At 50.8% G+C, this 57,671-nt stretch carries 44 protein-coding genes and 3 tRNA genes (1 of these 47 running past the window's edge); 22 read left to right on the top strand and 25 right to left on the bottom strand.

The genetic code is table 11. The features are described 5' to 3' along the window. From carB to dapB, 3 genes are all read right to left on the bottom strand, one after another. On the bottom strand, window positions 1–3,157 hold the 5' portion of the coding sequence (gene carB / locus KD147_RS12555; protein ID WP_105255107.1) for a carbamoyl-phosphate synthase large subunit. Its footprint begins 62 nt before the window's first position; the window shows 3,157 of its 3,219 coding nt (coding positions 1–3,157); it begins with the start codon at window positions 3,155–3,157; the stop codon falls past the left edge of the window. Between the two features lie 18 nt (window positions 3,158–3,175). Next, window positions 3,176–4,312 (bottom strand): glutamine-hydrolyzing carbamoyl-phosphate synthase small subunit, encoded by a 1,137-nt coding sequence (gene carA, locus KD147_RS12550; protein ID WP_105255106.1) that lies wholly within the window; start codon window positions 4,310–4,312, stop codon window positions 3,176–3,178. 206 nt (window positions 4,313–4,518) lie between these two features. Next, on the bottom strand, window positions 4,519–5,331 hold the full coding sequence (gene dapB, locus KD147_RS12545) for a 4-hydroxy-tetrahydrodipicolinate reductase (RefSeq protein WP_212548093.1): 813 nt from the start codon (window positions 5,329–5,331) through the stop codon (window positions 4,519–4,521). A 391-nt stretch (window positions 5,332–5,722) separates the two neighbouring features. On the opposite strand from dapB, the gene KD147_RS12540 reads away from it, so the two are divergent. From KD147_RS12540 to efpL, 3 genes are all read left to right on the top strand, one after another. Beyond that, entirely contained in the window at window positions 5,723–7,036 is a 1,314-nt protein-coding gene (locus KD147_RS12540) for a Na+/H+ antiporter NhaC family protein (protein ID WP_212548092.1), read from the top strand. Between the two features lie 95 nt (window positions 7,037–7,131). Then, window positions 7,132–7,926, top strand: a complete 795-nt coding sequence (locus KD147_RS12535) for a nucleoside-binding protein (RefSeq protein WP_212548091.1) — start codon at window positions 7,132–7,134, stop codon at window positions 7,924–7,926. 42 nt (window positions 7,927–7,968) lie between these two features. Beyond that, window positions 7,969–8,535 carry an elongation factor P-like protein EfpL gene (gene efpL, locus KD147_RS12530; protein ID WP_105255103.1) on the top strand — a complete coding sequence of 189 codons (567 nt, stop codon included), beginning with the start codon at window positions 7,969–7,971 and terminating at the stop codon, window positions 8,533–8,535. A gap of 63 nt (window positions 8,536–8,598) precedes the next feature. Here efpL and KD147_RS12525 read toward each other — a convergent pair whose 3' ends face one another. Both KD147_RS12525 and KD147_RS12520 read right to left on the bottom strand, forming a co-directional pair. After that, window positions 8,599–9,132 (bottom strand): hypothetical protein, encoded by a 534-nt coding sequence (locus KD147_RS12525; RefSeq protein WP_158678935.1) that lies wholly within the window; start codon window positions 9,130–9,132, stop codon window positions 8,599–8,601. 14 nt (window positions 9,133–9,146) lie between these two features. After that, window positions 9,147–9,941 (bottom strand): M48 family metallopeptidase, encoded by a 795-nt coding sequence (locus KD147_RS12520; RefSeq protein ID WP_105255101.1) that lies wholly within the window; start codon window positions 9,939–9,941, stop codon window positions 9,147–9,149. A gap of 214 nt (window positions 9,942–10,155) precedes the next feature. On the opposite strand from KD147_RS12520, the gene KD147_RS12515 reads away from it, so the two are divergent. After that, window positions 10,156–11,349, top strand: a complete 1,194-nt coding sequence (locus KD147_RS12515; RefSeq protein ID WP_212548090.1) for a multidrug effflux MFS transporter — start codon at window positions 10,156–10,158, stop codon at window positions 11,347–11,349. Window positions 11,350–11,379: 30 nt separating this feature from the next. On the opposite strand, the gene grpE is transcribed toward KD147_RS12515, so the two are convergent. Together grpE and KD147_RS12505 are read right to left on the bottom strand one after the other, a co-directional pair. Next, on the bottom strand, window positions 11,380–11,955 hold the full coding sequence (gene grpE, locus KD147_RS12510) for a nucleotide exchange factor GrpE (protein WP_212548089.1): 576 nt from the start codon (window positions 11,953–11,955) through the stop codon (window positions 11,380–11,382). 59 nt (window positions 11,956–12,014) lie between these two features. Then, entirely contained in the window at window positions 12,015–12,959 is a 945-nt protein-coding gene (locus KD147_RS12505; protein ID WP_105190357.1) for an HrcA family transcriptional regulator, read from the bottom strand. 88 nt (window positions 12,960–13,047) lie between these two features. Here KD147_RS12505 and nadK point away from each other — a divergent pair, with 88 nt between their 5' ends. From nadK to recN, 3 genes are all read left to right on the top strand, one after another. Then, window positions 13,048–13,932 (top strand): NAD(+) kinase, encoded by an 885-nt coding sequence (gene nadK, locus KD147_RS12500; protein WP_105255097.1) that lies wholly within the window; start codon window positions 13,048–13,050, stop codon window positions 13,930–13,932. Between the two features lie 95 nt (window positions 13,933–14,027). Beyond that, window positions 14,028–14,582, top strand: coding sequence for a hypothetical protein (locus tag KD147_RS12495; RefSeq protein ID WP_105255096.1), 555 nt, complete (start codon window positions 14,028–14,030; stop codon window positions 14,580–14,582). 79 nt (window positions 14,583–14,661) lie between these two features. After that, the gene (gene recN, locus KD147_RS12490) at window positions 14,662–16,335 is read left to right on the top strand and encodes a DNA repair protein RecN (RefSeq protein ID WP_212548087.1); all 1,674 of its coding nucleotides are present in this window, start codon (window positions 14,662–14,664) and stop codon (window positions 16,333–16,335) included. A gap of 48 nt (window positions 16,336–16,383) precedes the next feature. Here recN and KD147_RS12485 read toward each other — a convergent pair whose 3' ends face one another. The 4 genes from KD147_RS12485 to KD147_RS12470 form a co-directional block, all read right to left on the bottom strand. Next, complete coding sequence (locus tag KD147_RS12485; RefSeq protein ID WP_212548086.1) at window positions 16,384–17,799, bottom strand: glutamate synthase small subunit GltD family protein; 1,416 nt, start codon at window positions 17,797–17,799, stop codon at window positions 16,384–16,386. Between the two features lie 8 nt (window positions 17,800–17,807). Continuing rightward, window positions 17,808–22,265 (bottom strand): glutamate synthase large subunit, encoded by a 4,458-nt coding sequence (gltB, locus tag KD147_RS12480; protein ID WP_212548085.1) that lies wholly within the window; start codon window positions 22,263–22,265, stop codon window positions 17,808–17,810. Window positions 22,266–22,610: 345 nt separating this feature from the next. Continuing rightward, a complete protein-coding gene (locus tag KD147_RS12475) occupies window positions 22,611–23,546 on the bottom strand; it encodes a substrate-binding periplasmic protein (RefSeq protein ID WP_212548084.1) in 936 nt (311 codons plus the stop codon). A gap of 154 nt (window positions 23,547–23,700) precedes the next feature. Next, entirely contained in the window at window positions 23,701–24,042 is a 342-nt protein-coding gene (locus tag KD147_RS12470) for a Grx4 family monothiol glutaredoxin (RefSeq protein WP_105190364.1), read from the bottom strand. A gap of 338 nt (window positions 24,043–24,380) precedes the next feature. Between KD147_RS12470 and KD147_RS12465 the strand changes: the two genes are divergently transcribed. From KD147_RS12465 to KD147_RS12450, 4 genes are all read left to right on the top strand, one after another. Further along, window positions 24,381–24,965, top strand: a complete 585-nt coding sequence (locus KD147_RS12465; protein ID WP_105255091.1) for a superoxide dismutase — start codon at window positions 24,381–24,383, stop codon at window positions 24,963–24,965. Between the two features lie 227 nt (window positions 24,966–25,192). Further along, window positions 25,193–27,115 carry a PrkA family serine protein kinase gene (locus tag KD147_RS12460; protein WP_212548083.1) on the top strand — a complete coding sequence of 641 codons (1,923 nt, stop codon included), beginning with the start codon at window positions 25,193–25,195 and terminating at the stop codon, window positions 27,113–27,115. 29 nt (window positions 27,116–27,144) lie between these two features. Next, window positions 27,145–28,431 carry a YeaH/YhbH family protein gene (locus KD147_RS12455; RefSeq protein WP_212548082.1) on the top strand — a complete coding sequence of 429 codons (1,287 nt, stop codon included), beginning with the start codon at window positions 27,145–27,147 and terminating at the stop codon, window positions 28,429–28,431. Window positions 28,432–28,445: 14 nt separating this feature from the next. Next, window positions 28,446–29,954, top strand: coding sequence for a SpoVR family protein (locus tag KD147_RS12450; RefSeq protein WP_212548081.1), 1,509 nt, complete (start codon window positions 28,446–28,448; stop codon window positions 29,952–29,954). A 12-nt stretch (window positions 29,955–29,966) separates the two neighbouring features. Here KD147_RS12450 and KD147_RS12445 read toward each other — a convergent pair whose 3' ends face one another. Continuing rightward, a complete protein-coding gene (locus tag KD147_RS12445; RefSeq protein ID WP_212548080.1) occupies window positions 29,967–30,926 on the bottom strand; it encodes a sensor domain-containing diguanylate cyclase in 960 nt (319 codons plus the stop codon). Window positions 30,927–30,928: 2 nt separating this feature from the next. Further along, window positions 30,929–31,933, bottom strand: a complete 1,005-nt coding sequence (locus KD147_RS12440; RefSeq protein ID WP_212548079.1) for a response regulator — start codon at window positions 31,931–31,933, stop codon at window positions 30,929–30,931. Between the two features lie 179 nt (window positions 31,934–32,112). Here KD147_RS12440 and tpx point away from each other — a divergent pair, with 179 nt between their 5' ends. Then, window positions 32,113–32,709, top strand: a complete 597-nt coding sequence (gene tpx / locus KD147_RS12435) for a thiol peroxidase (protein WP_212548078.1) — start codon at window positions 32,113–32,115, stop codon at window positions 32,707–32,709. A 53-nt stretch (window positions 32,710–32,762) separates the two neighbouring features. On the opposite strand, the gene hemH is transcribed toward tpx, so the two are convergent. From hemH to KD147_RS12420, 3 genes are all read right to left on the bottom strand, one after another. Continuing rightward, window positions 32,763–33,767, bottom strand: a complete 1,005-nt coding sequence (hemH, locus tag KD147_RS12430; protein ID WP_212548077.1) for a ferrochelatase — start codon at window positions 33,765–33,767, stop codon at window positions 32,763–32,765. A 99-nt stretch (window positions 33,768–33,866) separates the two neighbouring features. After that, window positions 33,867–34,511, bottom strand: coding sequence for an adenylate kinase (gene adk / locus KD147_RS12425; protein WP_105255084.1), 645 nt, complete (start codon window positions 34,509–34,511; stop codon window positions 33,867–33,869). 192 nt (window positions 34,512–34,703) lie between these two features. After that, window positions 34,704–35,411, bottom strand: coding sequence for a SapC family protein (locus tag KD147_RS12420; protein WP_105255083.1), 708 nt, complete (start codon window positions 35,409–35,411; stop codon window positions 34,704–34,706). 480 nt (window positions 35,412–35,891) lie between these two features. Between KD147_RS12420 and KD147_RS12415 the strand changes: the two genes are divergently transcribed. Then, a complete protein-coding gene (locus tag KD147_RS12415) occupies window positions 35,892–37,433 on the top strand; it encodes a tryptophan halogenase family protein (RefSeq protein ID WP_212548076.1) in 1,542 nt (513 codons plus the stop codon). A 72-nt stretch (window positions 37,434–37,505) separates the two neighbouring features. Here the strand turns inward: KD147_RS12415 and KD147_RS12410 are convergent, their stop codons facing one another. The 4 genes from KD147_RS12410 to pgi form a co-directional block, all read right to left on the bottom strand. Continuing rightward, window positions 37,506–40,106: a TonB-dependent receptor gene (locus KD147_RS12410; protein WP_212548075.1), complete on the bottom strand. Its 2,601-nt coding sequence runs from the start codon at window positions 40,104–40,106 to the stop codon at window positions 37,506–37,508. 436 nt (window positions 40,107–40,542) lie between these two features. Continuing rightward, window positions 40,543–41,253 carry a 6-phosphogluconolactonase gene (gene pgl / locus KD147_RS12405; RefSeq protein WP_212548074.1) on the bottom strand — a complete coding sequence of 237 codons (711 nt, stop codon included), beginning with the start codon at window positions 41,251–41,253 and terminating at the stop codon, window positions 40,543–40,545. Then, a complete protein-coding gene (gene zwf, locus KD147_RS12400) occupies window positions 41,253–42,725 on the bottom strand; it encodes a glucose-6-phosphate dehydrogenase (protein ID WP_212548073.1) in 1,473 nt (490 codons plus the stop codon). The genes pgl and zwf overlap by 1 nt, the downstream gene beginning before the upstream one ends. 374 nt (window positions 42,726–43,099) lie before the next feature. Beyond that, entirely contained in the window at window positions 43,100–44,743 is a 1,644-nt protein-coding gene (gene pgi, locus KD147_RS12395; RefSeq protein ID WP_212548072.1) for a glucose-6-phosphate isomerase, read from the bottom strand. Window positions 44,744–45,271: 528 nt separating this feature from the next. On the opposite strand from pgi, the gene KD147_RS12390 reads away from it, so the two are divergent. The 9 genes from KD147_RS12390 to gloA all read left to right on the top strand — a co-directional run bounded on the left by KD147_RS12390 (window position 45,272) and on the right by gloA (window position 53,505). Next, complete coding sequence (locus tag KD147_RS12390; RefSeq protein WP_212548071.1) at window positions 45,272–46,303, top strand: LacI family DNA-binding transcriptional regulator; 1,032 nt, start codon at window positions 45,272–45,274, stop codon at window positions 46,301–46,303. 116 nt (window positions 46,304–46,419) lie between these two features. Further along, window positions 46,420–47,001: an electron transport complex subunit RsxA gene (gene rsxA / locus KD147_RS12385; protein ID WP_105190380.1), complete on the top strand. Its 582-nt coding sequence runs from the start codon at window positions 46,420–46,422 to the stop codon at window positions 46,999–47,001. A gap of 2 nt (window positions 47,002–47,003) precedes the next feature. Next, window positions 47,004–47,558, top strand: coding sequence for an electron transport complex subunit RsxB (gene rsxB / locus KD147_RS12380; RefSeq protein WP_212548195.1), 555 nt, complete (start codon window positions 47,004–47,006; stop codon window positions 47,556–47,558). Window positions 47,559–47,569: 11 nt separating this feature from the next. Beyond that, complete coding sequence (rsxC, locus tag KD147_RS12375) at window positions 47,570–50,038, top strand: electron transport complex subunit RsxC (RefSeq protein WP_212548194.1); 2,469 nt, start codon at window positions 47,570–47,572, stop codon at window positions 50,036–50,038. Then, window positions 50,035–51,093 (top strand): electron transport complex subunit RsxD, encoded by a 1,059-nt coding sequence (rsxD, locus tag KD147_RS12370; protein WP_212548070.1) that lies wholly within the window; start codon window positions 50,035–50,037, stop codon window positions 51,091–51,093. Before rsxC ends, rsxD begins: the two co-directional genes overlap by 4 nt. Then, window positions 51,090–51,731, top strand: coding sequence for an electron transport complex subunit RsxG (gene rsxG, locus KD147_RS12365; RefSeq protein WP_212548069.1), 642 nt, complete (start codon window positions 51,090–51,092; stop codon window positions 51,729–51,731). The genes rsxD and rsxG overlap by 4 nt, the downstream gene beginning before the upstream one ends. Beyond that, window positions 51,728–52,429: an electron transport complex subunit E gene (locus KD147_RS12360; RefSeq protein ID WP_212548068.1), complete on the top strand. Its 702-nt coding sequence runs from the start codon at window positions 51,728–51,730 to the stop codon at window positions 52,427–52,429. The genes rsxG and KD147_RS12360 overlap by 4 nt, the downstream gene beginning before the upstream one ends. A 39-nt stretch (window positions 52,430–52,468) precedes the next feature. After that, on the top strand, window positions 52,469–53,107 hold the full coding sequence (gene nth, locus KD147_RS12355) for an endonuclease III (RefSeq protein WP_212548067.1): 639 nt from the start codon (window positions 52,469–52,471) through the stop codon (window positions 53,105–53,107). Beyond that, window positions 53,107–53,505 carry a lactoylglutathione lyase gene (gene gloA / locus KD147_RS12350; protein WP_105255070.1) on the top strand — a complete coding sequence of 133 codons (399 nt, stop codon included), beginning with the start codon at window positions 53,107–53,109 and terminating at the stop codon, window positions 53,503–53,505. The genes nth and gloA overlap by 1 nt, the downstream gene beginning before the upstream one ends. 18 nt (window positions 53,506–53,523) lie before the next feature. On the opposite strand, the gene KD147_RS12345 is transcribed toward gloA, so the two are convergent. From KD147_RS12345 to KD147_RS12325, 5 genes are all read right to left on the bottom strand, one after another. After that, window positions 53,524–55,740, bottom strand: a complete 2,217-nt coding sequence (locus KD147_RS12345; RefSeq protein WP_212548066.1) for an ATP-binding protein — start codon at window positions 55,738–55,740, stop codon at window positions 53,524–53,526. Then, window positions 55,741–56,907, bottom strand: coding sequence for a sugar ABC transporter substrate-binding protein (locus KD147_RS12340; RefSeq protein ID WP_212548065.1), 1,167 nt, complete (start codon window positions 56,905–56,907; stop codon window positions 55,741–55,743). It lies immediately after the preceding gene. Window positions 56,908–57,166: 259 nt separating this feature from the next. Further along, window positions 57,167–57,242: transfer RNA gene (locus KD147_RS12335), tRNA-Glu, on the bottom strand. A gap of 203 nt (window positions 57,243–57,445) precedes the next feature. Beyond that, a tRNA-Ala gene (locus KD147_RS12330) sits at window positions 57,446–57,521 on the bottom strand. 27 nt (window positions 57,522–57,548) lie between these two features. Further along, window positions 57,549–57,624 (bottom strand) — tRNA-Glu (locus KD147_RS12325). Window positions 57,625–57,671 lie beyond the last annotated feature (47 nt).

Here is a 57,671-nt window from a genome sequence, read left to right as displayed (position 1 = left end):
TTGCTGTACAGTTAGCAAATGCCGCGTTTAATGTTGTGGTGTAGTTGGTCTTGTGCATCAAGGCGCCACGACGTAAAACCTTAGAGTCTTCAATCGCTTGACGACCTTCTGTGGTATTAACGATATAGCTGTATTCACCGTTCTTAATGCGGTCAAGGATATGAGGACGACCCTCGAATACCTTGTTTACACGGCGAACTTCGATGCCTGCATTTTCAAGCGCCTGAGCGGTGCCTGAGGTTGCGTCTAGTTCAAAACCTAATTCGATCATGGTCTTAGCAAGCTCAACGATACGAGCTTTATCACCATTGCGAACCGATAGTAACGCGCGACCACCACGTGGTAAAGCATTACCTGCACCTAGCTGGGCTTTAGCGAAGGCTTCGGCGAAAGTATCACCTACACCCATTACCTCACCGGTAGAGCGCATTTCTGGGCCACGAATTGGGTCAACACCTTGGAACTTAGCGAAAGGAAGTACCACTTCTTTCACACTGTAATAAGGAGGGATGATTTCTTTGGTGATGCCTTGGCTCGCAAGAGACTGACCGGCCATACAACGGGCCGCCACCTTAGCAAGAGCAACACCGGTTGCTTTTGATACGAAAGGCACGGTACGTGCAGCACGCGGGTTTACTTCGATTAGGTAAACCTGACCGTCTTTAACCGCGAACTGCGTATTCATCAGACCTACTACACCTAACTCAAGGGCCATATTACGTACTTGCTCACGCATTACGTCTTGGATTTCCTGGCTTAGGGTATGTGCTGGTAGTGAACAGGCCGAGTCACCCGAGTGAACACCCGCTTGCTCGATGTGCTCCATGATACCGCCGATGATTACTTCGGTGCCGTCACAGATAGCATCAACGTCAACTTCGATGGCGTCGTCTAGGAAGCGGTCAAGCAATACCGGCGCTTCGTTAGAAGCAGATACCGCTTCTGTCATGTAGCGACGCAGGTCGTCTTCATCGTAGACGATTTCCATCGCACGACCACCTAGTACGTACGAAGGACGTACAACCAGTGGGAAACCGATTTCTTTTGACCTAGCTACCGCTTCTTCTAGTGAAGTTACCGTTGCGTTTTCAGGCTGAAGCAGGTTCAAACGCTCAACCATTTGCTGGAAGCGCTCACGGTCTTCAGCACGGTCGATGGCGTCTGGTGAAGTACCAATGATTGGCACACCGTTCGCTTCTAGTTCACGGGCAAGTTTAAGAGGTGTTTGACCACCGTACTGCACGATAACGCCTTTCGGCTTCTCAACGCGGACGATTTCAAGCACGTCTTCAAGCGTGATTGGCTCGAAGAATAAACGGTCTGATGTATCGTAGTCGGTAGAAACGGTTTCAGGGTTACAGTTAACCATGATGGTTTCGTAGCCGTCTTCACGCATAGCAAGGGCCGCGTGAACACAACAGTAATCGAATTCGATACCTTGACCGATACGGTTAGGTCCACCACCGATTACCATGATTTTGTCTTTGTCAGACGGTGCCGCTTCACACTCTTCATCGTAGCTTGAGTACATGTAAGCCGTGTCTGAGCTGAATTCAGCCGCACAGGTATCTACGCGCTTGTATACAGGCAAGATTTCAAGCTGGTGACGCTTCTTGCGGATTTCCGCTTCAGATACACCGGCGAGTTCTGCGATACGCGCATCGGCGAAACCTTTGCGCTTCAGGCGACGTAGGAAGTCTGCATTAAGACCGGCAAGACCCACTTCTTCGATCTTCTGCTCGTCTTTGATGATGTCTTCGATTTGTACCAGGTACCAGCGGTCAACCTTGGTAAGGTTGAATACATCTTCAACGCTCATGCCGTGACGCATAGCATCGGCGATGTACCAGATACGCTCGGCACCTGGCTCACGAAGTTCGCGAGTGATCTTCTCGATTGCGCCCTTCTCGCCCACTGGCAAGATAGGGTTAAAGCCAGTCGCGCCTACTTCCAGGCCACGAAGCGCTTTGTGTAGTGATTCTTGTTGGTTACGGCCAATCGCCATGACCTCACCTACCGACTTCATCTGAGTGGTTAGACGGTCGTTAGCACCGGCAAACTTTTCAAAGTTGAAGCGAGGGATCTTAGTTACTACATAGTCGATTGACGGCTCGAACGACGCAGGAGTAGCACCGCCTGTGATGTCGTTTTGCAGCTCATCAAGAGTGTAACCCACAGCCAGCTTGGCTGCGATTTTCGCGATTGGGAAACCCGTTGCTTTTGAAGCCAGTGCCGATGAACGAGATACACGCGGGTTCATCTCGATGATAACCATACGGCCGGTGTTAGGACACACACCGAACTGTACGTTCGAACCACCGGTTTCAACACCGATTTCACGCAGTACCGCCATAGAGGCATTACGCATGATTTGGTATTCTTTGTCGGTCAAGGTTTGCGCTGGCGCTACCGTGATTGAGTCACCTGTGTGTACACCCATAGGGTCGAAGTTTTCGATAGAACAGACGATGATGCAGTTGTCGTTTTTGTCGCGAACAACTTCCATCTCGTACTCTTTCCAACCCAGTAAGCTTTCATCGATTAACAGCTCGCTCGTTGGTGATAGGTCAAGACCGCGAGTACAGATTTCTTCGAACTCTTCCATGTTGTAAGCAACACCACCACCGGTACCACCCATGGTGAAAGAAGGACGAATAATACAAGGGAAACCGATACGCGTTAGGGTATCGTGCGCTTCTTCCATTGAGTGGGCGATTTCTGCGCGCGGACACTCAAGGCCGATGTTTTTCATCGCTACGTCGAAACGCTCACGGTTCTCTGCCTTGTCGATGGCATCGGCGGTTGCACCGATCAGCTCAACGCCGTGCTTAGCCAGTACACCGTGCTTGTCTAGGTCAAGGGCACAGTTCAATGCGGTTTGACCACCCATGGTAGGCAGTACCGCATCCGGCTTTTCTTTTTCAATGATTTTTTCTACCACTTCCCAGTGAATCGGCTCAATATAGGTCGCATCAGCCATTTCCGGGTCGGTCATAATGGTCGCCGGGTTCGAGTTAACCAGGATTACACGGTAACCTTCTTCTTTTAGCGCTTTACAGGCTTGAGCACCTGAGTAGTCAAACTCACAGGCCTGGCCGATTACGATCGGGCCCGCGCCTAAGATAAGAATGCTTTGAATATCAGTACGTTTTGGCATTATTACTCCGGTCTCAAATTAGTTAGATTGCGCTTGCATCAGTTCGATAAAGTGATCGAACAAAGGTGCTGCATCGTGTGGGCCTGGGCTTGCTTCTGGGTGACCCTGGAAGCTAAATGCCGGCTTGTCGGTGCGGTGAATGCCCTGCAAGGTGCCGTCAAACAATGACTTATGCGTTGCACGAAGATTGTCAGGCAAGCTTGCCTCATCCGCGGCGAAGCCGTGGTTCTGTGCGGTGATCATCACAACGTCACGGTCTAGGTCTTTAACCGGGTGGTTACCACCGTGGTGGCCGAACTTCATTTTTACTGTTTTCGCACCTGAGGCCAGGGCCAATAACTGGTGACCAAGGCAGATGCCGAAAATAGGAATATCTTTTTCTAGGAAGGTTTTGATCGCTTCAATCGCGTAAGTACATGGCTCCGGGTCGCCAGGGCCATTTGATAGGAAGATACCGTCTGGGTTTAGTGCCAGTACTTCTTCAGCGCTGGTTTGCGCCGGAACTACGGTCAGCTTACAGCCTCGGTCTACCAACATGCGCAGGATATTGCGCTTAACACCGAAGTCATAGGCAACAACGTGGAATTTCTCGTCTTCTGCGGCCAGGGTCTTAAAACCTTCACCCAGAGTCCAGCTTGTCTCAGACCATTGATATGATGATTCGGTACAAACTACCTTGGCTAAATCCATGCCTTTTAAGCCAGGGAAGGCTTGAGCGGCTTCTAGCGCCTTGCTTTCATCAACGTCATCACCGGCGATGATACAACCGTTTTGTGCACCCTTATCACGTAGGATACGAGTAAGCTTACGGGTGTCGATATCGGCAATACCTAAAATGTTGCGCTCTTTTAGGTAATCACTGAGTGATTGTTCATTACGGAAATTACTCGCTAGCAGTGGCAAATCGCGAATAACCAGGCCCTTGGCCCAGATTTTGTTCGCTTCTTCGTCTTCGCTGTTAGTACCCGTGTTACCGATATGCGGGTAAGTCAAAGTTACGATTTGTTCCGCATAAGACGGGTCGGTCAGGATTTCCTGATAACCTGTCATCGACGTATTGAATACTACCTCACCTACTGACATGCCGTCAGCGCCGATCGCAGTACCGCGAAACACTGTGCCGTCTTCTAGGACTAACAGAGCGGATTTAGTCAAGTTAACCTCCTAACAGTAAAAAACGGGAGTAAAAAATGCGACTAATTTACAACCCGTTTAAAGCGCTTTATTCAGCGCATTATGAAATTTTGGCAAATTGACGATATTCTACACGAGAGTCGGTAAAAGATCTAATTAAATATCAATAAATATAAAAAATGGCACCTTTAACATTAAAACTTACTGAAACACCCAAAAAAGCACGTTTACTTACCCAGTTCCAGCACTTCGCGCATGGAATAAAAGCCAGGGTGTTTATTTTGCACCCACTTTGCAGCCCTCACAGCGCCACGGGCGAAGGTCATTCTAGAGCTTGCTTTATGTGTTAATTCAAGCCTTTCTCCCATTAATGCAAAATAAGCCGTGTGTTCGCCAACTATATCGCCGGCTCTGAGCACCGAATAGCCAATTTCCTTTTGTGATTTGGCTTGCTCACTTTGTGACCTGTCATAAACGGCGGCCTGCTCATGGTCCCAGCCTTTGGCCTCGGCAATGGCTTCGCCAATGGCCAGCGCCGTACCCGAAGGCGCGTCGATTTTATGACGGTGGTGGGCTTCAAATATTTCGATGTCTGCGTCGTCGCCGAATTTAGTCGCCGCCGTTTGCACCAAATCCAATAACAGATTCACACCGACACTGAAGTTACGGGCAAAGACGATGGGGATATGCTTGGCGGCCTCGTGCAAGCGTTGCATTTGGGCATCGGTAAGGCCTGTGGTGCCAATCACCATGGGGATCTTGTTGGCGACGGCGAATTCCAGGTGCGTCAGCATGCCCTCGGGCAAGGTAAAGTCAATGAGTACATCCAGCTCTTTGCTTGGCGCCAAGGTACTAAAAGCCAACGTTTGCGAGCCCTCTCGCAGCCCCTTGACCAGGGTTTCTACCGCCAAACCATTTAACTGCGACTGTTGGCGTACAAAGGCTCCGGCAAGGCGTGCCTGCGGGTCATCGTTGCCTGCTTCCAATAGTGCCTGGCCCATGCGCCCATTGGCGCCTAAAATGCCTAAACCTACACTCATTCTAATCCCCATAATATTGTTCATCTACTCACCCCCGTATGCTAACGCAGATGGGTGTTAGGTGCTAGGCACAAGCGCCGAGCAAAGCAAAAGCATTCTCAACCAAGCACGCCAGACAAATACAAACTTGCTTTAAGGGCTTAGCTTTAGGGATTACCTATGAGAATGACACAGATTAGATATCGTTGTTTTTTTGTGCTACAAAAATGAAAAACAATAACAAAAACGTGATCACCGTAGACTTTAGCCATCCACACGTTTAAACTTCTCAACCTGGCGCCGATTTGGTCTTTGGCTTGCGGGCGCATGCACAACAATCTCTGGCTTGTTTGGCAAAATAAATGCAGCTAAAAGAAGGTTTTGGCTGTTGGTGATCGAAATTGAGGTATACATGCAGCCTAACTACAATGCCACTGTGGCAAAACTTTCACTCGTCCCCCTATTGGTGTTCGTCGCCCTATTCTTAGGCACTGGCCTGTATTTACAGGCGCAAGGCGTAGACTACGCTTTCTACCAATTACCGGCGCCGGTGGCCATCTTACCCGCCATCGTCCTGGCCTTTGTACTCGCTAAGCAGCGCATAAATGAATCGGTGGAAACCTTTATTCGCGGTGCCGGGCACAGCAACATCATCACCATGTGTCTTATTTATTTACTCGCCGGCGCGTTTTCGGCAGTAGCCGGTGCCACCGGCGGTGTGGACGCCATAGTGAATGCGGGTTTATCCTTTATTCCTCCAAGCCTGTTGTTACCCGGCTTATTCTTGATTTCGGCCATCGTCTCCACAGCCATGGGCACCTCCATGGGGACCATAGGCGCCATTGGCCCAATTGCATTGGCGGTGTCAATGAAAACCGGCATCGACCCGGCACTGATGGCCGGTACTATTGTTTCGGGTGCCATGTTTGGTGACAACCTGTCTATTATTTCCGATACCACCATTGCCGCGACCCGGACGCAAGGGTGTGAAATGAAGGATAAGTTCCGCGAGAACCTGAAAATTGCCCTGCCTGCGGCCCTAGTGACCATAGCGCTCCTAGTGTATTTAACCCCCGAGCCGCAAGCGGTAGAAGTGGGTGATTTTGACTGGCTTCTGGTGTTGCCCTACTTCTTTATCCTGGTGCTTGCGGTTATGGGCCTGAACGTTTTTGTGGTGCTCTTTAGCGGTATTTTATTTGCGGCATTAATGGGCTTTACCGGCTCATACGAAGGCAGTGCCTTTGTTAAAGATGTCTACAAGGGCTTTAGCGATATGCAGGAAATCTTCTTACTGTCGATGTTTATCGGCGGTTTGTCTGAGTTTATTCGCCGTGGCGGCGGCCTTGACTATCTGGCCAGAAAAATCCAGGCGTTGACCAAGCTCGTGGCCAAGTTTAATCGCCAGGTGGCTGATCAACTGGGGATCGCCCTGTTGGTGATGACATCGAACCTGTGTATCGCCAATAACACCGTGTCTATTATCGTCGCCGGACCTATTGCGAAAAAGCTGGCCGAGGACGGCGATATCTCCGCCAAACGCTCCGCAAGTCTGCTGGATATTTTTGCCTGCGTGCTGCAAGGCTCACTGCCTTATGGCGCTCAGGCTCTGCTATTAGGTGCGACCTTTAGCATTAGTCCGTGGCAGGTCTCTACCTCCGCCTTCTATTGCTTTATCCTCGCCATCACCGCTGTTTTGGTGATCATCCTACGCCGCCATAAGGTGTAATCCCCCTTTCCCTTTTGCATACAGTGGCGGCGTAATGCCGCCATCTGATACAATAGCCGCTGACATTTCTTTTATTTATTAATCATCTTGTAGTTATGAAAATCACCACACCCCTGTTATACGGCGCGGTGGCGCTGTCCTTGTGTGCCAGTATTGGCGACGCGCACGCCGCTAACTGGAGCCAAACACAGTTACATGTAAACTATGGCGACTTTAAAAACCCCTTCACCAAAGAAGAAGCGGGTACCAGTATCATATCTTTGCAACATGCATCGGGTTACAGCCTGGGCGATAACTTCTTCTTTATTGATATCATCAATGACGACCGTGAAGACGGCTATCAGGACAGCGATTTTTACGGCGAGTGGTACTCTAACTTTAGCTACAGCAAGATCAGCGGTAACAAAATTGAACTAGGTCCACTAAAAGACGTGGGCTTTGTGATGGGCTTTAACGCCGCCGGCGACGCCAATGTGATGAAGTACCTGCCCGGTGTGAAGCTTGATTGGCAGGTGGAAGGCTTTGATTTCTTCTCAACCCTAGTTACCGCCTACATCGATGACAGCGACGGCGTCAGCTCAGGCGGTGCACCGACCGAAAGCGACAGCTGGATGCTGGATTTAGCCTGGGGCGCCCCCTTTAGCATCGGCGAGCAAAAGTTTTACTTTACCGGCCATGTTGAATATATCGACGAGCGCGACAATGAGTTTGGCGACAAGGTAAAGGACTGGCTTTTGGCCCAGCCGATAGTGCAATGGGATATGGGTCACGCCCTGCAAATGCCGGAGCAAACCCTGATGCTGGGTGTGGAGTGGCAGTACTGGCACCATAAACTGGGCACAGACACCACAGAATCGGTGCCGCAAATCCACTTGGCTTGGACCTTTTAATCGGGTAACTTAACCCGGTCAATTTATTTAGGAAGTAAGACTATGCCTAAGGCTAGCGAAATTAAAAAACACGCCGCCATTGAATACAATGGTCGCGTTATGATCGTCCGTGATATCGAGCGCTCTGTGCCACAAGGCCGTGCCGGTGGTAGCCTATACCGTATGCGTATGTATGACGTGGTTGACGGTGGTAAGGTTGATGAGACCTTCAAAGCCGAAGACATGTTGAATTTTGCCGATCTACAACGTCGTGCAGCCATGTTTTCATACGTTGATGGCGACGAGTACATCTTTATGGATGAAGAGGACTACACGCCGTATCACCTGAACAAAGACAGCATTGCCGAGCAACTGCTGTTTATCGACGAGTCGACCAAGGGTGTACAGGTGGTGCTAGTAGAAGGCCGTCCGGTCTCTGTGGACCTACCGACCAGCGTCGAATTGGTGATTGAAGACACCACACCATCAATTAAGGGTGCCTCTGCCAGTGCGCGAACTAAGCCGGCTACCCTGACCACAGGTCTTGTTGTTCAGGTGCCTGAGCACATCTCAAGCGGCGATAAAATTAAAATCAACACCGCCGAGAGCAAGTTTATTAGCCGCGCCTAATAACGTCTCTTATAAATAAAAAAGGTGAGCAAGTGCTCACCTTTTTTATTACTTGCTAGTTGCCTAGTCACATTTACCTGCCGCCAATTCATAACGCTTTTCACCGATGTAATACCACTTGCCGTCTTGCTCTTCTATATAGGCTCCTGGGTGATAAGGAAGCTGACGTAGTTCCTCAAGGGAGTAAAAGCCAAACGAGCGCTGGCAACGCCAATAGATCACCTGTCGACTGCTACGGGCATCCTGCGACTCTATGGTGTGCACCGTGTAGGGACCCACCGAGGCGTAATGCTCGGCGTCGCTGACCAGGCTTTGTCTGCCGATCAGTAAAACTAGGGTGTGTACCGCACATATGAGAACGACAAACTGCAAACCAATGGTGATTGCGGGGGAATAGTCCCGTCGCGGTATACTCCACCATAGATAGGCGGTGATCAGCGCCATACCGAGCAATTTAACCACATTGAAGATGGAGGCGATATCCGCCATAAACTCGGGACTGCGCCAGTGAATGGCAAACACCGGCGCCGGAATAAGGCTATCGACCGTCAGCGCCGCCGCTAACAGCAGCGCTAATACCATAGGTGGTTTCGACACGTTTTAACCCGGGGTTAGCGACACTGTGGACGCTTACCTTGACTTCGGGCCTGCTGATACAAGGCATTGGCACCTTGCATACGCTTTTGCAAGTCGTTGATGCGACTGGTTGGCGCCGGGTGCGTCGATAGAAACTCAGGCGGTGTGGCGCCACCGCTTTGCGCCATGTTCTGCCACAGCGCAACCGATTGTTGTGGTTCGAAACCGGCCTTCGCCATCAGCTCCAGACCCACCTCATCGGCTTCGCTCTCGTGAGTGCGGCTAAATGGCAAGACCACACCATATTGCGCACCTAAACCAAGCGCGGCCATAATTTCGTTGCGATAACCTATCTCACCCATGTCCAGGGCCACGGCACCGAGTTGCATGCCGGTTTGCAGCATCTGGCTTTGTGAAGCACGCTCATTGGAGTGCTCGGCAATGACATGACCCACTTCATGGCCTATAACGGTAGCCAGTTGCTCCTGATTTTGCGCCACCTTAAGTAAGCCGGTATGGACACCGATATAACCGCCTGGCAGGGCAAAGGCGTTGGCCGAGTCTTCTTCAAATACCACCACTTCCCACTGTTGCCGCGCGTATTTCGACGGTAACACCTGGATCACCGCATCGGCCACACATTGCACATAGGCATTGGTGCGCGCATCCTGGTTGACCTTTTGTTCTTTTTTCATCTGCTCAAAGCTGGCGCCGCCCAATTGACTCATTTGCGCATCGGAATACAAGGTCACCTGAGTGCGTCCGGTCGGTGAGGTTTTACAACCGGCAATCACTGCCGCCACACTAAGGGCCAAAATTAGTTTTTTCATTATTAATGTTTCCCTATTATCTCCTGCGCCAAGCATAGCAAACCACAAACGCAACGCCTAGCATCGAATAAAGTGCCTAATTAACATACTGTTAATAACGTTTCCCTATTCTGGTCCCGACCTTGGTGCTATAGTGAACAAACTAGGCACTGTGCACTGCCTGCGCACTTTCCCCTAGCGTCTCCTCAACACCAACTTAGAAGAAACTATATCTATGTCCTTAGACGACAGAAGAACGCCTAGTCGGCGTTTGCTACTGCCTTTGTTGGCCAGTATCGTGGCCATAACGCCACTGGCCGTGGATATGTATTTACCGGCCATGGTACAAATTGCCAGCGATCTTGGCGCCACCATGCCGCAGGTACAGATATCACTGAGTGTGTACCTTGCCGGCTACGCACTGGGCATGCTGTTTTTTGGCCCTATCGCCGATCAAATGGGCCGTCGCCGTTTGGCGCGTATCGGCCTCGCATTATTTGGGCTCAGTTCTATTGCCCTGGCCTTTTGCCAAGACATCTATTTATTCTGGTTGCTGCGCAGTGTTCAAGCCTTTACCGGCGCCGCCGCGACCGTGGTGGTGCCCGGCATTATTCGCCATATCTATCAACAGAATACCGCCAAGGGCATGAGCTATGTGTCAATGATCATGATGGTTGCGCCGCTGGCCGCGCCCAGCGTTGGCTCGGCGATTCTGACCCTGGCGCAGTGGCAGGTGATTTTCCTGGTGCTAGGCGGCTATGCCTTCATGTGTCTGGCCTGGGTGCAGATGCACCTCATCGACATTCCCATTTACCGCAGTGAGCATCGCGGCATGAAGCTGTTCTTTGCCAGCTATGGCGTGGTACTGGGTGAGCCCAAGGCGCGTGCCGACATTCTTAGCTCCATGTTGGCCTCCTTCGCGTTTTTCTGCTTTTTAACCTCGGTGCCCTTTATCTACCTGGATTATTTTGCGGTCTCGGAGCAACTCTTCGGCGTGCTGTTTGCGTTTAATGTGATTGCCCTGATGCTGGGGAATTTTATTAACACCCGCGTGGTGCCCAAGGTGGGCTCTAGGAAGATGCTGTATTTTGGTCTCGCTTTGGCGCTCGTAAGCGGCACCACCTTGTTGACCTTTAGCCTGATGCAGCAATCGCTTTATTACATCGTTTGGAGCATAGCGCCGCTGATGATGAGTTTAGGCATTATCGCCTCAAACGCCGACGCCCTAATCCTGATGGAATTTGAGCGTAATTCGGGTACCGCCACGGCGGTCATAGGCACGCTGCGCTTTGGCAGTGGCGCGCTAGTGGGGCCTTTCTTAGCCCTGATCCACCCGGTTAATGCGGTGCCCTTCTCCACCATGATGTTTGTGGCCATTATCCTCATTGCCCTGACCCAGATATGGCAACGCAAAAAAAATGCCCACTAAAAAGTGGGCATTTTTCTGCTATTCAAAGACTTAAGGCGCTTTCGATACCATTACCATGGCCGGACGTAATAAACGACCATTCAGGGTGTAACCCTTCTGCATCACCGCCAACACGGTATTAGGTGCAACATCAGCACTTGGCTGCATGCTCATCGCCTGGTGTAGCTCAGGGTTAAAGGCCTCGCCTTGAGGATTAATCACTTCCACGTTGAACTTGGCCACCGCGTCGACAAAGCTTTTCGCGGTCATTTCGATGCCTTCAAGCACCGGTGCCAGGTTTTCATTTTCCTTGTCGGCAAATTCGATGGCACGTTCTAGGTTATCGATCACCGGAAGAAGTTCATTGGCAAACTTCTCTAAGGCAAACTTATGTGCTTTTTCAACGTCTTGAGCTGCGCGGCGACGAATGTTTTCAACTTCGGCAGCGGCGCGAATAACGCTGTCTTTTTGCTCTTCAACGGTTTGCTTTGCAGCTTCTAATTCCGCATATAGAGCCGCTAACTCAGCTTCAATGCTTTGCTCTTGTGAACCCTGCTCTTGTTCTTGCTCTTCTTGAGCCTCGACGTTTTCCTGTTCGTGTTCGTTAGCCTGTGGTTGCTCAGACATGTGTATATTCTCCAAAAACTGCATAACTGCGATTCATTATGGGGATAGATTCAGCGGATTCAAGAGTCAACATGCTCGATTTGCGCAAATTCTTGAATGATCGCCTCAATCGGTGCCGACTTGGGCAAAATCACGCAAAATCGACTTTGATATTCGTGATTCGCAAAGTAAGCCAGGCTAAAGACTAAAAAGGGTTCAAACCCAGGCAATGATAACTGATCGCCAAACAACACGGACACACCGTTGCGAAACGCTAATTTATCTTCGATGCTATGCAAAAAACGCGCACCTATATTGAGTTCCTGGTCGCTATTAGTGTAGGCGTAGAGGTTGTTCTCACCGACAACGATACTGTTGTCGCTGCCAAGTTTATTTGCCAACTCGCGAGTCCACTGCGCCAAGGAGCCATGGCAGTAATGGGGTGCAGTGCGGCTCATGGCCTTCATGCGATGCAGGCCTTCAAGCAGGTTTTGCTGTGCAAAAACCGAGTTCAACCAGGTTGCAAACTGATAGCGAATGTCATCATTGGCTTCCAGCGGTTTAGTGATCAGTATATTGTGGCCCTGGCCTTGGCGATCCAACAGTAACACCAGCCAGTGGGTGCGGTCGAAATCCAGCACTTCCACACGAAACACCACCTGAGTGGTGACCTGCGGCAGGCCAACACAACAACAGACCTTATAGCGCCGCGCCAGGTGATGGGCAAACTCCACCAGTTTATCCTGCGGCGGTTGCCAATATTGACCAAGCTGCTCAAGATGAAAATAGGAGTCAAACCAAAAATCAAAGCCCTGTTGGGTAGGAATGCGCCCCGCCGACGTATGGGGGGAATATAGTAGTCCCAGCTTTTCTAGGCGCGCCATGGCATTGCGCACCGTGGCGCTACATACCGCCATGCCTTTTTGTTTAGCAATACGAGAAGAGGCGACTGGCAGGCCCTGACCGTCGCAGTATAAACTCATTACCGCAGAGAATATCTGCTCATCACGTGGAGATAATTTCATATTGTTATAATTTAGGCTCATTGCCTCAGTTTCAACCCCACCACTTTTGCGTTACTCTATAAAGAGTTACTTCATTTATGGCACAGATATGGGCGCTTCTTTTAAAACTATTGGCTTAATCGGTAAAGCACATCATGAAGGCGCGGCGCTGACCTTACAACGCCTCTATGCCTTTTTGCAAGCTTTAGGTTACCGGGTCCTGGTGGAGCGTCATTATGGCGGCCAACTGGCCAATCCGGAAGAAGCCAATCTGGTTGATTTGGTCGAGCTCGGTGAACAAGCGGATCTGGCCATCGTGGTCGGCGGTGATGGCAATATGCTTGGTGCCGCGCGGGTACTGGCCCGCTTTAATGTCGGCGTCATTGGCGTTAACCGCGGCAACCTGGGGTTTTTAACCGACCTCAACCCGGATGGCTTTGAAGCGGCGCTGGAGCAGGTGCTCAGTGGTCACTACATAGAAGAAAAACGCTTCCTGCTGGAAGTGGAAGTGTTTCGCCACGCCGAATTAAAAAGTGCCAACTCGGCGATGAATGAAGCCGTGCTGCACGCCGACAAGGTGGCGCACATGATCGAATTCGAGTGTTTTATTAACGATGATTTTGTGTTTTCACAAAAGTCCGATGGCCTCATCGTGTCGACACCAACCGGCTCCACCGCCTATTCACTGTCCGGCGGCGGCCCCATTCTCACTCCTGGACTTGATGCCATGGCACTGGTGCCCATGTTTCCGCATACCCTGTCAAGCCGCCCCCTGGTGGTCGATGGCGATAGTGTTATTCACCTCAAACTGAGTTTGGATAACACCGACAGTCTCCAGGTTAGTTGCGACAGCCATGTGGTGCTAGCCACCCTGCCCGGTGACGAAGTGGTGATCAAGAAGGCTGAAAAACCGCTGCGTTTAATTCACCCGACCGACTACTCTTACTACAACGTGCTACGACAGAAGCTAAATTGGGGCTCTCGCCTGTATTAGAATTGTTAAGGTGATGTTCATTTAATATTGCAATAACCCCAGTTCTGGGATAAAAATAGCGACATTATTCATCATCTTTAACGTGCTGTTTTGCCATGGCTTTGGTTGTATTTCTTGCCTTTGTATTACTGATTGCCCTGCTGGCGGTGTACATAGTTATTGAACGCAATAGAGAAAAATCACGGGAATTAGGACGCCGACGCTTTAACGCCCGAGTCAAACAAATACAACAAAGCTTCCAAAGTGCTCTGACCGAATACCTTGAAACCCGTATTATTCGCCCGAAAAATATGGCCCCACTCAACGGCATCTGTAGCCACTTCTTTGTGGTCCAAAGTCACAGCCAAGAAAACCTAGCCTATTTGGAATACATCAGCGATCGGGTATTACAAAGCTTTCAACGCGAGTTAACCAAGGCCGATGCCCGTCACGATATGGAAGGTCTGGACGAGCGTGTGCAAACCTTGGCCGGCGCATTACCGAGTCGTGGCATCGAATACAATCGCTTCTTCTACCATGACCTATTACCTGACTTACTGACCCAATTTAGCACACCGGAGCTGAGCGCCGCGGAGCTCGAGGAGTTGGCTCAAGAAGATACCCTCTACCCCGCTAATGTAAGCAAGGTTAACCAAGCAGATCCGGCGTAAATTGTTTAAAATTTAATTTGCAAAAACTCAGACTACTGTATAGATTAACAGCTAACATTTAACTGGATGGATAAACAGTATGCTTTCGGGATTAACCATTTCTAATTTTGCTATCGTTAGCGAGCTTGAAACCCAATGGCATGCCGGCATGACCGCGATAACAGGGGAAACCGGTGCGGGTAAATCGATCGCCATTGATGCCCTCTCACTGTGTTTAGGTGAGCGTGCCGATGCTGCGGCGGTGCGTCCCGGCGCCAAACAAGCGGATATCAGCGCCCGCTTCGATATTAGTCGCCTACCCAAGGCGCAACAATTTTTGCAAGAGCATATGCTCGAAGGCGACGAGCAGGAGTGCCTGCTGCGACGCGTGGTCGCTAAAAATGGCCGTAGTAAAAGCTATATCAATGGTGTCAGTGTCACCGCCGCCCAGTTAAAGGAACTAGGCCAGCATCTTTTATCCATCCATGGTCAGCATGCCCACCAGCTATTGCTTAAAAACGACCATCAACTGCAATTACTCGATGGCTACGCCGGCCATAAAAAATTACTTGAAGATACGGCGCAAAGCTTCAGCCAATACCAAAAGTTGCAGCTTGAGTTACGCGACTTAGAAGCCAAGCACGCCCAACAACAGGCGCAGAAGCAATTGCTTGAATACCAAGTTGCCGAGCTCGACGAGTTTGCCCTAGAGGAAGGCGAGTACGCGCAAATCGAAGTGGAGCATAATCGCCTTAGCCACGCCCAGCACTTACTCGAAGGCTCACAACAGCAACTTTACGCCCTCTACGAAGGCGACGAGCAAACCATTAACGGCGCCCTACAACACAGCGCCTTAGCCATTAGCGAGCTGGCCGCCATTGACCCAAGCTTAGAGGGCATCGCCGCTATGCTTAACGACGCCTGCGTGCAGGTTGAAGAAGCAAGCCGCGAGTTACGCGGGTATTGCGATGGCGCCGAGCTTGACCCGGAGCGCTTAGCCCAGCTTGACGAACGCCTAGGCACCGCCATCACCTTGGCACGCAAACACATGGTTAAACCTCAGGCCCTGGTGGCTCACCATCAACAGATTAAGGCGAGCCTAGAGGCCATTTGTGTCGATGACCAACGCCTGGCTCAGCTCGACGATGAAATAGCGAGCGCACTAAGCGAATATCAGCAATGCTGCGAGCTGTTATCCGCCAGTCGTAACCAAGCGGCGCAAGAATTAAGCGAGTTGATAGGCGCCAGTATGCACGAGCTGTCGATGGAAAACGGCCGCTTTGCCATTGATCTCGATTTCGATCTAGCGCGCACGCCCAGTCGCCTTGGTTTAGACCGCATTGAATTTTTAGTCAGCACCAACCCGGGTCAGCCAATGCAGGCACTATCCAAGGTTGCTTCTGGCGGTGAACTATCGCGAATTAGTTTGGCAATCCAGGTGATCATCGCCCAGCGCGTTACCACACCCACACTTATCTTCGATGAAGTGGATGTGGGGATCTCCGGCCCCACCGCGGCGGCGGTAGGTAAGTTGCTGCGTCGCCTTGGCCAATCTACTCAGGTTATTTGTGTGACCCACCTGCCTCAGGTGGCCTCCAGCGCCATGAACCAGTTCTTCGTGGCCAAGCAGGTGGCCAATGATGAAACCTACACGCAAATGCAGGCACTTAATAAACAAGGTCGCGTCGATGAAATCGCCCGCCTGCTGGCCGGTGACAATATCAGTAAAACCACGCTGGCCAACGCCAGAGAGCTGATCGCGGCTCACGCATAAAAAAAGCGGGCTGATGCCCGCTTTGCTGCTTCCAAGGTTTTTCCAAAATTACAGGTCCAGGTAATCCATAATTCCCTCTGCGGCGTTACGACCCTCGAAGATGGCGGTGACCACTAGATCCGAGCCCCGTACCACATCGCCCCCGGCGAATATTTTCGGGTTGGTGGTTTGATGCGTAAACGCGCCCTGCTCAGGGGCATTAATGCCACCCCAGTGGTTTATTTCCACACCAAAGGGTTCCAACCAATCCATCTTATGGGGCTTAAAGCCAAAGGCCATCAATACCGCATCCGCTGCCACAACATGCTCCGAGCCCGGCACCTCTTCAGCGCGACGACGACCATTTTCATCGGGCTCGCCGAGCTGTGTCTGCACCATGCGTACACCGCTCACCCGCCCTTGTTCGTCAACCACTATGCCCTTGGGCTGAACGTTAAACATAAACTCGACGCCCTCTTCCTTGGCATTTTTTACCTCGCGTTTGGAACCGGGCATGTTCTCTTCATCACGACGATAGGCACAGATCACTTGCTGTGCCTGCTGGCGCACCGAGGTGCGCACACAGTCCATGGCGGTATCACCACCACCGAGTACTACCACGCGCTTACCCTGCATATCGATATAGGGGGCAGCACCTTCGTCATAACCCATCACCCGGTTGGTGTTGCCAATTAAAAATGGTAACGCATCGTGAACGCCCTGAGCGTCCTCGTTTTCCAAGTTGGCACGCATACTTTGATAGGTTCCGACACCGAGGAAGACCGCATCATACTGGTCGATGATCTGTTGCAGCTCGATATCCTGACCGACCTCGGTGTTAAGACGAAACTCTACGCCCATCTCGGTAAAGATTTCCCGACGCCGTTGCATCACTTCTTTTTCTAACTTAAACGAGGGGATACCAAAGGTCAGCAAGCCACCAATCTCTGGATGGCGATCAAACACCACAGGCTTCACGCCGTTGCGTACCAGTACATCGGCACAGCCAAGTCCCGCCGGACCGGCACCGATAATGGCCACTTTTTTATCGCTCCAGACCACGTGTTTCATATCCGGCTTCCAACCCATGGCGAAGGCAGTATCTGTGATGTATTTTTCGATATTACCTATGGTAACGGCGCCAAATTCTTCATTCAGGGTGCAAGCGCCTTCACAAAGACGGTCTTGCGGGCACACGCGGCCACAGACCTCGGGCAGGCTATTGGTACGGTGAGAAAGTTCCGCCGCCTCAATAATGCGGCCGGTGCGAATGAGCTTTAACCACTGTGGAATATAGTTGTGCACCGGGCATTGCCATTCACAATAGGGGTTACCACAGTCAAGACAGCGATCCGCCTGAGAGTCGACCTGGTTTTGTGAAAACGGTTCATAGATCTCAACAAACTGCTGCTTGCGTGTAGAAATCGGTTTCTTGCGCGGGTCCACCCGCTGTACATCGATGAACTGATAAACATTCTGGCTCATACTTCCTCCTATTGCGCCTGCACACGTAGTTCGGCACTACTGCGGGCGCGGTGCCCCAGTAAGCTATGGACATCACTGGAGATGGGTTTGACCAACTTAAACAGCGGCAGGTAAAGATCAAAGCTGGCAAGGATAGCCTCGGCGCGCTGGGAACCGGTAAGCTCAAGATGCTCGGCTACCAGGCCGCGCAGGTGTTCCTGATGGGTTGGCAAATGCTCCAGGCTTACTATCTCCACCAGCTCTGGGTTCATGCGCTTGGTAAAGTCACTGGCCTCATCTAGCACATAGGCAAAGCCGCCGGTCATACCGGCACCGAAATTAATGCCCACCTTACCCAGTACGCACACCACTCCGCCGGTCATATATTCACAACCGTTATCGCCCAGGCCCTCGACCACGGCCGTTACGCCCGAGTTACGCACGCCAAAGCGCTCACCGGCACAGCCAGCGGCATACAATTTGCCGCCGGTGGCGCCGTATAAACAGGTATTACCGACGATCGCCGCTTGATGCGACTGGAAGCAAGAGCCCAAAGGCGGACGCACCACCAGACGACCACCGGCCATGCCCTTACCCACATAGTCATTGGCATCGCCGATCAGTGTCATTTCTAAACCACCGGCATTAAACACGCCGAACGACTGACCGGCGGTGCCATGTAGTTCTATGCGCACCGGCTCGGCGGCCATCCCTTGGTTTCCATGCTGGGCAGCGATATAACCGGAAAGCATGGCTCCCACCGAACGGTCGGTGTTACAGATACGCGTCACCAAATTGGCACCGGTGCGATTGTCTATGGCCTGCTTCGCCTTAGCCAGCAGGTCCTCGTTAAGAGCACCGCGATAGTGCGAGGTATTAGGCATGGAGCAATACAAAGACTGACCGCTGACATTGTTTGGCTGTGCCAACAGGTGCGATAAATCAAGCTTTTGCTGCTTTGACGTTTTCCCTTCGATCACCTCCAGCAACTCGGTACGGCCGATCAGATCGACTAGGCGCGTCACCCCGAGGGCCGCCATCAACTCGCGGGCTTCCTGAGCAATAAACTTAAAGTAGTTCATCGCCATTTCCGGCAGACCGTGATAATGCTTGGCACGCAGGGTTTCATCTTGTGTTGCCACACCGGTGGCACAGTTATTCAAGTGACATATTCTGAGGTATTTACAACCTAGGGCCACCATGGGACCGGTACCGAAGCCAAAGCTTTCGGCGCCCAAAATAGCCGCTTTAATAATGTCGAGGCCGGTTTTTAAACCGCCATCGGTTTGTAGGCGGATACGATGACGCAAACCATTTTCAACCAGGGCCTGCTGGGTTTCCGCCAGGCCAAGTTCCCATGGGCTGCCGGCGTATTTCACCGAAGTCAGCGGGCTGGCGCCGGTGCCACCATCGTAACCGGCTATGGTGATTAAATCGGCATAGGCCTTGGCCACTCCTGTGGCTATGGTGCCCACACCGGGCTCGGATACCAGCTTGACGGAGATCATGGCATCTGGGTTCACCTGTTTCAGGTCGAAAATAAGCTGAGCCAGGTCTTCAATGGAGTAAATATCATGGTGCGGCGGCGGTGAAATCAAGGTCACGCCGGGCACCGAGTAACGCAGCTTGGCAATATAGGGGGTCACCTTTTCCCCTGGCAACTGTCCACCCTCGCCCGGTTTAGCACCTTGCGCTACCTTGATTTGGATTACATCGGCGCTGCGCAAATAATGTGGAGTCACACCAAAGCGTCCCGATGCCACCTGTTTAATACGCGAGTTTTTCTCTGTGCCGTAGCGCAGCTTATCCTCTCCGCCCTCACCCGAGTTAGAGCAACCCCCGAGGCGGTTCATGGCGATGGCCAGAGCCTCGTGCGCTTCCGGTGACAGGGCGCCAATACTCATGGCCGCCGAGTCAAAACGCTTGTACAGCTCCTCGGGCGCTTCAACCTCGTCGATGGCAACGGCCTTGTTGCCGTCTTTGAGCGCCAACATATCGCGAATATTGGTGATCGGCCGGTTATTAACCAGCTCCGCATAACGCAAATAATCCTGATAATCGCCGGAGCGCACCGCTTTTTGCAGTGATTGGATCACATCCGGGTTGTAGGCGTGATACTCACCGCCATGGACAAACTTTAACAAGCCGCCGTGACTCAGCAGCTTACGAGCACTAAAGGCGAGCTTACGCAGCTTTAACTGATCCTGCTCAAAGTCCTCAAAACAGGCGCCGCTAATACGGTTGGCAACGCCGTTAAAGCACAAGGCCACGACATCATTTGACAAGCCCACGGCCTCGAACAACATGGAGCAGCGATAGGAGGCCACGGTACTGATGCCCATCTTCGACATGATTTTATACAGGCCTTTATTGATAGCATTACGATACGAAAGCGTCACTTCACGGTAGCTCTTGTTGATGATCTTGGCATCGCTCATTGCCACCAGAGATTCATAGGCCAAATAGGGATAAATGGCGGTGGCACCAAAGCCTAGCAGCACGGCAAACTGATGTGGGTCACGCGCACTACCGGTTTCAATAATGATATTGGTATCGCAGCGTAGGCTGTTGTTAACCAGACGCTGGTGCACCGCTCCTACGGCCATGGCCGCAGGAATGGGCAGGCTATCCTGGCTGATTTGTCTGTCGCTTAGCAGCAGCATAACCACCCCAGACTCGGCCTTACGCTGGGCCTCATCACAAATGCGGATCAACGCCCGCTCCAAGGTTTCATCGGCAGTGTAGTTTAAATCGATCTGGCTGTGGCTGTAGTGCTCGTCATTGGCACTGCGCAGCTGCACCATATCGGAATACATGAGTATGGGCGAGTCAAACTGCAAGCGCTTGGCATGCCCGGTGGTTTCATTAAAAACGTTTTGCTCACGGCCAATACAGGTCGCCAAAGACATTACGTGATTTTCCCGCAGCGGATCGATGGGCGGGTTGGTCACCTGGGCAAATTTCTGGCGGAAATAATCAAATAAAGAGCGGTGCCCTTCGGAGAGCACAGCGAACGGGGTGTCATCGCCCATGGAACCGGTCGCTTCCTGGCCGTTTTCACCCATTACCCGGATCACCTGATCCAGCTCTTCATTGGTGTAGGCAAACATCTTCTGATAGTTCAGCAAGGTTTCTTCGTCAAACGAGCGGTTCCCCGCCTCTTTATCGCTGAGTTGCTCAAAGGGTGTCAGACGCTTAACATTTTGCTCCAACCATTGTTTATAGGGATGACGGGCTTTGAGGTCTTGGTCGATTTCATCCGAGTGCCAGACCTTACCATGCAGGGTATCGACTACCATGAGCTCACCCGGACCAACTCGGCCCTTTTCCACCACCTCATCGGCGGCATAATCCCAGATCCCTACTTCCGATGCCAAGGTAATAAAGCCATCTTGGGTCAATACATAACGCGCCGGTCGCAAGCCATTTCTGTCTAGGTTACAGGCGGCAAAGCGACCATCGGACATAACGATGCCGGCAGGGCCATCCCAGGGCTCCATATGCATGGAGTTAAAATCATAAAAAGCGCGTAAGTCCTCATCCATGGCACGGTTTTTCTGCCATGCGGGGGGCACCAGCATGCGCATGGCACGGAACAAGTCCATGCCTCCGGCCAAAAACAGCTCAAGCATATTATCCAGGCTCGATGAATCCGAGCCGCTTTCGTTTACAAAAGGCGCCGCGGTTTGCAGGTCAGGCAACAAGGGCGAGGCAAATTTATAAGCGCGGGCTCGGGCCCATTGGCGATTACCCGTGATGGTGTTGATCTCGCCGTTGTGCGCTAAATATCTGAATGGCTGTGCCAATGGCCAGCGCGGCTGGGTATTGGTGGAAAAGCGTTGGTGAAACACGCAGATGGCCGTGGTCATACGCATATCGGCCAAGTCGAGATAAAAATTCGGCAGGTCTTCGGGCATCATTAGGCCCTTGTAGACAGTCACCAAACCAGACAAGCTGGCGATGTAAAAGTCCTTGTCCTGCTGTAATTGCTTTTCGATACGGCGTCTGGCTATATACAAACGACGCTCTAAATCCTTGGGTCGCCAGCCCTCCGGAGCACTGACAAACACCTGTACAAACTGCGGCAATTGCGCCAGGGCAATATCCCCCAGATAACTGGTATCAACCGGCACCTCTCGCCAGCCAACCAGAGTTAGGGTCTCCTGCTCTAATTCTTTTGCCACCAGCAGCTTGGCTGCCTGGGCCTGGACCGGATCCTGGCTTAAAAAGATCATGCCAACGGCATAGTTTTTACCCAGTATCCAATCATTTTCTTTGGCAATGGCACGAAAGAAACTATCGGGCTTTTGCATCAATAAGCCACAACCATCGCCGGTTTTACCATCGGCAGAAATACCACCGCGATGCTCCATACGTGCCAAGCCGGTAATGGCGGTGCGAATAAGCTTGTGACTGGCCTGGCCATTGACCTGGGCTATTAAGCCAAAACCGCAATTATCTTTTTCTAACCTTGAGTCATATAACATTTTGGACCCCTCTCCCCATTGCTACTGCGTGCTAGCGTGGCAATTGTTGACCCTTGCTATGGTGCTAGCGGACCGTCAACGCTAACCCTTTGCCTCTGGAGTGTCAACGAAATAATGAATACATATTCACAATCTTGAATATTTTTCATTATTTGCAAGCACTCAAAAAAGTAAACACTTTGTACCATTTATCCGCTTTATATTCGTTATTTTTAACATGACACCAGTGTCAAAAATAAAAAAACGCCAAATAACGTCAAATAACGTCAAGGTTAAGATGCAGTTTACGTTAACGTAAACAAAGCACAAAAACGCATAACTATTCAAATTAAGAATGAGTATTCATCACTCGTTTAACATAGAAGCAGGACACCTTTGGGCAAGCCGGTGCATGATTTGTGTACGCAGTGCGTGAGTATGCACCTGCCTAATAGCCTGGTTGATATCCGCCATGAGTTGCTGCCACTGAGGCCGCGCCGTTGACAACGCAAAGTACAAGGGCTGCTCGGTGATAGCCGGTTGCAAGACTCGGTAGCCATCGCTGGCGACATTCTGACGCTCAGCCAGAGTGTTTATCACCAGGGGTTCGGCCACGATCAGGTTGACTCGCCCCGAAAGTAACAATTGCAGGTTCTGGCTGTCGTCTATGGCTTGTTGCACAATCACGCGACCACTGTCGAGCACTTTGTCCACCTCGGGAGCATTTTGGTAGCCGCGTACAACGCCCACGGCATAATTGGACAAGGACTGAGGAGCCGGCGCCTGGGTGAGCTCGCTGTCGGCGGCACTAATATAATGCACGGGAGTGTGGGCGTAGGGAGCGGACAAGGCCAGATGCTGCAAGCGGGTATTACCCAAAACCACATCGGACGGTGCCGAAGCTTCTATCTCATATTCGGGAGCGAGAATATCGACATGTCCCAACTCAGCCATGCGCACCGCGCGTGCCCAGGGTAAGAAGCGAAATTCGGGATTGTAGCCGGCCTCTATCATCACCGCCGCCATATATTGCAGCAGCCAGCCGCCTTGGCATTCTTGCCGGCCTATGTAGGGAGGCCAGTCCAAAGTCGCGATCACCACCTTAGATTCCCGCCGACCATCAAAGGTCAAGATGGCGCCCTGCCAGGTGCCAAGATAGCGATAATCTTGATTATCGAGCTGGTATTCCAAAGTCGCTTGCTTCGCCGTTTCTGCAGCTTTGCTGTTAGTTGGCCAACCTGCCGCGAAGCCAATCACTGTGCACAGTAGCAGCACAATGCCCTGACCTGGTACTGAGAACATCACCTGTTTCCATTTTCGCCAAAGAATGCCTAGGTGAAAGTGTAATAGATGCTGGCGAGATAGAAAGGAGAGCAAAAGAAAAGCCGGCGGATGCCGGCTTAATTATTATTTTTCGCGTTTATCAACGGGATACCCGGCTGGGATATCCGTTTGTTTATTCAGCGCTGTCCGCTTCTTTATACTTAGCGGCAGTTTCTTGGATTAGTGGCTGTAATTCACCGCGTTGGAACATCTCGATAATAATGTCACAACCGCCGATCAACTCGCCTTCAACCCATAACTGTGGGAAGGTTGGCCAGTTGGCATATTTAGGTAGCTCGGCGCGGATATCCGGGTTCTGCAAGATATCAACATAAGCAAACTGCTCACCACACGACATCATCGCTTGCGCTGCCTGAGACGAAAAGCCACAACTTGGTAGCTTAGGCGAGCCCTTCATATAAAGCAGAATCGGGTTTTCGGCAATTTGCTGTTTAATTTTATCAATGGTTTCCATTAACAACCTCAATTTCTATTTTCGGTGCTGGTCTGTATTGAAAACCACCACCGCGACCACAATGTTTAGGGTATGTTAAAGCAAACGGCCAACGCTTGATAGTTTCCTTGGGCAAACACGCGGGCTATTTTTCCCGCAAAGTTAACGAAAAATCGTGCCATGCTTGCTAACATTGGTAAAAGCGAGAATAGCTTACACTTCTTAAAGCGTTGCTGTTTGTTTAAACTTGAGTAAAATACTCGGGAATTATAGTACCACTATAATGGCTTTCAGTATACCGAGCGCAAACATGCGCCCGCCTAAAGCCCTTTTTCAAATAAAGACAGATGGAGAAAAACATGGCATTTGAACTACCGTCACTACCGTATGAAATCAATGCACTTGAGCCGCATATTTCTCAAGAAACTCTTGAGTACCACCACGGTAAGCACCACAACACTTACGTAGTAAAGTTAAACGGCTTAATCGAAGGTACTGATTTCGAAGGTAAATCACTAGAAGAGATCGTATGTTCATCAGAAGGCGGTGTTTTCAACAATGCTGCGCAAATCTGGAACCACACTTTCTACTGGCACAGCCTGTCTCCAAACGGCGGTGGTGTAGCAACTGGCGCTGTTGCCGATGCTATCAACGCTAAATGGGGTTCTTTCGAAGCGTTCCAAGAAGCATTCAACGATAAAGCAGTAAACAACTTCGGTTCAAGCTGGACTTGGTTAGTTAAAACGGCCGATGGTTCTCTAGACATCGTTAACACTTCAAATGCAGCAACTCCGCTAACTGAAGCTGGCCTAACGCCTATCCTAACAGTAGACCTGTGGGAACACGCTTACTACATTGATTACCGTAACGTGCGCCCTGATTACCTAAAAGGTTTCTGGGCACTTGTTAACTGGGATTTCGCGAACCAAAACTTCGCCGCTTAATCGCCAGACATTAATCTTAAGGTGAATTTATTTCACCTTGACTTAATGGCAAAAAAAGCCTTGTTGTCGGTGTACAACGGGGCTTTTTTTATGTCCATCTCCAGTGCCAAATCAGTGGACTAAATTCCTAATATATTTCGCAAATTTCTTTAACACTGTCTACGCTTTAAGTAACCGAGTTGCATCTTTGCCTTTTCATCTCAGCTTCGGGTTACTTGGAGGTCGCTATGACAATATTTGAGCATTATCAATCTCGCTTTGAGGCATCCCAAGAAGAAGAATACAGCGTTAGCGAGTTTTTAGAGCTGTGCAAACAAGACAAAACAGCCTACGCCACGGCTGCTGAAAGGCTGTTGACGGCCATCGGCGAACCGCAGATGATCGACACCTCGCAAGATTCGGTGCTAAGTCGCCTGTTTTCTAACCGGGTGATCGCCCGCTACCCCGCGTTTAGCGAGTTTTATGGCATGGAGGATGCCATTGAACAAATCGTGTCTTATCTTAAACATGCGGCGCAAGGCCTTGAAGAGTATAAACAAGTGCTCTATTTACTCGGCCCGGTTGGGGGCGGTAAATCATCCATAGCCGAGAAATTGAAATACCTGATGCAACAGGTCCCTATTTATTGTTTAAAAGGCTCGCCGGTTAATGATCATCCACTGAGCCTTTTTAATGCCATGGAAGATGGTGACCTATTAGAGCGCGAATACGGCATTAAAAAGCGCTATTTACGCACCATAATGTCACCCTGGGCGGCGAAACGCTTAAAAGAATACAACGGCGACATCAGTCAGTTTCGGGTGGTCAAACGCTACCCCTCTATTTTAAATCAAATCGCCATCGCCAAAACCGAGCCTGGCGATGAGAATAACCAGGATATCTCTGCCCTGGTGGGTAAGGTTGATATTCGTAAGCTGGAACATTTTGCCCAGAACGACCCCGATGCCTATGCCTACTCCGGCGCGCTGTGCCTTGCCAACCAAGGCTTAATGGAATTTGTGGAGATGTTTAAGGCGCCCATCAAGGTGCTGCACCCGCTACTGACGGCGACCCAGGAAGGTAATTATAACGGTACCGAGGGCATCTCGGCGCTGCCCTTTAGCGGTATTATTCTTGCTCACTCCAATGAGTCGGAATGGCAAACATTTAAAAACAACAAAAACAACGAAGCCTTCCTCGATCGGGTTTATATCGTCAAAGTTCCTTATTGCCTACGCGTTACCGAAGAAGTAAAAATTTACGATAAATTGCTTAAAAACAGTGAACTAAGTGATGCGCCTTGCGCCCCGGGCACGCTCGAGACGCTGGCCAAATTCTCGGTATTATCGCGCCTTAAAGAGCCGGAAAACTCCAGTATTTATTCGAAAATGCGGGTTTATGACGGCGAAAGCCTCAAAGATACGGATCCTAAGGCTAAGTCCTATCAGGAGTATCGCGACTATGCCGGTGTCGATGAGGGGATGACCGGGCTGTCCACTCGTTTTGCCTTTAAGATATTGTCGCGGGTCTTTAACTTTGACCACAGTGAAGTGGCGGCCAACCCGGTGCATCTGTTTTATGTCCTTGAGCAACAGATAGAGCGCGAACAATACAGCGCCGAAGTACAAGAGCGTTACTTATCGCACCTTAAGGGCTATTTGATCCCACAATACGTCGAATTCATTGGTAAAGAGCTGCAAACGGCTTACCTGGAGTCCTACTCAGAATACGGTCAGAATATTTTTGACCGCTATGTTACCTACGCCGACTTTTGGATTCAGGACCAGGAATACCGCGACCCGGATACCGGCCAGTTGTTTGACCGCGCCGCCCTTAACGCAGAGCTGGAAAAAATTGAAAAGCCCGCGGGTATTTCCAATCCCAAGGACTTCCGCAATGAAATCGTCAACTTTGTACTGCGGGCTCGCGCTCACAACAATGGTAAAAACCCCTTGTGGACCAGCTATGAAAAGCTTCGCACCGTGATAGAGAAGAAGATGTTTTCCAATACCGAGGACTTACTGCCGGTTATTTCATTCAATGCCAAAACCTCGGCGGAAGATCAAAAGAAACACGAAGACTTTGTTAATCGCATGGTAGCCAAGGGCTACACCCAGAAACAAGTAAGGCTGTTATCCGAGTGGTACTTGCGTGTACGCAAATCTCAGTAACGCCTTTGAAGTAAGTTGAGGGGAATTTTATGGCGCACTTTATCGATAGGCGCCTGAACGGTAAGAATAAGAGCACGCTTAATCGTCAACGCTTTATTCGACGCTATAAAAAGCAAATTAAAGAAGCCGTTTCAGACGCCATAAACAAACGCAGTGTCACCGACGTTTCCAGCGGCGAGAGCATATCCATTCCCGCCAAGGACATCAAAGAGCCATTGTTTCACCAAGGCAAGGGCGGCTTTCGCGAGCAGGTTCACCCGGGCAATGATCAGTTCAATGCTGGCGATAGGATCAAGCGCCCTCCCGCAGGGCAAAGTGGTGGCGCTGGTGAAGGCGAAGCCAGCGATCAAGGAGAAGGCTCGGATGATTTTGTGTTCTCCATCTCCAAGGACGAGTACCTTGACCTGTTATTTGAAGACCTGGAACTGCCCAACTTACAGGAAAACAGTCTGGACAAGCTGGTACAGATGCGTACTCACAGAGCCGGATTCTGTAGCGATGGTGTGCCCAGCAATATAGATATAATCCGCTCACTGCAGGGCTCACTGGCCCGCCGGGTGGCCATGACCGCAGGTAAAAAGCGCGAGCTAGCCGAGCTAAAACAAGAGCTTATCCATTTAGAGCAACAACCTGTGCCGGAGCAAACCCGCATCAACCAGTTGCTCATACAGATAGAGGAACTGGAGCGCCAAATTTCAGCGGTGCCCTTTATCGATAACTATGATCTGCGTTTTCGTAATTATGAAAAGCGGCCCCACCCCACCTCCAAGGCGGTGATGTTTTGCTTAATGGACGTCTCAGGGTCCATGGATCAGGCTACCAAGGACATGGCGAAGCGCTTTTACATCTTGCTCTATTTATTCCTTACTCGCACTTATAAGGATATCGAAGTGGTTTATATACGCCACCATACTCAGGCCAAGGAGGTCGACGAGCAGGAGTTCTTCTATTCTCAAGAAACCGGCGGCACCATAGTCTCCAGTGCCCTAAAGCTGATGCACCAGATCATTGCCGCGCGATACTCCTCCAGCGAGTGGAATATCTACGCCGCTCAGGCTTCGGATGGCGATAACTGGGCCGATGATTCGCCACAATGTGCCGAGGTACTAAGCAACAAGATACTCCCCATGGTGCGCTACTACGCCTATGTGGAGATCACCAATCGCGCCCATCAGAGTCTGTGGCGCGAGTATGAGCAACTGGCGGCCCAATTCGGTAACTTTGCCATTAAGCACATTACCTCGGTGGAAGACATTTATCCTATCTTCCGCGAACTCTTTAAAAAAAGTGCAAACACCACGGCGCAAAGCGCTTAGCATAAGGGGCGACTATGACCAAGCCTTTAAGTGACGGCCCAGATTGGACTTTTGATTTACTGGAACAGTACCGGGATGAGATCAAGCGGGTCGCCGAGCACTACAAGCTCGACACCTACCCCAACCAAATTGAAGTGATCACCGCCGAGCAAATGATGGATGCCTACTCCAGCGTCGGCATGCCCATAGGCTACAACCATTGGTCATTCGGCAAGAAGTTTATTCAAACGGAGCAAAACTATCGCCGCGGACAAATGGGCCTGGCCTATGAAATCGTCATTAACTCCAACCCCTGTATTGCCTACCTAATGGAAGAAAACACCATGGCCATGCAGGCGCTGGTTATGGCCCATGCTTGTTATGGCCATAACTCCTTCTTTAAAGGCAATTACCTGTTTAAAACCTGGACCGATGCCGGCTCGATTATCGATTACCTGCTGTTCGCCAAAAACTACATCGCCGAGTGCGAGCAAAAGCATGGCATCGATGAAGTGGAAGACATTCTTGACTCCTGCCATGCCCTGATGAACTATGGCGTCGACCGATATAAACGACCACAGCAAATCTCCCTGTATGAAGAGCAAAAGCGCCAGCAAGAGCGGGCCGAGTATCTGCAATCTCAGGTCAATGAGCTATGGCGTACCATTCCCACCAACGAGCAGCAAAAACGCAAAAAACGCCCCCGTTTTCCTTCGGAGCCCCAGGAAAACATTCTCTATTTTGTCGAGAAAAATGCCCCTTTGCTGGAGCCTTGGCAGCGTGAGATAGTGCGCATAGTGCGCAAAATATCTCAGTACTTCTACCCGCAAAAACAAACCCAGGTCATGAATGAGGGCTGGGCCACCTTCTGGCACTATACCCTGCTCAATCATTTGTACGACGAGGGCAAATTAACGGACGGCTTTATGATAGAGGTACTGCAAAGCCATACCAATGTTATCTACCAACCGCCCTACAACAGTAATTATTACTCCGGCATCAACCCTTATGCATTGGGCTTTAACATGATGGTGGATATTCGTCGGATCTGTGAAAACCCGGATGACGAGGACCGCAAGTGGTTTCCAGAATATGCGGGGAGCGATTGGTTGGAGACCCTGCACTTTGCGATGCAGAACTTTAAAGACGAAAGCTTTATCAGCCAGTTTTTATCGCCACGGCTGATCCGTGAATTTAAGTTGTTTTCCATTGTCGATGACAGCCAACAGCCGCATTTGGAAGTCTCAGCGATCCATGATGAGAGCGGTTATCAAAAAATTCGCCAATCGCTCTCGGCCCAGTACAACCTCAGTAATCATGAGCCCAATATTCAAGTCTATGACATAGATATTCGTGGTGATAGGTCTCTGACACTGCGCTACATTCCCCATCTCGGCATTCCATTGGCCGACTCCAAGGACGAGGTACTAAAGCACCTGCACAGATTATGGGGCTTTCCGGTGCGTCTTGAGCAGGAAAACGCCGACGGCAGCATAGTAAAGTTAAGCAGCTGTCCCGCCACCGAGCTGGATCTGGAAAGCTAAAGCGTTCTTGCGTTAATCATCGGCCAGTGTGGTTTGATTGCGGCCGGCTAGCTTGGAGCGATAAAGCGCCTTGTCAGCGGCCGCTATCCACTGCGGGTAATGTAAAAAGCCACTGCGATATTGAGCGATACCGGCACTGATGGTCATACTCAATTGCACCTCCTCCAAGACCACCTTGGTACTGGCTATCAGTTGTCTAAGTCGCTCGGCAAACACCAGGGCACCTTGAGCGTCGGTATCGTATAAGATCACCACAAACTCTTCCCCACCATAGCGGGCCGCCATATCACTTTCGCGCAGCGTCCCCTTTAGCAATGCAGCCAGGTGCTGCAGTGCCTTATCACCACTGGCGTGGCCGTAGGTATCGTTAATGGCTTTAAAATGATCGATGTCGAACATCAGCAGGGAATCACAACCACCGTTACGCTTTAAGCGCTTAAACTCCTTATCCAGGGTTTCTTCCCAAAAGCCTCGGTTTGGTAACTGGGTCAGGCTGTCGGTGCGACTGATCTGCTCCAGTAACCTGTTGGCCTCTTCAAGCTCTAACTTATTGACCGCTTCGTCGGTGACATCATAAATAATCACACAAATATGGGTCACCTCGCCACGGGTGTTGGTCAGTGGAATAAAGGTGGCGTTCTGATACATATAATCCGCTTTACCGGTGATCGGCCGATAGTTCTTAAAGCGGAAAATATAAGGCTTTTGCTCCCAAATGGTAAAAGAGCGGTTTTTTAATACAAACACTGACTCGGTTTTGGTGCGAAACCAGTGCTCATCAATGCTGGGAAAGACCTCAAATAATTCCTTGCCTTGCACCGCGCTTGGCAACAAGCCGGAATGATTTTCCATAAAGCCATTCCAGCTACAAACCCGATATTGTCTATCGAGCACCACCAGGCCAACGTCTACGGTGTTGAACATATCCAACAACCAGTGAACCTCGTGCATCTTGTAATCGGCTGCAGGCATAATCAGTCTTCCAGTAAATATTCGACTTTGTATTTCAGTGTCTTAAGCGAGTCTTCGGTGAACAGCAGCATAAGGTCGCAACTAATGTCATGATCTTCTATGCCATAGCTAATTTCGATCGCTAAGGTGCGTTGCCAGCGGCTGCGATTCGCTCTTACCAGTTCGGCTACCTGGCTATGCTGCCCCAAGACCACGGGATGTCCTTGGGAGAAATGCACATCCAACTGCTTTGCCAACCCAGTTAGCATGGCACCGATAAGTATGTTGCCAACGTCCATCAGCAGCTCCAACTCCACCGCGTCGTTAAGCTCACCGCCATAATTCATGAGCGCAGCGATTTCTTTAAAGCTGGAGTCATTGAGCAACAGCAGCGCCTCACCGGAAATACCGCCACCAATAAAGCCCTGGCAAATCCCCGAGGTGGCCGCATTATGATCGATTGAATGCAATGCCATGGCCAACTCATTGACTTCCAAGATGTTGACATTGGGGATCGGCAAGGTGACAAAGACATTGAGCAAACGGGCCAGTAAATCACCGGCCTGGCCCATGGCGACATTGGTCAGCTCTTGATAGACATCGCGTACCTGCGGGTCGAGCCATTCGCCCAACTGCAACGCCAGGCGTCGACGCCGGGCACTGTCTTTTATGCCATGGCGATCGATGATCTGGGCCAACTTGGTGCTGTCGCAGGGCTTAGCAACAAAGTCGACTGCCCCGAGCTCACGTACCCGAGCTAAAGCGCTGGGTTGAATATCACCGGATACGATGATCACTATGACCTGGAGGTGGCGTTCCCGTATGGCCTGCAGTACCTGATAGCCGTCCATGCCCGGCATATTTAAATCGAGAAATAAAACCTCGGGATTGGCGGTCTCTAATAGAGCAAGGCATTCTTGGCCATTGGTTGCGTACATAAGTTGCACGTCCCAGTCTACAGGAAAGGAACGAGCGAGCTGTCGCCGGGCCACGCCGGAGTCATCACAGATCAATACTGGCGTTTTCATGACTTAGAATACCTGATACCAAGGTCTGAGAGGGGAAATGAAAAAATAATGTTTTTTGCTTATATTACAAAAGCTAACCGTTGATAATGGTATTAAAATTAACTAGTAAACTCAATTTAATTATAGACTGACGCTATCGACAAAGATAACGGCATACATTTTTAAACTAAGGCAAGAGTATGATAAATAAAGTATTGTTTAGCGCTATTCTACTGGCATCCAGTGTCAGCTACGGCGCCTTCGCAGAGCAAAGCAGCACCATCAACACCCTGGATGCCAATAAGGTCACCGCCAAAGGCAAGCCCGTCGTGCTGCTTGGTAACGGTGTTAGCGTAGGCCAAAAAGCCCCGGATTTTCGTGTCGTTGACGATACGTTTCAGGCCAAGGGCCTGGGCGATTATAAACAGCAAGCGGTGCTGCTAAGCGTGGTGCCAAGCTTGGACACGGGTGTGTGCAGCATACAAACCAAGCATTTTAACGAGCAAGTGGCGGCCAATTATCCGCAGGTTGCCATGCTGACCATCAGTACCGATCTGCCTTTTGCCCAAAAACGCTATTGTGCCGCCGAAGGCATAGACAAGCTGGAAACCCTGTCGGATGCGGTGTGGCGTGATTTCGCCGAGAACTATGGCTTACTCATTAAAGACATGGGTATTTTAAGCCGTGCCGTGTTTGTCCTCGATAAAGAGCACAAAATTATTTACAAGGAGCTGGTCAGTGAACTCTCAAAAGAGCCGGACTACAAAAAAGCCATCGCCGCGCTAGATTCGCTGTAAAACATCAGGCAATAAAAAAGCGCCTTCGGGCGCTTTTTTATTGCCTGAGTAACTCACCAGTTTTGCAACTGTGAATAGGCGAGCTCGACCAACAGTTCGATATGCTCGGCATCATCATTCAGAGCTGGGATATAACCTAAATGCTTACCGCCGGCCTCGGTGAAAATCTCGGCATTTTCCACCGATATTTCCTCCAGGGTTTCCAAACAATCGGCGGCAAACGCCGGGCACACCACCTGCAGCTTCTTCACTCCGGCCTGGCCTAACTCGGTCAAGGTTTTATCCGTATAGGGTTGCAACCACTCCTCTTTACCAAAGCGCGACTGAAAGGTCATAAGCCATTGCTCATCACTCAGTCCCAACTTTTGTGCGCAGCGCTCGGCGGTGAACTTGCAATGCTCATAATAGGGGTCGCCCTTATTAACACAGCGTTTAGGAATACCGTGGAAAGAGAAGATCAGCTTGTCCGCCTCGCCATGAGTTTGGCGGTATTTAGCAATGGACCCGGCCAAGGCATTAATATAGCTGTCGCGCTCATAATAATGCTTCAGGAAGCGGATCTCGGGAATATTGCGCACCTTGGCAAGATGCCGGTTCAGCTTATCAAACACCGCGGCGGTGGTGGTTGCCGAATACTGGGGATACAAGGGCAAGACCGCAATCTTGTCGATGCCACGAGCCTGCATATCATCAATTCTGCTTTGAATACTGGGCTGGCCATAGGTCATGGCATAATCCACATGAATTGACTGGCCGCTGTGGCTCTCAATGGCTTGCTTTAGCGCCTTTGCCTGACGCTCGGTAATGACGCGCAGCGGCGAACCTTCGCTTTGCCAGATAGACTCATAGGCCTTGGCTACCTTGCCCGAGCGGATGGGCAAAATGATACCGTTGAGGATGACGGACCACACCAGCGGCGGGATCTCCACCACTCGGGTATCGGAGAGAAACTCTTTAAGGTAGGCGCGCACCGCAGAGGCCGTTGGCGCGTCCGGGGTACCTAAATTGACCAACAACACACCATAACGACTGGCTGGCTGCGTCAAAGCTAAAGACATAAACTCACTTTCCTTTCGTTGTTAGGATGTTGATTATACCCATAAAAGCATCGCTAGGATCAAAAAACCGCCTGACGGCGGTTTTTGTTGTTTAGGCGTTTAACCTAGTAGCTCAGCGAGTTGCTGGCTAACGGCTTCAACAGCCTGGGTACCATTTAACTTGTGGTACTGAGTGTTACCCGCTTGCGCTTCGCCTTGGTAGTAGTCAACCAGTGGCTTGGTTTGCTCATGGTAAATGGCCAGGCGCTTACGTACCGTTTCTTCGGTGTCGTCATCACGGATAATTAGGTCTTCGCCGGTCACGTCGTCCTTACCTTCCACTTTAGGTGGATTGTAAACCACGTGGTAAACACGGCCTGAGCCTGGGTGTACACGACGACCGCCCATGCGCTCAACGATCACTTCGTCGGCAACATCAAACTCGATAACATGATCAACGGCAATGCCATTTTCTTTCATGGCATCAGCCTGTGGGATGGTGCGCGGGAAACCGTCTAGTAGGAAGCCATTTTCACAGTCGGCTTTAGCAACACGCTCTTTTACTAGACCGATGATAATATCGTCAGACACAAGTTGGCCCGCATCCATCACTTTCTTCGCTTCTAAACCAAGCGGCGTGCCTTCTTTAATAGCAGCACGTAGCATGTCACCGGTAGAAATCTGTGGAATGCCGTACTTGTCCATTAAAAACTGAGCTTGCGTGCCTTTACCAGCACCGGGTGCGCCTAATAAGATAATGCGCATAATCGTATCCTCGTGTCTGCGTTATTGGGGGTCATAAAATAAACTCAAATTTTTTCACAAGGACGGGTGTTACTCAAGGATAAAAAGGTAAAACTTTCGTCCAACATGGTTAACAGCCGAATTAGTAACCAGCCAGGCACAAAAAAGCCCGGTTATGACCGGGCTTTTTCAGTTCGTCTTTAAACGATTCTCTTATGCATCACGCTCTGCTTTTAAACGTGCTAGGCGTGCAACCTGATGAGTCGAGGTTAAGAAAGAGTAGATAGGCGCCAGGTAACCACGCTTACGTAGCTCAAGGAAGTCTTCGTCGCTTAACTCGTTCAGTTTCTTCTCATCCACCAAGTAGATACCCGTGATGTCTTTTTTCTCACCCTTGATATCAACCGTTAGCGTTTGCGCTACCAATAGTTCTTTATCGGCAAGGTACTGAGTGAAGGCATCGGTTACGCCGCTGAACTCGATGAAAGAAACCAGAGCTTCTTTACGACGCTTAAGGTAATCCGTCTCTTCACCATTTTCGAACAAGGCATTGCCTTCTTCTTCGCCTACTAGCGGGCTGGCTTCGTCGATAACAACACCATATTGCTCTTGCTCAGGGTGCTTAACCAAACCTAGTGGGTAGCGAGTAACCGCTAGCGGGGCAAAACCTGCCTGCCATTGGTCGTCTTTGATAAATAGGTTTTCACCTGGCTCAAGACCGAATAAGGCAACCGCTTGGAATTTACCAGATTCATTGTTCTTTACGAATGCCATTGGGAATTCATTGGCGATACGGCCAAACTCGTGCGCCACAACTGGCACTAAATGCTGAGTTTTTAAAAATTCGATGTTCAGGCCATGTTTTACTTTGGTGTTGGCATGCTTTTCGTTATGCAAAGGCTGTACTTGTTGCTCCGCCATAATACTGCTCCATACTATTTACGTATTTATTACTTGTTGTGGCCTAAGGCTATCGGTTTTACTGGCAAAAAGAAAGCGAAAATACATTAAAGTTTCATGTCCCTTTTTCGCTTCAACTTTTTAAGATATGACGGTGTTCTCATTCTTGTCTTTAAGTGACATCCTCAGCCCTTTTACTAGCAAATTTTTTGCCCTTAACACAAGGCCAGATAAGGCTTCCAGGAAAGCCAAAGGTAATCAAACCTAGCCAGCCAAGGCGACAAAAAAGCCGCAATGATGCTGATATTTTGCCCTTAAAATACCCACATTGAGCACGCGTAATGTTGTGATTTCATTTTAGATAAGTGAAAAACCACCGTAAATTTTCCCTCACTTTCTGTTTTTGCCACCGGGTTAGACGAGGGTCAAAGTTGTTAATAAGGTGTATTAAAAAGCCAACAAGGCTATAATGACAGCGCTATCATAAAGAGGTGGATTCGAATGCAAGATACCCAAATTCGTTCTGTGCTTATTCTCGGTGGCGGCACCGCCGCCTGGTTAAGCGCCAATCACTTGGCCACTCAACTTAAAGGCGTCGACCAAGGTGGCGTTAAAATCACCCTGCTAGAGTCGCCTGATACCCCAACCATAGGCGTGGGCGAAGGCACGGTTCCCTTGATGGTGCACACCCTAAAAGAATTTGGCATCTGCGAGTCGGAGTTTATCAACGCCTGTGATGTATCCTTTAAACAAGGAATACGCTTTAACAACTGGATGCAGCCGCAGAACGAGCAACCGCATTATTATTACCACCCCTTTGATTATCCCTTGCTAAACAAGGATAACCTCGCCGCCTGGTGTCTCGACCCAACACGCAAGTTTGCTCATCAGGTCGGCACTCAGGCGCAGATATGCGATCAGGGTTTGGCGCCGAAAACCATCTGTTGCCCTCAATATCAGGGCCAGATGGCCTACGGCTACCATCTGGATGCGGCTAAATTCGCCGCCTTATTGGCGAAACAGGGTCGTGAGCAACTAGGTGTAAATCACCAATCAGTGCATATTGAGCAGGTGCAGTTGGATGATACGGGCGCCATCAAGGCACTGATCGATAATCAGGGCCGGGCCCACAGCGCCGACCTTTATATTGATTGCTCCGGTTTTAGCAGCCGCCTCCTTGGTCAGGCCATGCAGGTGCCCTTTGTCGACAAAAGCGACATCTTGTTCGTGAACAAGGCCCTAGCCATTCAGGTGCCTCATCAAGACCCTCAAGCCGAGCTGCCTTCATGCACCCTGGCGACTGCACAAAGTGCCGGTTGGATCTGGGATATCGCCCTGCCCACCCGCCGTGGCGTTGGTCATGTGTTTAGCGACCGTTATATCAGCACCGAGCAGGCGCACAAACAGCTAGCGGACTATTTAGGCATGGATGAAGATAAGGTCGAGGCCAGAGAAATAGCCATGCCGGTGGGGTACAGGCAAAAGTTCTGGCATAAAAACTGTGTTGCCATTGGCCTAGCGCAGGGCTTTGTCGAGCCCCTTGAGGCCACCGGCCTGTTAGTCTTCGATGCCACCGCCAAATTGCTGGCCAGTCAATTTCCAACAAACCAACATGACATGGCTGCGCTTAGTGAGCGCTTTAATGAACGGGTCGGGGCCATGTGGGACAGCGTGATCCAGTTTATAAAGCTGCACTACGCCATTTCCAATCGCGATGACAACGCATTTTGGCGTGATAATCGCAACCCCAACACCTGGCCCCCGGGGCTGGCACAAAAACTGACCCATTGGCGTCATCATCTGCCCAGCCATTATGACTTTAACCAGGGCTTTGATGCCTTTCGCTTAGAGAACTATCTTTATGTGTTGTACGGCATGGACTTTAAAACCGATTTAAGCCACAGCCCGATGCGCATTGATTGCGGCCAAAGCACCCAGTTACAAGAGGCCTTGGTCGCTAAGGGCAAACACCTCTGTACCCAGTTGCCCTGTAACCGGGCGCTGCTTAACAGCATTCGCACCCACGGGCTCAATAAGCGCTGAGCACAGCAATTTAAACGCATAAAAAAGCCAGTGAAGACTCACTGGCTTTTTTGCTGTAGCGCACAGCTTAGATTAGAAGCGGAACTGTAAGCCAAGCTTATAGCGTGCTTCGCCTTCGAAGAACCACGCCGGATAGCCGTCTTTCAGCTCAGGTACTACCTGGGCATCGCCTTCAGCCACACCGATTTGTACACTGTCCTCTTCGGTCAGGTTTACGGCTTCAAAGGTCACATCCAGGCTATCGGTCACCGAGTACTTGGCGCTCAAATCCAGAGTGCCATAGTCCTGGTGCTCACGGTTGCCATAGAAACCAGGTAACTCACGGATCATGTACTCAGAGCGCCAGTTATAGGCAAGGCGCACGTTAAAGTCGTCTGTCTCATAGTAACCAACAAGGTTAACCGTATGATCCGATGAATCGGTAAACACGGATACACGATCCGGGAAGTTTTCCGCCGGTGCAGATGAGTCCACCAAGGTGTAGTTCACCTGATAGCCGAAGCCATTATCGAAGCCATCTTGCAATTGCAGCTCAAGACCTTGAATTTCACCGCCGCTACCGGTGCCCATGGTGGCTATGGTCCAGTTATCTACGCCTGAGTCATTATCGACAATGCCTATGCTTTGGTTAAGCACTTGATCTGTCTTGGTAAAGCTGGAGATATCCTTGATAAAGTAAGTGGCGCTAAACATGGCGTCGCTATCGAAGTAGTACTCGATACCGAAGTCCGCCTGGGTCGCCTTAAACGGCTCTAGACCGATATTACCTTTTTTCAGTACCTCATTGCCCGAGGTACCATCGTTGTAACCGGCCAAAGTGGAAGCTGAGAACATATCCGCGTAGTTAGCGCGTGACATAACCTGGGCCGCCGACACGCGTAAGATCACGTCTTCGCTTAGGTCAAAGGCAATGTTCACACTGGGCAAGACTTCATCATAGTCCGCCTTGTCGGTGCTCAGGGTATCCGCGTAGTTGCCCATGGCATCAAGATCATAGTAGTCAGACTCGGCATCGGTAGAAACATAACGGACACCGATATTACCGCGCATCCCTTCTGCTTCGAAGTCGGCCATCAGATAAATAGCCAGGTTTTCTTCCTCTATGGTGCCGTAACCAGAGCGGTACACGTCCGAGGTATTATCAAAGCTGGCAATAGCGGCGTAGCCATCGGCTATCATGGCATCCAGGTTTGGCTCTGGCAAAGTAAAACCAGCGCCGGAAGATACGGTACCCGAGTAGTAATTATCGGCGCTCTTCGCAGCGATATTGTCGACTAGATTCGCCGAGTAGGTGAGCTGCTTAACCTCATGGTCGGCCCAGCGCACACCGGTTTTAATGGCGGTAATGGCGCCAAAGTCTACCGGGAAGGTGAAGTCCACTTGTGCGTAGGTTTCTTCGTCCGAGTTAGGTTGCTTCTTCAGTGACCAACCGGCCGGTGATAGCTCACCGTTGAAGTCACTGGCAGCAAACTCTTTATTGGCGATATCAATCTTGATCACCTCGCCGGTGGCGTCATAGGTACCGGCGAAATCGGCCGGCGTGCCCAACCAGAAGCCATAGTTTGAAGTCAGATCGGTGCCCCCGTCGGACTGGGTATTACCAATGCGACCGCTCACCTCAAAGTTATCGGCCACATATTTAAAATCAAAATCAACCGTATCCGAGGTCATAGAGCCGGCACGCGCCCAAGTTTGTGCCCAGCCCGGGTTAGTATCGTCGGCGCTGCGACGGTAGAAAGTACAGGTGCCCGAAGCATTGGTTTGCTCACAGGCCGCCGCCTTGTCGTCCGGGAAGATGGCAAATAACGAGGTATTGGCGTTATTGGCTTCAAGCTCTAGGCTCATGATATTTAGGCCTAATTCCAGGGCGTCGGTTGGACGATACTGAAATGCCGCGTTGATTGCGGTGCGCTCACGCTCTTGTTGGAAGGTGGTGGGTACAATATCACCCCAGCCAACCAGGGATTCGATGCCGTTACGCTGATAGCTGGTTTCCGAATAGGCCGCCGCCAAGAGGAAACCAAAGTCTTCGTTGTCGTTTTTCCACGAGTAAAGACCCGACACATCTGGATCCGTCTCTTCAGAGATGGTGCCGTAGTCGGCCTTAATGCCACCGAAAATGGTGTTTGCATCCAGGTCCAGCGGCTTGCGTGTTTTCACGTTAACCGTCCCCCCGATACCACCTTCAACGGTATCCGCTTGTGAGGACTTACTCACCTCGATACCGCCCACTAACTCAGGTGGCAACAGGGTATAGTTAAAGCTGCGGTCAATCGATTGTTGGTCATACCAACCGGTTGAAGCTACCGAGTGACCGTTTAGCAAGGTACGGGTAAGCTGCGCCGAGGCACCGCGAATAGACACCTGCTGGCCCTGGCCAAACTGGCGGTTCACCGAGATACCCGAAATACGACCTAGGGCTTCACCCACATCGCTGTCCGGAAATTTACCGATATCCTCGGCGGATACGGCGTCGACTACCGAGTTGGCGAAACGTTTAGTGTTCATGGCCGCTGCGAGTGAGCGACGAATACCACGAACTTCAATCACTTCAACGTCTTCTTTTAATTGAGTTTGCGTATCGGCCGCCACAGCAACACCGGAAAAACCGGCGCCTACAGCCAGGCTGACGTTCACTGCTAATAAGCTTTTCTTAAAATTTTTAGCTAACACAGGATTCCCCTTGAATTATTCTTGAATCATTTTGTTGATTATCAAATCACTTCTGCCCAGTGATGATGACAACGCTGTCATCTACTAACAAACCATACACTCAAAATTACAAATTCGCTACATCTTTTGTCTTTTTAGTTTAAAAAAAACACTAATTTAATTGTAACAAATTGATTTTATTTGATTTAGCAATGAGCCATAGCGGGTTTGTGGATTGAATCGCGGCGAATATAGCACAAATTGTAGAGTAAGAGTAAAGTACGCGATAAGTGCGGGTTAATGTGCGGTTGTGATTGCAAGATGCGCGATTGCTAAATACGATTGCCAGATAAAGCAGCCATACCTGAAACACGGATGAGGCCCTCCCAGGCCATAAAAAAACGCAGCCTAAGCTGCGTTTTCTGTATTTTAAAGGCCAAGCCTTACGGGTAGTTATTTACGGAGCCCAGTATACTTCCAGTTCGATGTCTGGATGCTGTAACACAGCCCGTAAAGGCATCGCCTGCACGTCGCCACCGGCTTTTGCTTCTTTGTAGACAGCCAGTTTTTCCTCGCCGCTGATCAACAACTTAACCACTCGCGACTGAGCAATGGCATGCAAGGTGAGGGTCATACGCTCGGTAATAGCGCCGGTCACCTCGCTTTCGATGGCATTAATTGCACACACCAGTTGTGGCGACGACAAACCCGTTTCTAACCCCTGGGCATGAGGAAATAACGACGCGGTATGACCATCCGGGCCCATGCCCAATATGGTGACATCGAACGGGCGCTGTATCTGTGCATACATCTGCTCACACTGCTCTACTCCGGCCTCGGCCGTGGCGGCACCGTTTTTCATGGTAATAAAGTTGGCGCTGGCGGCCTTGTCTTGCAACAAGGTGCTGTTAATAAAGCTTTCGTTACTTTTGTCATGGTCGGCATCGACCCAGCGCTCGTCAACCATGGCTACATCAACCTTGTCCCAGGCGATGTCCAGGCCCGATAGATACTTATAGGCCGGCGCCGGTGACGAGCCACCGGATACCAGTAAGGACGCGCGTTGGCGCTCATTTAAGGCTGAGGTTAAACGCTCGGCCAACGATGCCGCCAGGGCTTGGGTCATCTGCTCTTTTGAGTCAAAAAAATGCTCTTTGATGGTCGCCATTATGCGCCCTCCCCGGTGTTAAACCAACGATGCTGTGTTTCCGCCAAGAGCTCATCGGCATCGACAGGACCCCAGGTACCGGCACGGTACAAGGCCGGAGCACCTTGCTCTTGCCAGCGTTCAATAATGGGATCGATCCACTGCCAGGCCTGACGTACCTCATCACGGTGAATAAAGAGTGCCGGGTTATTGGCCGCGGCATCAAGCATCAGGCGCTTATAGGCATCTGAATGAAAACCCGATTCATAAGACTCTGATAGCTCGATGTTTAGAGTCACCGGCTCAAGCTGCATCTCGAGGTTGTCTAAACGCTTTGACATCAGGGTGAGTTGAATGCTTTCTTCCGGCTGCAAGCGGATCACCAAGCGGTTTGGTTGAATGGGACCCACACTGTCATCATAAACATTATGAGAAACCGGCTTGTACTCAACCACGATTTCCGCACAACGTTTTTTCATACGCTTGCCGGTGCGCAGATAAAAAGGCACACCCGCCCAGCGCCAGTTATCAATATGCGCCCGAATGGCGACAAAGGTCTCGGTATTACTAGGGCCGTCGGCCAACTCTTCGAGGTATCCCGGGACGATTTTGCCATCGAGCTCGCCCGGTACATACTGACCGCGAACGATATTGTCGTCGACCTGTTCGTCCACCAGCGGACGCAACGCCTCAAGCACTTTTAATTTTTCGGTGCGAATAGAGTTGGCATTGAGCTTATGCGGCGACTCCATGGCTACCAAACACAGCAACTGCAACAAGTGGTTTTGGATCATATCGCGTAGCGCCCCGGCCTTATCATAGAAGCCGGCGCGGCTCTCCAGGCCCACGGTTTCGGAAATGCTGATCTGAATGTTGTCTATGGTTTTGGCATCCCACAGGTTTTCAAAGACCGAATTGGAGAAACGCAGTGCCATTAGGTTTTGCACCGTCTCTTTGCCCAGGTAATGGTCGATACGGAAGATCTGTTCTTCGCTAAAGTATTGAGCGATCTTGGCATTGATCTGCTCTGCGGATTTACCACAGTAGCCGATGGGCTTTTCCACCACCACGCGCGAGGTGTCGGTGATCAATTCCTTGGTGGAGAGAATTTCACAGCAGGTGCCGTACACCGCCGGCGGCAAGGAAAGGTAAAAGACGCGTGATTTATCTTCATCATGCTCGCCAAGTATCGCTTTCAACTCATCCCAGTGGGCGTCGGCCTCGGTTACATTAACCACCACGGGTACCAGATACTTGGCAAAGGCTTGCCAGTCTTTATTGTTGTATTCACCCTTACTCAGGTGCTCTTTAAGGGCGCTGTGGGCGGTGTCAATATACGCATCACGTTGCTCTGTGCCGCGTACGGTAGGTAAGATCCGCGTTCCTTGTGGCAAGTTCCCTTCCTGATAAGCGCGATACATGGCCGGTAGCAACTTGCGCAAAGCAAGGTCGCCGCCGCCACCAAAGATGATGATATCAAAAGGATTTAGCATGATTTACTCTCTACCTGTTTATTGTGTGTTCCGACAAGCCAGCGATGCCGAGCCTGTAAGTGGCACATTCATTGTTCTTATTGGGAATTATAACAAGCCCTAGGCTAGTGACCCTGATGTTAGTGTGCACTCATGGGTGCCGATAACCGTTAGCGCCAGCGTTTAGTTATGGGTGCTGGCGAAAAAGGCAAAGCTCCGATTCTAGATATCTAGCAATCGGAGCTTGGGAATAAATGAGCTTTAGGGTCACTGTAATTCCTCTCACAAAAATACAGGCCCCAAAGACTCCAGCGCTACCCGTTCAAAGGTATTCTGTAAGCCGTCCCTCTTCAGGAAGAAGGCATTCACGGCTTCGCTGCTAAGCAGCTAATTTGTTAGTGGCGTTTATTAAGATAATACGCCATCAGTCCCTGCGTTGAACTATCGTGCTCCCCAACACTGTGTGCACGCAGCTCAGACTCGATATTCTTTGCCAGTCCCTTGCCAAGCTCGACGCCCCATTGATCAAAGGAGCAAATCTCTAAAACGATCCCCTGCACGAATATCTTGTGTTCATACAAGGCAATTAAGCGCCCTAGCCCTCGAGCATCGACCTTGTCGAGGATAAGCGAGCTTGTTGGCCGATTGCCCTGATGAATTTTATGGGCAATAAGCGTTTCTATTTGTTGCTCACTGACACCCTTTTGCAGCAAGTCGGCTCGGACCTGCTCGGCATCAACGCCATTCATCATGGCCTCGCTTTGGGCGAAGAAGTTCGACATAAGAACATCATGATGTCTCTCAACGTCCGTTTGCGGCTGTACCGAGGCGATAAAGTCCGCTGGAACTATGGTCGTGCCTTGGTGCAGATACTGGTAAAAAGCATGCTGGCCATTGATCCCCGTCATACCCCAGATCAAGGGCACCGTATTATAATTCACGGACTCGCCGGCAAAGTTTACCGCCTTACCATTACTTTCCATTTCACCTTGCTGCAGATAGGCCGGCAACATATGCAGGGCCTGATCATAGGGCAAAATGGCCTGGGCTCGATGATCTAAAAAGCTGGTATTCCAAACGCTCAATAACCCCATTAATACAGGGATATTGGCGGCCAAAGGTGCCTGGCAAAAGTGTTCATCAATCTCAAACGCCCCGGCCAATAATTCTGTAAAGGCCTCAAAGCCGAGGTACAAAGCGATAGGCAAACCTATCGCACTCCACATCGAAAATCGACCACCAACCCAATCCCACATGGTGAATACGTTTTCATCGGCAATGCCAAACTCGGCGGTTTTTTGTAAATTCGTACTCACAGCAACAAAATGCTTGGCCACGGCCTGATCATTTTTTGCTGCGTCTTTTAGCCAACGCACCGCAGTGGTGGCATTGGTCATGGTCTCTGACGTGGTAAAGGTTTTCGATGACACCACAAACAAGGTAGTTTCTGGGTCAAGCCGCTTTAATACCTGTGCAATCTGCACGCCATCAACGTTAGAGATATAATGCACCCCAAGGGTTTCATCGGCATAACTTGCCAGAGCTTCGGTGGCCATTTGCGGGCCTAAATTCGAGCCACCAACACCAATACTGACGACGTCACGAATGGCTTTATTGCTATAACCCAGCCATTGACCACTGCGCACCTTGTCGACAAAGGCGGCCATTTTTGCCAGCTCATTGTGTACCTGTTCAACAACATTAACGCCGTCAACCTTGATAGCCCGATTACCCGGATTACGCAGTGCGGTATGCAAAACCGCGCGTTGCTCGGTGAAATTAATCTTGTCACCGGCAAACATTTTGTCGCGCCATTTCGGCAAGTCACATTGTTCTGCCAGCTCGACTAATGTGTCGCGCACCTGCACATCTATCAATTGCTTAGAGTAGTCAAATAACACCCCGGGAATGGTCAATGACAGCGTATCAAAACGGCTCGGTTCGGCGGCAAACAAGTCTTTTAGGTGCGTGTTTTTCAACCCCTTTGCCTGCTCTTTAAGCGCCAGCCAACTCGTTAATTGTGAACGACTTGCTACCATTGTTAATTCCTTATATTTCTAACTAGATTAATAGGTCTTCGCGGTTACTGACCGCGAATCAGCTCACTCTCACCACATTTTTCTCTATTTTTGTGAAAGTTCGAGGACAAAACCACCAATCTTGCATTTTAAATTGCCGTTAAAAGTGAACGTTAAGTTAAAATGACAACGCTGTCAAATGGCTAATTTTAAATTTTATGAGCGGATCATAGCGCATATTTTCGTCCTTGACACCGGTATCATTAGGAAAATTTAAAATTTTCTCTGCTAATTATTCATAACTTTAGATACACTCAATGAAAAATTGACCTAGAGTCATTTTTCTTTGAAAACAGCTGCTGGAACCTAGTTTGCCGAACTGGCTCACCAACTTGGCTTATCTGGGCTAAGCGATAAGAAATTGTCGCAACCATACGCTGCATGGCGAGAAAAAGCCGGTAGCTACGCCACTAGGTCACTAATTAGACACGCTAATTAGGTAACAAATACGGGCATCGCCTTGCGCTGCCGAGATAATAAGAAACGCTCATGAAAGTAACCATCAATGACGTTGCGAAACTGGCCGGGGTGTCAATGAAAACGGTTTCGCGGGTAATTAACAACGAACCTTCGGTACGCAAAAAGACCCATGATTTGGTGATGGCCGCGGTCAAAGAGCTAAATTACCAACCCAACCTCGCAGCCCGTAACCTTGCCGGAACCTCTTCCTACGCCATAGGTTTAGTCTATGACAACCCCAATGCCTATTATGTAATAGACATGCAAAACGGTGTGCTCTCTCGTTGCCGTCAAGAAGGCTATGAGTTGGTTATCCACCCCTGCAGCTATGCCGATGACAATATGAAAACCGAGCTAAAAACCATGATCCGTCGCTCCCGTATCGCCGGTCTGGTGCTCACACCGCCCTTGTCGGAGCAACAGGAGCTGATCGACGAACTGGATGAGATGAACATGCACTATGTGCGCATTCTTTCTGGTCGCGGCGATGACAACGACAACAATTCCTGTATTTATGTGAATGACTATGCGGCGGCCTATGAGATCACCTCTCACCTGCTGCAACTTGGCCATAAAAACATCGCCTTTATTTGCGGTGATCAGGGGCACAAATCCACCGCAGAGCGCTTGGCTGGCTATCAACAAGCACTGGCCGATCATAAAATTGCAGCCCCAGAGTCCCTGCTCTACCGCGGCGAATACTCCTTTGAGTCCGGTGTCGAGGGCGCCAAAGAGCTCCTAAAAGATAACAATCGCCTCGGCATTACCGCGGTGATGGGCGGCAACGATGAAATCGCCGCCGGTGCCTTGTTTGCAGCGCGCCTGATGAATATTGCCATTCCCGCTGAATTGGCCATTACCGGTTTCGAAGACTCCCCCTTCTCCAAGCAGACCTGGCCCAAGCTGACCACAGCCCATCAGGATAATGATGAGATCTCCCAGCATGCGGCGCGACTTTTGTTTAGCAAAACCCGGGGCGCACGCAATCAGGACAAGGACATCACCCGCATCTTCACCCCGAGTTTGGTGATCCGCGGCAGCTCCGACGCCAAAACAGCCTAAGCGGGCCGATGGCGGTCTCCGCGCCGCCACAATCTCGCAAATGACCATCGCAACTGTTGTGAAATGACCGAGAAATAAGGATAATAGTTCGGTTCTTTTCAGCTTCTTGGGTGCCTATGACGGAATATCTCTTACTGCTTGTCAGTACCGTATTGGTCAACAATTTCGTATTAGTCCAGTTTTTGGGTCTGTGCCCCTTTATGGGCGTATCTAGCAAACTGGATACCGCCGTTGGCATGTCACTGGCCACCACCTTTGTACTGACCCTGGCCTCCGTCACTAGTTACCTGGTGAATCAATATATCCTGCTGCCTTTAGAGCTGACCTTTTTGCGCACCATGAGTTTTATCTTGGTGATCGCCGTGGTCGTGCAATTCACCGAAATGGTCGTGCAGAAAACCTCACCCACACTCTACCGCTTACTCGGTATCTTCTTACCTCTGATCACCACTAACTGTGCCGTGCTTGGGGTGGCCTTGTTAAATATCAAAGAGCAGCATAGTTTTGTCGAGTCGGCCGTCTACGGCTTCGGCGCCGCGGTGGGCTTTTCACTGGTACTGGTGCTGTTCGCGGCAATGCGGGAGCGTCTGGCCGGGGCCGATGTGCCGGTGCCCTTTAAAGGGGCGGCCATCGCCATGGTCACCGCCGGATTAATGTCTATGGCCTTTATGGGCTTTAGCGGATTAGTTAAGTTTTAATGATGATTTTATTTTACGCCCTCTGTGCTGTGGGCATATTAGCGTTAGTCTTTGGCGTGATCCTTGGCTTTGCCGCGGTGCGTTTTCGCGTTGAAAGCGACCCCATTGTCGAGCAAATCGATGCCATTTTGCCACAAACCCAGTGTGGTCAGTGCGGCTATCCGGGCTGTCGCCCCTATGCCGAAGCCATTGCCAATGGCGATGAGGTCAACAAGTGCCCTCCCGGTGGTGAAGCCACGGTTAAAAAATTAGCCGATCTTATGGGCGTGGAAGCAACTCCCTTGGCCGGTGGCGAGCAGGCCGAACCGGAGAAAAAGGTGGCCTATATTCGCGAAGACGAATGTATCGGCTGCACCAAATGTATTCAAGCCTGTCCGGTCGATGCCATCGTTGGCGCCACGCGGCAGATGCACACGGTTCTCATTGATGAATGCACCGGCTGTGACTTGTGTGTCGACCCCTGCCCGGTGGATTGCATCGACATGGTGCCGGTCGCGCAAACCAAACAAACATGGAAATGGCAGTTGCAAGCCATCCCCGTGACACAAATTGATTAAGAGGTGCAGTGTTGGACTCTTTATTAGCTCGAATTAGTCGCGGACAACTTTGGCCAAGCCCTGGTGGCGTGCACCCACCGGTAAACAAAAGCCAGTCAAACTCGCTGCCCATCCAAATCCTGCCGTTGCCGCCGCGCCTGGTGCTGCCGGTAAAACAGCATATAGGTGCCCAGGGTCAACTACTGGTCAATGTGCATGAGCAGGTGCTTAAAGGGCAGGCATTAACCAAACCCCATGCCAACTGGTCGGTTCCCGTACATGCACCGACCTCGGGACGCATCGTGGATATTACCCCTATGCCGTCGGCACACCCGTCGGCGCTGCCCGAACTCAGCATCATTATTGAGCCCGACGGCGAAGATCGTTGGTGTGAACTGGTTCCCCACCCAAACTACCGCGAGCTCACCGCAGAGCGTTTGGTAGATATACTGCATTTTGCCGGCATCTCCGGCATGGGCGGAGCCGGTTTCCCGACCTATATTAAGGCCTCAACCAAACAGCAAATTGATGTCCTGATCATTAACGGCTCCGAGTGCGAGCCCTATATCAGCGCAGATGATGTCCTGATGCAGGCGCACGGCGACGAAATCGTGCGCGGTATCGAAGTACTGCGCCACCTGTTAAAACCCAAAATCACCCTGATCGCCATTGAAGACGATAAGCCCAAGGCGATAGAGGCGATGGAACAGGCCTGCGCCGGTCTTGACGAGATGCAGGTGCGCGCCATCCCCACCAAATACCCGTCCGGTGGCGAAAAACAGCTGATTCAAATTTTAACATCGAAAGAAGTGCCCGCCGGTGGTATTCCCGCAGATATCGGTGTGCTGGTGCAAAACATTGGCACCATGTACGCGGTGCAGCAGGCGGTTGAGCTTGGTAAGCCGCTTATTGAGCGTGTGGTTACGGTTACCGGTGACGCCCTGGCCGAGCAGCGTAACGTCTGGGCTTTACTGGGTACCGAGGTAAAACACCTGTTGGCACAGCAAGGATTTACACCTGAGCCGATGCAAAGGGTGATCATGGGCGGTCCCATGATGGGTTTCACCCTGCCCACGGTGCGAATTCCCGTGGTGAAAACCACTAACTGTATTTTGGCGCCAAGCGCAGCGGAAATGCCGATGCCTGGCGAAGAGCGCGCTTGTATCCGTTGTAGCGCCTGCGCCGATGCCTGCCCAGCCTCGCTATTACCCCAACAGTTGCAATGGTTTGCCAAGACCAAGGAATATAAAAAGCTCGAAGAGCACCAGTTATTTGATTGCATCGAGTGCGGTGCCTGCGCCTATGTCTGCCCCAGTGAAATACCTTTGGTTCAGTATTATCGTGTGGCCAAGGCGGAAATTCGCGAGCAGCAGATCGAGCAAATTAAATCGGACCGCGCCAAGGAGCGCTTTGAAGCCCGTAAGGAACGCTTGGAGCGGGAACAAGAAGAGCGTCGTAACCGCCATAAGCGCCCTCGTCGCAGCACAGAGCAAGACTCACAAAGCAAAGAGAAAGTGGCCGAAGCCCTGGCTCGGGTCAAACGCAAACAAGCCGATAAGGGTGATGACAAAGACAAGGTTGCCGCCGCCATTGCCCGTGCCAAAGCGAAAAAAACGGGCGAACAACTTGCGCCGGATAACAGTGACGTAGCGCAAGAACGCGCTGCGCGTAAAGAACAGGCACGCTTGTATAAAGAGCAAAAGCAGCAATCGGACACTCCAGAGCCCTTAGCAAAAGACGATAAAAAAGCGGCTGTAGCCGCCGCTATTGCCCGCGCTAAAGCGAAAAAAGCAGCCCAAGGCGAAGATGCCGATGCACCGGCGCTGGACGATAAAAAGGCTGCGGTAGCCGCTGCCATAGCTCGCGCCAAAGCGAAAAAAGCCGCCCAGGCCGAAGACGCCGATGCACCGGCGCAGGACGATAAAAAGGCTGCGGTAGCCGCAGCTATTGCCCGCGCCAAAGCGAAAAAAGCAGCTCAGGCAGCCGAAGCCAATGAGGCACCGGCAGAGACAAAAGGTGACGCAAACCCGGCCGTTGCCCCGCAGTCCGAGGAAGATAAAAAGAAAGCCGCCGTCGCAGCCGCAATCGCGCGCGCCAAAGCGAAAAAGGCGGCCCAAGCTGCAGCTAAACCGTCGACTGAGTCGTCGACCGAGTCGTCAACTGAGTCATCGACCGAGTCTTCAACCGAGTCTTCGACCGAGCCTCGCGAAGAGCACAATACTGGCACCGATAATCCGTCGCCGACGGCACAATCGGCCGAAGACAAGAAAAAAGCAGCGGTTGCCGCGGCAATTGCTCGCGCCAAGGCGAAGAAAGCGGCCAAGGCAGCGCAAAGCGATGAGGCTCAGGACGACACTAGCGATAACGCCAACACGCCGGCAGCTGAACAATCGCCAGAAGATAAAAAGAAAGCGGCCGTCGCAGCTGCCATCGCCCGTGCCAAGGCCACAAAAGCCGCACGAGACGCGGACAACAACTCAGATGATGAGGATCCATCATGAAGCTCAATATGATGAGTTCACCATATAAACACAGCCATAAGTCGCTCACCGGTGTGATGCTGATGGTGGCACTGGCTGCGGTGCCAGGAATATTGGCGCAGTGCTATTTTTTCGGCACCGGTGTCTTGATCCAGCTGGTGTTAGCCCTGGTGTGCGTCACCCTGTTTGAAGCCGCGGTGCTCTATATGCGCGGCCGTAAAATTTGGCACACCCTGCAAGACGGCAGCGCCTGGTTGACCGGACTGTTATTGGCGGTGAGTATTCCGCCCTTGGCGCCTTGGTGGGTGATAGTGATCGGCTGCTTCTTCGCCATCGTCTTTGTTAAGCAGCTTTATGGTGGCTTGGGCGGCAACCTCTTTAACCCAGCCATGGCGGGCTATGTGTTGCTGCTGGTGTCTTTCCCTGTGCAAATGACTTCTTGGTTACCGCCGGCGGAGTTAATGCACCATCAGGTTAGTCTGGTCGATGAGCTGGCCATGATTTTTAGTAACTACACTCAAAGTGGATACAGCTTGGAGCAACTGCGCTCCAACGTCGATGGCATTACCATGGCCACCCCCTTGGATACCCTGCGCACCGATGTCAGCCATGGTTTAACCGTGGCCGAGAGCATGGTAAAATCGGTTTTTGGTGAAACCGCGGGCATAGGTTGGCTGTGGGTTAACACCGCCTATCTGCTCGGTGGCTTATTGCTACTGCAACAGCGAGTGATCAATTGGCATATTCCCGTAGCCATGCTCGGTGCCCTGTCGCTGTGTGCCAGCATCGGCTATATCTTTGATTCGGGCAATCAACCCGGCTTAGCCTTCCACTTACTCAGTGGCGCCACCATGCTGGGTGCCTTCTTCATCGCCACGGATCCGGTGTCGGCATCCACGACCAATCGTGGCCGCCTTATTTATGGCGCCGCCATTGGCGTGATCGTCTATTTGATCCGCACCTTCGGAGGCTACCCGGATGCGGTGGCCTTTGCCGTGTTACTGATGAACATGGCGGTGCCGTTAATTGATCACTATACCCAACCGCGCACCTATGGGCATGGAGCAAAATCATGATCCTCTCATCTATGGTTAAAAATGGCGCTATCTTGAGTGCCTTCGCACTGGTGACAACTGGTGCGGTTACCTTGGTCCAGCAGTTCACCGCGCCTAAGATTGCCATCCAAGAGAAAAAACAGCTCCAGGGGCTGCTGCATCAGGTACTGCCCGAGTCCGCCTATGATAACGAGTTGTATCTTGACTGCACTCAGGTACGCAGTCAGGAGCTGGGGCCACATCCTAGCTACACGGTCTACCGGGCACGCAAGCAAGGAGAGGTGGTGGCCTTAGTGATGCAAAGCACGGCACCTAATGGTTACAGTGGCAATATCGAGCTGCTCAGCGCTATCTATCCAGATGGCACGGTTGCGGGCGTGCGTGTAACCAAACATAATGAAACGCCTGGCCTTGGCGATAAGATAGAAGCCAAGCGCAGTGACTGGATCAACAGCTTCAGTTCCCAACAGGTGCGCAGCCAGGATGACCCCCGTTGGGCGGTGAAAAAAGACGGCGGTACCTTTGATCAGTTTACCGGCGCCACCATAACCCCGCGCGCCGTGGTCGGTGCGGTAAAAAACACCGTCATTTATGCACAGCATAATTTCAACACCCTGGCCCAAGCGGACAATAGCTGCAACCCGGGAGAGTCATCATGAGTGATTACAAAACCCTTTTTAAAGACGGTGTCTGGGCTAATAACCCGGCCCTAGTGCAACTGCTTGGCCTGTGTCCGCTGCTGGCGGTGAGCAGCACCATCACCAATGCTCTCGGGCTTGGCATAGCTACCCTGTTGGTATTAGTGGGTTCAAATGTCACCGTGTCTCTGGTGCGTAACTGGGTGCCAAAAGACATTCGTATTCCTGTGTTTGTGATGATCATTGCCGCCTTCGTAACCATCATTCAATTGCTGATGAATGCCTTTACCTTCGGCCTGTATCAATCACTGGGAATTTTCATTCCCCTGATCGTGACCAACTGCGCCATTATCGGCCGCGCCGAGGCATTTGCGTCAAAGAATAACGCCCTGCTCAGCGCCTGGGATGGCTTAATGATGGGCTTTGGTTTTGCAATCATTTTATGTATTCTCGGCGCCATGCGTGAATTGATTGGCCAAGGCACCTTGTTCGATGGGGCCGACCTGCTACTAGGGCCTTGGGCACAGAGCCTGCGCCTGGACATCATTCATTTTGATCATCAATTTTTGCTGGCTATCTTACCCCCAGGTGCCTTTATCGGTTTGGGCTTGCTGATTGCCGCTAAAAACCTGATTGATGCCCAGTTAAAGGCGAAACAACTGGCGCCTGATGCCGAGCAGTTGAAAGGGCCTCGCGCTCGGGTCACCAGCTTAGACTAGCGTCCACGCGAAACTGTATAAAAATAACAAGGGCAGAACATGAATAAAGAAAAACGCCGCCTGATTTTAGAGCGTTTACGCGAAGCCAATCCGCACCCGGAAACCGAGCTGGAATACAGCTCGCCGTTTGAGCTGCTGGTTGCCGTTACCTTGTCTGCGCAGGCTACGGATGTGGGCGTGAACAAGGCTACCCGCAAACTTTTTCCGCGTGCAAATACGCCACAGGCCATTCTTGATTTAGGCCTGGAAGAGTTGCGCGAAGCCATTAAAACCATCGGCCTGTTTAACTCTAAAGCCAATAATGTGTACAAGATGTGCCAGATTTTGGTAGAGCAGCACGGCGGCGAAGTACCGGAAAATCGCGAGGCCTTAGAAGCCCTCCCCGGTGTAGGCAGAAAAACCGCTAACGTGGTCCTTAATACCGCCTTTGGCTGGCCGACCATAGCCGTGGACACCCATATTTTCCGCGTCTCTAATCGCACTAAGTTTGCCATGGGCAAAGACGTGGTGGCGGTTGAGCAAAAGCTAGAAAAAGTGGTGCCCAAAGAGTTTAAGGTCGATGTGCACCACTGGCTTATCCTCCATGGCCGTTACACCTGTGTGGCGCGTAAGCCACGCTGTGGCAGCTGTATTATTGAAGACTTATGTGAATTTAAAGACAAAACTGAGGTGGCATAATGCGCTTATTACACACCATGTTACGCGTGGGCAATTTAGAACGTTCAATTGAGTTTTACACGCAAGTTTTAGGGATGAAGGAGCTGCGTCGAGCAGACAATGAAGAATACCGCTATACCTTGGCCTTTGTTGGCTATGGTGAAGAGAAAGATCATACCGTGCTTGAGCTGACGTATAACTGGGATCAGGATAGCTATGAGCTGGGCACGGCCTATGGCCACATCGCTATAGAGTACGATGATATTTACAAGGCGTGCGACGAGATTCGCGCCGCTGGTGGGGTAATTAGCCGTGAGCCGGGTCCGGTAAAAGGCGGCACCACGGAAATCGCTTTTGTGAAAGACCCAGATGGCTATGCCATCGAACTGATTCAGAAAAAAGAATACACCACCTTCTAATGTTTAGATGGCGACCGACTAGCTAGGTTGAGTCGCCTTTTTTACCAGCCATTTATGCAATATGGCGAGCAAAGCCTGATACTCAATGGGTTTAGCCAGGTGATCTTGCATCCCCGCCGCCAGCGCAGCTTCGATATCCTGACTCATGGCATTGGCACTGACCGCAATGATGGGCGCATGCTCCGGGTTGTGGGCGCAAATAGCGCGACTAGCACTGAGGCCATCCATCACCGGCATCTGAATATCCATTAGAATAAGATCAAAAGCCTGCTTTGCTTCGGCGTCAATGGCCTGCTCACCATTTTCCACCAGGTGCACGGCAACCCCCTGCTTTTCCAGAAACTTGGTAATAACGCGCTGGTTAATGGGGTTATCCTCGGCCACCAGGACTCGAAAACCATCAAATCGGACCTGCTGCAGCGACGACATGGGCTCTGCATTTATCTGTGATAAGGGAGCTGAGCGCTCCAAGGTCAGACGAACAACAAAGGTGCTGCCCTCATCCGGCTCACTCGCAAGGCTAATGCTGCCGCCCATCAGTTCAAGCAAACGCTTACAGATACTGAGCCCTAAGCCGGTTCCGCCAAACTCACGAGTAGTGCTGGCCTGAGCCTGTATAAAGGGCTGAAATAATTGCCCACGTAGCTCTTTCGCTATGCCAACGCCCGTGTCTTTAACAGTAAACTCACACTCATAACTGAGGCCCTTTTCGCTCACCTGCAGGCCTATTTCTATGCCACCGCGGCTGGTAAATTTTACTGCATTGGACACCAGATTGCTCAGCACCTGGCGCAGGCGCATTTCATCACAGAGCGCATATACTTGCGGTTGCTCAGGGAGCGCCAAAGTGCAGCGAATACCCTTTTGTGCACAGCCAGGCGCAAAAAGCTCATTGATATCCTTTACGAGCTGGATCAAATCACAGGGTTGGCGCTCTAGAACCACCTTATTCGCTTCGATTTTGGAAAAGTCGAGAATGTCGTTTATGACCGTTAGCAGCATTTGCGTGGAGAGCTGGATTTGCCGCGTATACTGAGCTTGCTGTGACGCCAATGGCGTACTTTGTAGCAACTGCAAATAACCAAAAATACCATTCAAAGGGGTGCGCAGTTCATGACTCATGTTGGCCAAAAATAAGCTTTTTGCTCGCTCCGAAGCCTGCGCTCTGTGCTTTTGTTCTTTTAGCGAGGCGATTTGTGCTTCTATGGTCTTTGCCATACTTTGCAAATTGGCGCTGATCTTCTCAAACTCACGATAACTAAAAGGCTGTACCTGGGATTCGTATTGACCCTGAGCGTAGCGTTTACTCAACAAGGTGATACCTTTTAGCGGTTGGTTAAAGCGTCGCACCAACCAACGTGCCAACAGCAGCGCCAGAATGCCCAGGCTCAGTATCAAAATGGCGGCAAATGCCAAACTGCGGCGTAAAGCGCTTAAATGCGGTTCGTGAGGTTCGCTAAGGGTCAAGGTTAAGGGACTACTTGCCTCATTATGAAGTATGGCCACGATCTCGCTACGGGCCGTTAACTGCGCCTGAGAGCCCAATGTCCCCGCTTGCGCCAGCTCGTTATCCGCCAACATCACGCGGTAAGTATTGTTGTACGCAAATTGCTCAACCTGCTCTATTTGCGCCAATGAACTGATCAGTGACGAAATTGGCTGCAAGGTAAGTAGGATGCCGGTGGTTTGGTAGGGGGTGCTTAGCGACTCGCGTTCCAGGTTCAGAGGCGTGGCAATGGCCAGATACGCAATCGGCTGCGCCTCACTGCTTTGCAGACCTTCAGATTCAACAACAAAGTAACTAGACCCCGCTTGCTGCACGCTTTGCTGTAATAAGGGCACTGTGGTGGCGATATCCATATTCAGTGCCTTAAGAGGAAAGCCTTCGACAATAAAACCAGCCTTATCTATGACCATGGCAGCGTGAATATTTGGGCTTTGGGTGACATATTCCTGAAGTTGGGTGAGCGCAAATTGCGAATAAAGAATGCGTATGGGTAATTCGGCAATGGCCTTGGAGTTAGCCAGGCGCTCGTTATCAATCACGGTCTTAAACAACTGCTGACGCAGTGCCAAAGCGTCATTATTGGCGCGCCAATTCAAGGTTTGCTGCGCCTGAGCCAAGGAGTTTTGATAAAACTGATAGCCAAAAAACAGTACGACCAGCAACATGGGAACCAGGCTGATCCACACTATGCTGACAAACAAGGCATGACTAAATTTGGCGGTGCGCATTTATTCGTTCCTTGCCGCTATGGAGCGCTCAGCAAGATGCTGCATAAATTCACTGGCCTGTTGGGCATTCATGGCCTTAGCGCCAAAGCGGGTGTAACCCTTTAACATCACCTCCCAGATAATCATCATATTGGGAGAATTCGGCATGGGCTCACTGTGCGCTAAGGTGTCGAAGAACACTTGGCTGTCGGCATCGGCGTTGGCCAATATATGTTGCTGCACCTGCTGATGGACAGGGATCCCGACATGGCGCTGCCAGAGTTGAGTTTGCACATCCGGGTGCTGTAAAAGCGCCGCTAACTGCTCTAGCTGCGCACGCTTCTCGCCGTACAAAGACTGCTCTGGGAATGCCAATACAAAGGCGGTTGAATATGGCTTCATGGTGTTTCCCGCCAGCCTTGGTAAGGCAGCAACACCTAATTGCTCCCCCAGGTGCTGCCGATAGTTATCATAGGCCCATATGCCATTAATACTGTAGGGTAACTTAGCGGCCATAAAACGCTGCTCGCTGCAGCTATAGTCACACCCAGGGTCAACAACCCCCTGCTCGGCCAAACGCCACACATAACTCAGTGCTTGACGCATGGCCTTAGTATTAAGGTTAGGTTGGTCGGCAACGACCGGAGGCTCACCGAAGGCGGTGACAAAGGGCACAAACCAGAACATCTCCATAAAGCTCCAGCCTATGGGTGCCGTACCTTGATGCTGATAATACTGCAGCAATTGTTGCCAACTCGTTGCTGGCTCACTGACCAACGCCTTGTTGTAATACAGTACCAGATGGTTACCGGCAACAATGGGAATGCCTAGTTGACGCCCTTGCATCCGGCCGCTGGCCGCGAATAAGGGGGATTGCTCAGGGCTGAGCATGGATTGTGGAATTTCGCTGTAATTAACGAACTCATCCATGCCTAAATGATCGGCAGGCACTAAAATAGAGTCTGCTCGCGCACCGCTTTCCGCACTTTGAATTAACCTTACCTTTAACAGTTTTTGGTCAACCCATTGGGCATCAATAGCCAATCCTTTGGCCGCTGCAGACTCGCTTAAGAACGAGGCAAACTCACCATTTTCAATGGAAAAAGCCAAGGTCAGCGCGGCATGGCTGCCAGGACTGGAGCCAATACCCAAAAGCAAGATAACAAGTTGTAAAAACCGGGCTAACACAATTGCTCCCAAGGGTTTTCATACATGCGTAAACCAGCACCCAGGCATAGGAAAGAAGCCCAGATAAGGATTATTTGCGATAGTGATTTAGCGGCTAAGATCCTTGCCAAAACGCAGCAAAGTCGAGACGCAATAATGCCCGATAAGTTAACTGAAAGTTATTGAACTAGCAAAGGAATTTGTAGGATTTCTGCTATAGAAAAGTACAGAGATCTTGAAGCTTTTAGGAAAATATAACAAGAAAAGAGTAAGAAGAAAGTGGCGTCCCCTAGGGGATTCGAACCCCTGTTACCGCCGTGAAAGGGCGGTGTCCTAGGCCTCTAGACGAAGGGGACAAAAATTTGCATTTCGAAGCATTGCTTCGATTAATTTTTGTAAGTGCGACAGCTGAGCCTGCGAGGCTAAGCGGCCTAATTACAAAAACATGCTTTTGTCACTAGGACTGGTTATTTAGACTCTTACCATACGAGTAATCGAACACACCGAAACATATATATGCTCGGCCTAAATTAGGATGAGATGCGTCGAATAAATGATTTGGTGGAGCTAGGCGGGATCGAACCGCCGACCTCTTGCATGCCATGCAAGCGCTCTCCCAGCTGAGCTATAGCCCCAAACCTGATACTGAAATCTCAGTAAAGTGGCGTCCCCTAGGGGATTCGAACCCCTGTTACCGCCGTGAAAGGGCGGTGTCCTAGGCCTCTAGACGAAGGGGACAAAAATTTGCATTTCGAAGCATTGCTTCGATTAATTTTTGTAAGTGC

Origin of the sequence: Pseudoalteromonas sp. BDTF-M6 (assembly GCF_018334135.1) — a bacterium.
Lineage (GTDB): Bacteria > Pseudomonadota > Gammaproteobacteria > Enterobacterales > Alteromonadaceae > Pseudoalteromonas.
The sequence above is the reverse complement of the archived record's forward strand: the minus strand, read 5'-3'. Positions and strand labels throughout refer to the sequence as shown.

Excerpts from the sequence above, each read along its gene's own strand:
- dapB (WP_212548093.1), bottom strand. The coding sequence starts at position 5,331 with ATGAGTGTAGGTTTAGGCATTTTAGGCGCCAATGGGCGCATGGGCCAG.
- KD147_RS12540 (WP_212548092.1), top strand. The coding sequence starts at position 5,723 with ATGCAGCCTAACTACAATGCCACTGTGGCAAAACTTTCACTCGTCCCC.
- KD147_RS12535 (WP_212548091.1), top strand. The coding sequence starts at position 7,132 with ATGAAAATCACCACACCCCTGTTATACGGCGCGGTGGCGCTGTCCTTG.
- efpL (WP_105255103.1), top strand. The coding sequence starts at position 7,969 with ATGCCTAAGGCTAGCGAAATTAAAAAACACGCCGCCATTGAATACAAT.
- KD147_RS12520 (WP_105255101.1), bottom strand. The coding sequence starts at position 9,941 with ATGAAAAAACTAATTTTGGCCCTTAGTGTGGCGGCAGTGATTGCCGGT.
- KD147_RS12515 (WP_212548090.1), top strand. The coding sequence starts at position 10,156 with ATGTCCTTAGACGACAGAAGAACGCCTAGTCGGCGTTTGCTACTGCCT.
- grpE (WP_212548089.1), bottom strand. The coding sequence starts at position 11,955 with ATGTCTGAGCAACCACAGGCTAACGAACACGAACAGGAAAACGTCGAG.
- KD147_RS12505 (WP_105190357.1), bottom strand. The coding sequence starts at position 12,959 with ATGAAATTATCTCCACGTGATGAGCAGATATTCTCTGCGGTAATGAGT.
- nadK (WP_105255097.1), top strand. The coding sequence starts at position 13,048 with ATGGGCGCTTCTTTTAAAACTATTGGCTTAATCGGTAAAGCACATCAT.
- KD147_RS12495 (WP_105255096.1), top strand. The coding sequence starts at position 14,028 with ATGGCTTTGGTTGTATTTCTTGCCTTTGTATTACTGATTGCCCTGCTG.
- recN (WP_212548087.1), top strand. The coding sequence starts at position 14,662 with ATGCTTTCGGGATTAACCATTTCTAATTTTGCTATCGTTAGCGAGCTT.
- KD147_RS12485 (WP_212548086.1), bottom strand. The coding sequence starts at position 17,799 with ATGAGCCAGAATGTTTATCAGTTCATCGATGTACAGCGGGTGGACCCG.
- gltB (WP_212548085.1), bottom strand. The coding sequence starts at position 22,265 with ATGTTATATGACTCAAGGTTAGAAAAAGATAATTGCGGTTTTGGCTTA.
- KD147_RS12475 (WP_212548084.1), bottom strand. The coding sequence starts at position 23,546 with ATGTTCTCAGTACCAGGTCAGGGCATTGTGCTGCTACTGTGCACAGTG.
- KD147_RS12470 (WP_105190364.1), bottom strand. The coding sequence starts at position 24,042 with ATGGAAACCATTGATAAAATTAAACAGCAAATTGCCGAAAACCCGATT.
- KD147_RS12465 (WP_105255091.1), top strand. The coding sequence starts at position 24,381 with ATGGCATTTGAACTACCGTCACTACCGTATGAAATCAATGCACTTGAG.
- KD147_RS12460 (WP_212548083.1), top strand. The coding sequence starts at position 25,193 with ATGACAATATTTGAGCATTATCAATCTCGCTTTGAGGCATCCCAAGAA.
- KD147_RS12455 (WP_212548082.1), top strand. The coding sequence starts at position 27,145 with ATGGCGCACTTTATCGATAGGCGCCTGAACGGTAAGAATAAGAGCACG.
- KD147_RS12450 (WP_212548081.1), top strand. The coding sequence starts at position 28,446 with ATGACCAAGCCTTTAAGTGACGGCCCAGATTGGACTTTTGATTTACTG.
- KD147_RS12445 (WP_212548080.1), bottom strand. The coding sequence starts at position 30,926 with ATGCCTGCAGCCGATTACAAGATGCACGAGGTTCACTGGTTGTTGGAT.
- KD147_RS12440 (WP_212548079.1), bottom strand. The coding sequence starts at position 31,933 with ATGAAAACGCCAGTATTGATCTGTGATGACTCCGGCGTGGCCCGGCGA.
- tpx (WP_212548078.1), top strand. The coding sequence starts at position 32,113 with ATGATAAATAAAGTATTGTTTAGCGCTATTCTACTGGCATCCAGTGTC.
- hemH (WP_212548077.1), bottom strand. The coding sequence starts at position 33,767 with ATGTCTTTAGCTTTGACGCAGCCAGCCAGTCGTTATGGTGTGTTGTTG.
- adk (WP_105255084.1), bottom strand. The coding sequence starts at position 34,511 with ATGCGCATTATCTTATTAGGCGCACCCGGTGCTGGTAAAGGCACGCAA.
- KD147_RS12420 (WP_105255083.1), bottom strand. The coding sequence starts at position 35,411 with ATGGCGGAGCAACAAGTACAGCCTTTGCATAACGAAAAGCATGCCAAC.
- KD147_RS12415 (WP_212548076.1), top strand. The coding sequence starts at position 35,892 with ATGCAAGATACCCAAATTCGTTCTGTGCTTATTCTCGGTGGCGGCACC.
- pgl (WP_212548074.1), bottom strand. The coding sequence starts at position 41,253 with ATGGCGACCATCAAAGAGCATTTTTTTGACTCAAAAGAGCAGATGACC.
- zwf (WP_212548073.1), bottom strand. The coding sequence starts at position 42,725 with ATGCTAAATCCTTTTGATATCATCATCTTTGGTGGCGGCGGCGACCTT.
- pgi (WP_212548072.1), bottom strand. The coding sequence starts at position 44,743 with ATGGTAGCAAGTCGTTCACAATTAACGAGTTGGCTGGCGCTTAAAGAG.
- KD147_RS12390 (WP_212548071.1), top strand. The coding sequence starts at position 45,272 with ATGAAAGTAACCATCAATGACGTTGCGAAACTGGCCGGGGTGTCAATG.
- rsxA (WP_105190380.1), top strand. The coding sequence starts at position 46,420 with ATGACGGAATATCTCTTACTGCTTGTCAGTACCGTATTGGTCAACAAT.
- rsxB (WP_212548195.1), top strand. The coding sequence starts at position 47,004 with ATGATTTTATTTTACGCCCTCTGTGCTGTGGGCATATTAGCGTTAGTC.
- rsxD (WP_212548070.1), top strand. The coding sequence starts at position 50,035 with ATGAAGCTCAATATGATGAGTTCACCATATAAACACAGCCATAAGTCG.
- rsxG (WP_212548069.1), top strand. The coding sequence starts at position 51,090 with ATGATCCTCTCATCTATGGTTAAAAATGGCGCTATCTTGAGTGCCTTC.
- KD147_RS12360 (WP_212548068.1), top strand. The coding sequence starts at position 51,728 with ATGAGTGATTACAAAACCCTTTTTAAAGACGGTGTCTGGGCTAATAAC.
- nth (WP_212548067.1), top strand. The coding sequence starts at position 52,469 with ATGAATAAAGAAAAACGCCGCCTGATTTTAGAGCGTTTACGCGAAGCC.
- gloA (WP_105255070.1), top strand. The coding sequence starts at position 53,107 with ATGCGCTTATTACACACCATGTTACGCGTGGGCAATTTAGAACGTTCA.
- KD147_RS12345 (WP_212548066.1), bottom strand. The coding sequence starts at position 55,740 with ATGCGCACCGCCAAATTTAGTCATGCCTTGTTTGTCAGCATAGTGTGG.